Annotated in this window: 57 protein-coding genes, 1 tRNA gene and 9 pseudogenes (1 of these 67 cut by a window edge); 39 read left to right on the top strand and 28 right to left on the bottom strand. The window is 53.2% G+C overall.

Annotated elements, in window-relative coordinates; translation table 11 throughout:
• A protein-coding gene (locus AC559G_RS08685) for a sulfite exporter TauE/SafE family protein (protein ID WP_498912235.1) crosses the window boundary here: on the top strand, nt 1-618 show its 3' portion. It extends 195 nt beyond the left edge of the window; the window shows 618 of its 813 coding nt (coding positions 196-813); its start codon lies beyond the left edge, outside the window; its stop codon occupies nt 616-618.
• A 2-nt stretch (nt 619-620) separates the two neighbouring features.
• A complete protein-coding gene (locus AC559G_RS08680; protein ID WP_498912234.1) occupies nt 621-1,196 on the top strand; it encodes a GNAT family N-acetyltransferase in 576 nt (191 codons plus the stop codon).
• A 100-nt stretch (nt 1,197-1,296) separates the two neighbouring features.
• Here AC559G_RS08680 and AC559G_RS08675 read toward each other — a convergent pair.
• Nucleotides 1,297-1,511 (bottom strand): annotated as a pseudogene (locus AC559G_RS08675) (transposase domain-containing protein); the annotation flags it as partial.
• A 46-nt stretch (nt 1,512-1,557) separates the two neighbouring features.
• Between AC559G_RS08675 and AC559G_RS08670 the strand changes: the two are divergent.
• Nucleotides 1,558-2,034, top strand: coding sequence for a substrate-binding domain-containing protein (locus AC559G_RS08670; RefSeq protein WP_498912421.1), 477 nt, complete (start codon nt 1,558-1,560; stop codon nt 2,032-2,034).
• Between the two features lie 18 nt (nt 2,035-2,052).
• Here AC559G_RS08670 and AC559G_RS08665 read toward each other — a convergent pair whose 3' ends face one another.
• The 4 genes from AC559G_RS08665 to AC559G_RS08650 are packed head-to-tail and all read right to left on the bottom strand — an operon-like array spanning nt 2,053 to nt 5,725.
• Nucleotides 2,053-3,459 (bottom strand): MmgE/PrpD family protein, encoded by a 1,407-nt coding sequence (locus tag AC559G_RS08665; RefSeq protein ID WP_498912233.1) that lies wholly within the window; start codon nt 3,457-3,459, stop codon nt 2,053-2,055.
• 6 nt (nt 3,460-3,465) lie between these two features.
• Nucleotides 3,466-4,140, bottom strand: a complete 675-nt coding sequence (locus AC559G_RS08660) for an amino acid ABC transporter permease (protein ID WP_438598769.1) — start codon at nt 4,138-4,140, stop codon at nt 3,466-3,468.
• A complete protein-coding gene (locus tag AC559G_RS08655) occupies nt 4,140-4,931 on the bottom strand; it encodes an amino acid ABC transporter ATP-binding protein (protein ID WP_498912232.1) in 792 nt (263 codons plus the stop codon). Before AC559G_RS08655 ends, AC559G_RS08660 begins: the two co-directional genes overlap by 1 nt.
• A gap of 5 nt (nt 4,932-4,936) precedes the next feature.
• Nucleotides 4,937-5,725 carry a substrate-binding periplasmic protein gene (locus AC559G_RS08650; RefSeq protein WP_498912231.1) on the bottom strand — a complete coding sequence of 263 codons (789 nt, stop codon included), beginning with the start codon at nt 5,723-5,725 and terminating at the stop codon, nt 4,937-4,939.
• A gap of 95 nt (nt 5,726-5,820) precedes the next feature.
• On the opposite strand from AC559G_RS08650, the gene AC559G_RS08645 reads away from it, so the two are divergent.
• Nucleotides 5,821-6,717 carry a LysR family transcriptional regulator gene (locus tag AC559G_RS08645; protein ID WP_498912230.1) on the top strand — a complete coding sequence of 299 codons (897 nt, stop codon included), beginning with the start codon at nt 5,821-5,823 and terminating at the stop codon, nt 6,715-6,717.
• A 266-nt stretch (nt 6,718-6,983) separates the two neighbouring features.
• The gene (locus AC559G_RS08640) at nt 6,984-7,835 is read left to right on the top strand and encodes a prepilin peptidase (protein WP_498912229.1); all 852 of its coding nucleotides are present in this window, start codon (nt 6,984-6,986) and stop codon (nt 7,833-7,835) included.
• An 82-nt stretch (nt 7,836-7,917) separates the two neighbouring features.
• Here the strand turns inward: AC559G_RS08640 and AC559G_RS08635 are convergent.
• Nucleotides 7,918-8,538, bottom strand: a pseudogene (locus tag AC559G_RS08635) (ArsR/SmtB family transcription factor); the annotation flags it as partial.
• 440 nt (nt 8,539-8,978) lie between these two features.
• On the opposite strand from AC559G_RS08635, the gene AC559G_RS08630 reads away from it, so the two are divergent.
• Genes AC559G_RS08630 through AC559G_RS08620 form a run of 3 tightly spaced genes read left to right on the top strand, consistent with a single transcriptional unit; the run spans nt 8,979 to nt 12,492 of the window.
• On the top strand, nt 8,979-10,082 hold the full coding sequence (locus AC559G_RS08630; RefSeq protein WP_498912228.1) for a HesA/MoeB/ThiF family protein: 1,104 nt from the start codon (nt 8,979-8,981) through the stop codon (nt 10,080-10,082).
• Between the two features lie 7 nt (nt 10,083-10,089).
• Entirely contained in the window at nt 10,090-11,280 is a 1,191-nt protein-coding gene (locus AC559G_RS08625; protein ID WP_498912227.1) for an MFS transporter, read from the top strand.
• Nucleotides 11,281-11,310: 30 nt separating this feature from the next.
• A complete protein-coding gene (locus AC559G_RS08620; protein WP_498912226.1) occupies nt 11,311-12,492 on the top strand; it encodes an iron-containing redox enzyme family protein in 1,182 nt (393 codons plus the stop codon).
• A gap of 369 nt (nt 12,493-12,861) precedes the next feature.
• On the opposite strand, the gene AC559G_RS08615 is transcribed toward AC559G_RS08620, so the two are convergent.
• A complete protein-coding gene (locus AC559G_RS08615) occupies nt 12,862-14,073 on the bottom strand; it encodes an MFS transporter (protein WP_498912225.1) in 1,212 nt (403 codons plus the stop codon).
• Between the two features lie 692 nt (nt 14,074-14,765).
• Nucleotides 14,766-14,841: transfer RNA gene (locus AC559G_RS08610), tRNA-Asn, on the bottom strand.
• A 333-nt stretch (nt 14,842-15,174) separates the two neighbouring features.
• Between AC559G_RS08610 and nac the strand changes: the two genes are divergently transcribed.
• From nac to ureG, 16 genes are all read left to right on the top strand, one after another.
• On the top strand, nt 15,175-16,095 hold the full coding sequence (gene nac, locus AC559G_RS08605; protein WP_498912224.1) for a nitrogen assimilation transcriptional regulator NAC: 921 nt from the start codon (nt 15,175-15,177) through the stop codon (nt 16,093-16,095).
• 434 nt (nt 16,096-16,529) lie between these two features.
• Nucleotides 16,530-17,405 carry a MurR/RpiR family transcriptional regulator gene (locus tag AC559G_RS08600; protein ID WP_498912223.1) on the top strand — a complete coding sequence of 292 codons (876 nt, stop codon included), beginning with the start codon at nt 16,530-16,532 and terminating at the stop codon, nt 17,403-17,405.
• A 135-nt stretch (nt 17,406-17,540) separates the two neighbouring features.
• Complete coding sequence (locus tag AC559G_RS08595) at nt 17,541-18,515, top strand: agmatinase (protein ID WP_121554676.1); 975 nt, start codon at nt 17,541-17,543, stop codon at nt 18,513-18,515.
• Nucleotides 18,516-18,575: 60 nt separating this feature from the next.
• Nucleotides 18,576-19,361: a transporter substrate-binding domain-containing protein gene (locus tag AC559G_RS08590; protein ID WP_095848312.1), complete on the top strand. Its 786-nt coding sequence runs from the start codon at nt 18,576-18,578 to the stop codon at nt 19,359-19,361.
• A 27-nt stretch (nt 19,362-19,388) separates the two neighbouring features.
• Complete coding sequence (locus AC559G_RS08585) at nt 19,389-20,759, top strand: MmgE/PrpD family protein (protein WP_498912222.1); 1,371 nt, start codon at nt 19,389-19,391, stop codon at nt 20,757-20,759.
• Nucleotides 20,756-21,415 (top strand): amino acid ABC transporter permease, encoded by a 660-nt coding sequence (locus tag AC559G_RS08580; RefSeq protein ID WP_498912221.1) that lies wholly within the window; start codon nt 20,756-20,758, stop codon nt 21,413-21,415. The genes AC559G_RS08585 and AC559G_RS08580 overlap by 4 nt, the downstream gene beginning before the upstream one ends.
• A gap of 15 nt (nt 21,416-21,430) precedes the next feature.
• Nucleotides 21,431-22,087 carry an amino acid ABC transporter permease gene (locus tag AC559G_RS08575; RefSeq protein WP_498912220.1) on the top strand — a complete coding sequence of 219 codons (657 nt, stop codon included), beginning with the start codon at nt 21,431-21,433 and terminating at the stop codon, nt 22,085-22,087.
• Nucleotides 22,084-22,815 carry an amino acid ABC transporter ATP-binding protein gene (locus AC559G_RS08570; RefSeq protein WP_121554672.1) on the top strand — a complete coding sequence of 244 codons (732 nt, stop codon included), beginning with the start codon at nt 22,084-22,086 and terminating at the stop codon, nt 22,813-22,815. Before AC559G_RS08575 ends, AC559G_RS08570 begins: the two co-directional genes overlap by 4 nt.
• Before the next feature lie 81 nt (nt 22,816-22,896).
• Complete coding sequence (locus AC559G_RS08565; protein ID WP_498912219.1) at nt 22,897-23,727, top strand: urease accessory protein UreD; 831 nt, start codon at nt 22,897-22,899, stop codon at nt 23,725-23,727.
• A gap of 12 nt (nt 23,728-23,739) precedes the next feature.
• Complete coding sequence (locus tag AC559G_RS08560; RefSeq protein ID WP_121554670.1) at nt 23,740-24,042, top strand: urease subunit gamma; 303 nt, start codon at nt 23,740-23,742, stop codon at nt 24,040-24,042.
• A 10-nt stretch (nt 24,043-24,052) separates the two neighbouring features.
• Nucleotides 24,053-24,364 carry an urease subunit beta gene (locus tag AC559G_RS08555; protein WP_095848319.1) on the top strand — a complete coding sequence of 104 codons (312 nt, stop codon included), beginning with the start codon at nt 24,053-24,055 and terminating at the stop codon, nt 24,362-24,364.
• On the top strand, nt 24,361-26,064 hold the full coding sequence (gene ureC / locus AC559G_RS08550) for an urease subunit alpha (protein ID WP_498912218.1): 1,704 nt from the start codon (nt 24,361-24,363) through the stop codon (nt 26,062-26,064). The genes AC559G_RS08555 and ureC overlap by 4 nt, the downstream gene beginning before the upstream one ends.
• A gap of 9 nt (nt 26,065-26,073) precedes the next feature.
• Nucleotides 26,074-26,544, top strand: coding sequence for an urease accessory protein UreE (ureE, locus tag AC559G_RS08545; RefSeq protein ID WP_498912217.1), 471 nt, complete (start codon nt 26,074-26,076; stop codon nt 26,542-26,544).
• A gap of 15 nt (nt 26,545-26,559) precedes the next feature.
• Nucleotides 26,560-27,102, top strand: coding sequence for a HupE/UreJ family protein (locus AC559G_RS08540; protein ID WP_498912216.1), 543 nt, complete (start codon nt 26,560-26,562; stop codon nt 27,100-27,102).
• The gene (locus AC559G_RS08535) at nt 27,099-27,773 is read left to right on the top strand and encodes an urease accessory protein UreF (RefSeq protein WP_498912215.1); all 675 of its coding nucleotides are present in this window, start codon (nt 27,099-27,101) and stop codon (nt 27,771-27,773) included. The genes AC559G_RS08540 and AC559G_RS08535 overlap by 4 nt, the downstream gene beginning before the upstream one ends.
• An 8-nt stretch (nt 27,774-27,781) precedes the next feature.
• A complete protein-coding gene (gene ureG / locus AC559G_RS08530; protein ID WP_498912214.1) occupies nt 27,782-28,399 on the top strand; it encodes an urease accessory protein UreG in 618 nt (205 codons plus the stop codon).
• Between the two features lie 108 nt (nt 28,400-28,507).
• On the opposite strand, the gene AC559G_RS08525 is transcribed toward ureG, so the two are convergent.
• Nucleotides 28,508-29,422 (bottom strand): LysR family transcriptional regulator, encoded by a 915-nt coding sequence (locus tag AC559G_RS08525; RefSeq protein WP_498912213.1) that lies wholly within the window; start codon nt 29,420-29,422, stop codon nt 28,508-28,510.
• Nucleotides 29,423-29,695: 273 nt separating this feature from the next.
• Here AC559G_RS08525 and AC559G_RS08520 point away from each other — a divergent pair, with 273 nt between their 5' ends.
• Nucleotides 29,696-30,490, top strand: coding sequence for an SDR family NAD(P)-dependent oxidoreductase (locus AC559G_RS08520; protein WP_498912212.1), 795 nt, complete (start codon nt 29,696-29,698; stop codon nt 30,488-30,490).
• 118 nt (nt 30,491-30,608) lie between these two features.
• Here AC559G_RS08520 and AC559G_RS08515 read toward each other — a convergent pair whose 3' ends face one another.
• Nucleotides 30,609-31,031 carry a DoxX family protein gene (locus AC559G_RS08515; protein ID WP_438599341.1) on the bottom strand — a complete coding sequence of 141 codons (423 nt, stop codon included), beginning with the start codon at nt 31,029-31,031 and terminating at the stop codon, nt 30,609-30,611.
• A 255-nt stretch (nt 31,032-31,286) separates the two neighbouring features.
• Between AC559G_RS08515 and AC559G_RS08510 the strand changes: the two genes are divergently transcribed.
• Nucleotides 31,287-32,987, top strand: coding sequence for a sugar phosphorylase (locus AC559G_RS08510; RefSeq protein WP_498912211.1), 1,701 nt, complete (start codon nt 31,287-31,289; stop codon nt 32,985-32,987).
• Nucleotides 32,988-32,997: 10 nt separating this feature from the next.
• Here the strand turns inward: AC559G_RS08510 and AC559G_RS08505 are convergent, their stop codons facing one another.
• Complete coding sequence (locus tag AC559G_RS08505; RefSeq protein WP_498912210.1) at nt 32,998-34,401, bottom strand: aminotransferase-like domain-containing protein; 1,404 nt, start codon at nt 34,399-34,401, stop codon at nt 32,998-33,000.
• 406 nt (nt 34,402-34,807) lie between these two features.
• Between AC559G_RS08505 and AC559G_RS08500 the strand changes: the two genes are divergently transcribed.
• Genes AC559G_RS08500 through AC559G_RS08465 form a run of 8 tightly spaced genes read left to right on the top strand, consistent with a single transcriptional unit; the run spans nt 34,808 to nt 42,199 of the window.
• Nucleotides 34,808-35,290, top strand: coding sequence for an MSMEG_0572/Sll0783 family nitrogen starvation response protein (locus AC559G_RS08500; protein WP_279028468.1), 483 nt, complete (start codon nt 34,808-34,810; stop codon nt 35,288-35,290).
• Between the two features lie 13 nt (nt 35,291-35,303).
• Nucleotides 35,304-36,305, top strand: coding sequence for a Nit6803 family nitriliase (locus AC559G_RS08495; RefSeq protein WP_498912208.1), 1,002 nt, complete (start codon nt 35,304-35,306; stop codon nt 36,303-36,305).
• A complete protein-coding gene (locus AC559G_RS08490) occupies nt 36,265-37,374 on the top strand; it encodes an MSMEG_0568 family radical SAM protein (RefSeq protein WP_498912420.1) in 1,110 nt (369 codons plus the stop codon). The genes AC559G_RS08495 and AC559G_RS08490 overlap by 41 nt, the downstream gene beginning before the upstream one ends.
• A gap of 11 nt (nt 37,375-37,385) precedes the next feature.
• Nucleotides 37,386-37,946, top strand: coding sequence for a lysophospholipid acyltransferase family protein (locus tag AC559G_RS08485; protein ID WP_498912207.1), 561 nt, complete (start codon nt 37,386-37,388; stop codon nt 37,944-37,946).
• The gene (locus tag AC559G_RS08480) at nt 37,946-38,902 is read left to right on the top strand and encodes a sll0787 family AIR synthase-like protein (RefSeq protein ID WP_498912206.1); all 957 of its coding nucleotides are present in this window, start codon (nt 37,946-37,948) and stop codon (nt 38,900-38,902) included. The genes AC559G_RS08485 and AC559G_RS08480 overlap by 1 nt, the downstream gene beginning before the upstream one ends.
• Before the next feature lie 15 nt (nt 38,903-38,917).
• Nucleotides 38,918-39,208 carry an MSMEG_0570 family nitrogen starvation response protein gene (locus AC559G_RS08475; RefSeq protein WP_095848336.1) on the top strand — a complete coding sequence of 97 codons (291 nt, stop codon included), beginning with the start codon at nt 38,918-38,920 and terminating at the stop codon, nt 39,206-39,208.
• Nucleotides 39,209-39,225: 17 nt separating this feature from the next.
• Complete coding sequence (locus tag AC559G_RS08470; RefSeq protein WP_498912205.1) at nt 39,226-40,506, top strand: MSMEG_0569 family flavin-dependent oxidoreductase; 1,281 nt, start codon at nt 39,226-39,228, stop codon at nt 40,504-40,506.
• Nucleotides 40,487-42,199 carry an AMP-binding protein gene (locus AC559G_RS08465; RefSeq protein WP_498912204.1) on the top strand — a complete coding sequence of 571 codons (1,713 nt, stop codon included), beginning with the start codon at nt 40,487-40,489 and terminating at the stop codon, nt 42,197-42,199. The genes AC559G_RS08470 and AC559G_RS08465 overlap by 20 nt, the downstream gene beginning before the upstream one ends.
• A gap of 72 nt (nt 42,200-42,271) precedes the next feature.
• Here AC559G_RS08465 and AC559G_RS08460 read toward each other — a convergent pair whose 3' ends face one another.
• The 3 genes from AC559G_RS08460 to tri1 form a co-directional block, all read right to left on the bottom strand.
• Nucleotides 42,272-42,592 carry a type II toxin-antitoxin system RelE/ParE family toxin gene (locus AC559G_RS08460; RefSeq protein ID WP_416260214.1) on the bottom strand — a complete coding sequence of 107 codons (321 nt, stop codon included), beginning with the start codon at nt 42,590-42,592 and terminating at the stop codon, nt 42,272-42,274.
• Nucleotides 42,589-42,873: a damage-inducible protein J gene (locus tag AC559G_RS08455; RefSeq protein ID WP_498912203.1), complete on the bottom strand. Its 285-nt coding sequence runs from the start codon at nt 42,871-42,873 to the stop codon at nt 42,589-42,591. Before AC559G_RS08455 ends, AC559G_RS08460 begins: the two co-directional genes overlap by 4 nt.
• A 444-nt stretch (nt 42,874-43,317) precedes the next feature.
• Complete coding sequence (tri1, locus tag AC559G_RS08450) at nt 43,318-44,415, bottom strand: ADP-ribosylarginine hydrolase Tri1 (RefSeq protein ID WP_498912202.1); 1,098 nt, start codon at nt 44,413-44,415, stop codon at nt 43,318-43,320.
• Between the two features lie 279 nt (nt 44,416-44,694).
• Here tri1 and AC559G_RS08445 point away from each other — a divergent pair, with 279 nt between their 5' ends.
• Complete coding sequence (locus AC559G_RS08445) at nt 44,695-44,751, top strand: hypothetical protein (RefSeq protein WP_498912419.1); 57 nt, start codon at nt 44,695-44,697, stop codon at nt 44,749-44,751.
• Between the two features lie 115 nt (nt 44,752-44,866).
• Nucleotides 44,867-44,998, top strand: coding sequence for a hypothetical protein (locus AC559G_RS08440; RefSeq protein WP_268993238.1), 132 nt, complete (start codon nt 44,867-44,869; stop codon nt 44,996-44,998).
• A 368-nt stretch (nt 44,999-45,366) separates the two neighbouring features.
• Here the strand turns inward: AC559G_RS08440 and AC559G_RS08435 are convergent, their stop codons facing one another.
• The 5 genes from AC559G_RS08435 to AC559G_RS08415 form a co-directional block, all read right to left on the bottom strand.
• Entirely contained in the window at nt 45,367-45,729 is a 363-nt protein-coding gene (locus tag AC559G_RS08435) for a hypothetical protein (protein WP_498912201.1), read from the bottom strand.
• Nucleotides 45,730-45,817: 88 nt separating this feature from the next.
• A complete protein-coding gene (locus AC559G_RS08430; RefSeq protein ID WP_498912200.1) occupies nt 45,818-46,099 on the bottom strand; it encodes a hypothetical protein in 282 nt (93 codons plus the stop codon).
• A gap of 257 nt (nt 46,100-46,356) precedes the next feature.
• Entirely contained in the window at nt 46,357-46,902 is a 546-nt protein-coding gene (locus AC559G_RS08425; RefSeq protein WP_498912199.1) for a hypothetical protein, read from the bottom strand.
• A gap of 418 nt (nt 46,903-47,320) precedes the next feature.
• Nucleotides 47,321-47,731: a hypothetical protein gene (locus AC559G_RS08420; RefSeq protein WP_498912198.1), complete on the bottom strand. Its 411-nt coding sequence runs from the start codon at nt 47,729-47,731 to the stop codon at nt 47,321-47,323.
• A gap of 13 nt (nt 47,732-47,744) precedes the next feature.
• Complete coding sequence (locus AC559G_RS08415; protein WP_498912197.1) at nt 47,745-48,422, bottom strand: RHS repeat-associated core domain-containing protein; 678 nt, start codon at nt 48,420-48,422, stop codon at nt 47,745-47,747.
• A 319-nt stretch (nt 48,423-48,741) separates the two neighbouring features.
• Here AC559G_RS08415 and AC559G_RS08410 point away from each other — a divergent pair.
• A pseudogene (locus AC559G_RS08410) lies at nt 48,742-48,936 on the top strand (SymE family type I addiction module toxin); the annotation flags it as partial.
• Nucleotides 48,937-48,997: 61 nt separating this feature from the next.
• On the opposite strand, the gene AC559G_RS08405 reads toward AC559G_RS08410, so the two are convergent.
• The 5 genes and pseudogenes from AC559G_RS08405 to AC559G_RS08385 all read right to left on the bottom strand — a co-directional run.
• Entirely contained in the window at nt 48,998-49,330 is a 333-nt protein-coding gene (locus AC559G_RS08405) for a hypothetical protein (RefSeq protein ID WP_498912196.1), read from the bottom strand.
• Nucleotide 49,331: 1 nt separating this feature from the next.
• Nucleotides 49,332-50,846, bottom strand: a pseudogene (locus tag AC559G_RS08400) (RHS repeat-associated core domain-containing protein); the annotation flags it as partial.
• 662 nt (nt 50,847-51,508) lie between these two features.
• Nucleotides 51,509-51,665, bottom strand: a pseudogene (locus AC559G_RS08395) (IS1-like element transposase); the annotation flags it as partial.
• Between the two features lie 159 nt (nt 51,666-51,824).
• The gene (locus AC559G_RS08390) at nt 51,825-52,394 is read right to left on the bottom strand and encodes a hypothetical protein (RefSeq protein WP_498912195.1); all 570 of its coding nucleotides are present in this window, start codon (nt 52,392-52,394) and stop codon (nt 51,825-51,827) included.
• A gap of 17 nt (nt 52,395-52,411) precedes the next feature.
• Nucleotides 52,412-52,930 (bottom strand): annotated as a pseudogene (locus AC559G_RS08385) (type IV secretion protein Rhs); the annotation flags it as partial.
• A gap of 230 nt (nt 52,931-53,160) precedes the next feature.
• Between AC559G_RS08385 and AC559G_RS08380 the strand changes: the two are divergent.
• Nucleotides 53,161-53,277, top strand: a pseudogene (locus AC559G_RS08380) (SymE family type I addiction module toxin); the annotation flags it as partial.
• A 62-nt stretch (nt 53,278-53,339) separates the two neighbouring features.
• Here the strand turns inward: AC559G_RS08380 and AC559G_RS08375 are convergent.
• Together AC559G_RS08375 and AC559G_RS08370 are read right to left on the bottom strand one after the other, a co-directional pair.
• Nucleotides 53,340-53,630, bottom strand: a complete 291-nt coding sequence (locus tag AC559G_RS08375) for a hypothetical protein (protein WP_498912194.1) — start codon at nt 53,628-53,630, stop codon at nt 53,340-53,342.
• A gap of 369 nt (nt 53,631-53,999) precedes the next feature.
• A pseudogene (locus AC559G_RS08370) lies at nt 54,000-54,090 on the bottom strand (RHS repeat-associated core domain-containing protein); the annotation flags it as partial.
• A gap of 122 nt (nt 54,091-54,212) precedes the next feature.
• Here AC559G_RS08370 and AC559G_RS08365 point away from each other — a divergent pair.
• Nucleotides 54,213-54,551 (top strand): SymE family type I addiction module toxin, encoded by a 339-nt coding sequence (locus tag AC559G_RS08365; RefSeq protein ID WP_498912193.1) that lies wholly within the window; start codon nt 54,213-54,215, stop codon nt 54,549-54,551.
• 50 nt (nt 54,552-54,601) lie between these two features.
• Here the strand turns inward: AC559G_RS08365 and AC559G_RS08360 are convergent, their stop codons facing one another.
• The gene (locus tag AC559G_RS08360; protein ID WP_498912192.1) at nt 54,602-55,039 is read right to left on the bottom strand and encodes a hypothetical protein; all 438 of its coding nucleotides are present in this window, start codon (nt 55,037-55,039) and stop codon (nt 54,602-54,604) included.
• Nucleotides 55,036-55,771 (bottom strand): annotated as a pseudogene (locus AC559G_RS08355) (RHS repeat-associated core domain-containing protein); the annotation flags it as partial. The pseudogene AC559G_RS08355 and the gene AC559G_RS08360, both read right to left, overlap by 4 nt.

Genomic DNA, 55,771 nt, shown 5'->3' with positions numbered 1-55,771 from the left:
GAAAAGCTTGTAAGTACAATAGGTACTATCGCAGCCATTAAAAACTTCGTCAAAAATAAATCTGTCATTTGGTCAGTAATCCCGGCGGGTCTTATTTCGGCGCTTGCTGGTGCATATGTTGGCGCTAAAGTTATTTTATTGCTCCCAGTTGAAACCTTGTCACTGGTTATTGTGGGTTTATTACCCATTGGATTAATCGCAGCAACAGTGAAGGGGAAAATCAAGGAGTCAACAGCAAACGAGGCTAAAACAAATTTCTTGGCAATCTTTGTTGTTTGTTTTGCGGTCGGTTTTTATGATGGTTTTTTTGGGCCAGGTACAGGAAGTCTTTTCATTATCGCTCTGACAGTAATAAATAAGTTCGGATTATTACAGGCATCAGCCACAAGTAAAATCTTCAATTTCTCTTCCAACATCGGTGCTTTTGTAGCTTTTGCGATTGCAGGAAAAATGGCCTATCTTATTGGCATCCCAATGATTATGGCAAGTCTTCTGGGAAACCATGTCGGCAGTATGCATGCCATCAGAACGAATGGTGAAATAATCCGGAAAGTTCTGTTTTTATCAGTAGGTGCAATGATGCTTACTCTTTCCGTAAAATATTTTGTAGGGTTCTAATTATGACTATCAAATGCGATAATATTAATGTTCGTTTGGCTGAAAAAAAAGACATCCCAAAAGTGAAAAAACTACTGGAACGCTACCATGCCAAGAATCTTGAGGGAGAGCAGCGGGCAAATGGTTTTGTGACCACAGACATGACTGAGCAACAACTTAGCGATTTATGCGAACGCGAGAGTGGCGTTGTCATTGCAATCGATAACACTAACAACAAAGTTGTCGGACTCTTGTTAGGTGCCTCATGGCAGTTTCTCCAGCCATGGCCGATGTTTGATTATATGGCCGGTATACTGAAGGAATTCACATATCAAGGCGTAAACTTGGATGCAGAAACTTCCTATCAATATGGCCCTATTTGTGTTGCAGAAGAGTATCGTAGTTGCGGTATTGGTGAATCGCTTCTGGCTTATCAGCGTCATGTTTTCGCCGCACGTTTTTCGGTCACTGTTACATTTGTCAACGTACTCAATCCCCGTTCTTACGCCTTCCATACTCGAAATAAATTCGAGGATTTAGGATTCTTCAATTTTAATGGCAATAAATACCATATGATGGCTTTACCAACGTTAGAGTAAGCCCCCACAGGCCCTGAATTCTTTTCAGGGCCTGTATTGAAAATTTTATCGTGAAGCCTGATATCTCGTAAGCGTTAATCGAGCGCCATGTTAACGCTCATCAGGCAGGCAGAACCACGTTCCACGGCAGCAGTTCCGCCACTTTGTTGATGGGCCACTCCGGCAGCACGCTGAGAATGTGGCGCAGATACGCCTTCGGATCGACCCGTTGAGGCGGCATGTACAGTAGCGTACCGCGCTCGCCGCCGTGGTCACTGCCGAAGAACAGGCGTTTTTCTTCCCCAAGCATACCGTCCGCAACGCACGCTCCGCCGCTATCGCGGATTTTCTTATTGCCGGTGGTCACCGCAATATCGCCTTTATGGCGGGGCGGGAGAGCTCATCGACCAGCCGTGATCGTGAAGATGGTTTTACACAGCGCCTGCTCCTTCGGGGTTTTGAACCGCCGCAACGTGCCGTCGGGCTGTATACTATTGAAGGTGCGATGGCTGCCACCCGTAGTTTACTGGCGGGGGCACGGTGGCCCGATGCACTCTTCTGTGCCAATGACATTATGGCTATCGGTGCGCTTAACGTCGCAGTGGGTGAGCTGGGCATGATTGCAGGAGAAGATATTTCTGTCGTCGGTTTTGATGACATAGCAATGGCGGGGTGGCCCATATACAACTTGACGACCTATGTTCAGCCAATCAGTGAGATGGTTTCCGCCACCGTTGTCATCATTTCTTCACAACTGAAGGATGTTGAAGCATCTGCTATTCAGCAGGTTTTACCTGGCATGTTGGTGGTCCGTGGTAGCACAAGGCCGATAGCGGGGGACGAGCTAAAACACCAATAGGCTCTTAGTTACGTTTGCTTAAGGCACAGGCGAAAAACCGGTCAGTTCTGCGGCCGAACAGTACGACACGGCGCCGTTTTCCTGCATTACTCGGGCAATCAGTTGTTCAACCCCGAGGTTATGCCCGGCTAAATTACGCCGCGCCTTGGTCATTATTTCCGCCTCGCTCATCGGGCGTTCGGCGCTGCCCAGCGGCTTGTTGCGCTCTTGCACGGCGCTTTCGCCGTGGCGATGCGTCACCACCACGCGCGCGCCGGGCTGGCGTGCTGGACCATTCATTCGTTGTGTAAATTCAGGGGTGATAACGGCCGTCACTTTATCCGCCAGCGCCTGCAATGCCGCATTTTGCATGCTGTGCTCCGTATACCAGTCGGCGCCGGGTAGCAGGCCGCCGGCGACCGCCGCCATCGTCCAGGGCAGGCTGAACTGCGCGTCAGTGGCCGTGCGGGGGCGGTAGTCCATCATATCCTCGACCAGCCGCGGGAAGGTCTGCACCTCAATGGCGCGGATATCCGCCGCCTGCCAGCCGGTCTGCTGCATAATGCACTCCATGCATTCCAGCGCGCAGGCCAGCCAGCGGCAGGCGGGATAGCGCTTAAAGCTGCCGTAACCGGCGTACCAGTGGCTGCCGAGATTATCGGTCAGAATTTCCGGTGCGAAGCGGTCGGAACCGATCATTCGCCAAAAGCCCTGATCGCCGTCGAGCGCGTCAAGGCTACCGCTCAGGCCCTGTTGCACCATGATCACCGCCTGCACCGCTGCCTGTGCCGCCGGCGCCACGGCATCTTTAAGTGCCATCAGCGGTCGCTGTTGCCAGTTGTACTGATGCAGGCTGGGCAGCGGCGTCAGCACGGCGGCCAGCCCAATGGCCTGATTCAACTGCGCCGGGGGCAGGCCCAGCAGCAGCCCGGCTACCAGCGCTGCGCCGATCGTCTGATGCTGCGCCACGCCGTATACCTGGCTGAAGCGTTCTGCCGAGGGTTGGATGGCGTGGATTAGCCGATTATTCACCTCGAAGCCGGCCGTCAGGGCGGTGATCAGCGTGTCATGCGTTACCGGCCGCGGGCTAAGATCAAGGGCGACCAGCGCCGCGGCGATAAGGGTTGCGCCGGGGTGGCCGAGCCCTTTGCCGTCGATCTCCACGCCGTCATCGTGGTCCAGGCCGTTTATCACGGCGGCGTTGGCGAAAGCGGCCGCCAGCGGGCTGAAACCGGGCTCGCCGAAGACGGTGCAGTCACCGTTTCCGCCGAACAGCCTGGCGGTACGGATAACCGGTTCGCTGACGCTGTGGCGGCTGGCCGCCCAACCGCAGGCGAGGGCATCCAGCAAATGCAGCCGAACCTTGTGGCGGATGGCGGCCGGAATAGTTTGCGCAGATAAAGAACAGGCAAAATTTACCAACTGGCGTGTCGCGGTGATATTCATGGTTATTCAACGTTTGAAGTAGCGGGTGCGGATCCTGCGTTCGGCATAGCTTGCCAGCAGTGATAACGGAAGAATGGTGGCGACGAAAAACAGCGCCACAAAGGTCAGCGTTTCCAGCGGGCGGAAGGTGGCGGTACTCAGCCGTTGCCCTTGATAGAGGATCTCGCCCGTCGCGATATAGCTTGCCAGTACCGAGTTCTTTATCGACATCACGCACTGGCTGACAAACGCCGGCAAAATCCGCAAAAAGGCCACTGGCCCGGTAATCCGAACCAACACTTTCAGCGGCGACATCCCGACCGACAGGCCGGCCTCCACCAGGCCATGATCGACTGATTGCAAACCCGCGCGAAATATTTCGGCGAAAAACACGCTGCCATATAACGAGATGGCCAGTACGCAGGTCAGATACGAGGAGAGCGTCAGGCCGAACAGAATCGGAAGGCAGTAGTAAGCCCAGACGATAAGTACCAACGGCGGGATTGAACGCACAATCTCAATCAGCCCCTGAGTGGGCAAGCGGATCGCCGCCCTGGCCGCGCCGCGTAACGGCGCAAGCAGGGCGCCGCCAAGAATACTTAACGTAACCGAGGCCAAAACGATTTTAAAGGTGGTGAGTATCCCTTCCAACAGAACGGCGTGATACTGCCACAGTATTGAGAAATCCCAGTGATATGACATTAGCGCAGATCCCCCGCCGTCACGCCGGACAGCGCCATAAAGTGGCGGATAGGGGCATGGTGCGGCCGTGACCAGATTTCCTGCGGGGTCGCTTCTTCCACCAGCCTGCCGTTCTCCATCAACAGTAGCCGGCTACAGACCTGCAGCGCAAAGCGCATTTCATGGGTAACGACCATCATGGTGGTGCCGCTAGCTGCCAGTTCGGAGATCACCGTCAGCACCTCGCCGACGGACTCCGGATCGAGCGCTGAGGTGGGTTCATCGAACAGGATCACTCGCGGCTCCATCGCCAGGGCGCGGGCGATAGATACCCGCTGCTGCTGACCACCGGAAAGTTGCACCGGGAAGTCGCCGGCTTTTTCCGCCAGCCCCATACGCGTGAGCAGCGTCATCGCTTTCTCCGTAGCGGCTTTACGCGACATACCGAGCACCTGTATCGGCCCTTCAATAATGTTTTGCAGCACGTTGCGGTGTGGCCACAGATTAAAGTGCTGGAACACCATTGCCATCGATGCGCGTTGGCGTGCCAGAGTTCGCCGTTTTACCGGTTTTCTCTGCGCGCCGTAAAACCCGATCTCTTCCTCGCCCAGCCAGATATGGCCGCTGTCTGGGATCTCAAGCATGTTCAGGCAGCGCAGCAGGGTAGATTTCCCTGCGCCGCTGCGGCCAATGATGCCGATCACCTCCGAGGGGCGAACCTCGAAGGAGACGTCATCAATGATTTTATTACCCGAGAACGATTTGCTTAGCGCGGCAATTTTCAGTAGCGGTAATGAAAACGAATGGCTCATCAGGGTTATTTCGCCGGGTGAGTGTATTTATGCCAAATATTTTTCAGCGTTCCGTCTTTATCCAACTGTTCAAGCCGGCCATCCAGCCACGCCTGTAACTGCGGGCGATCTTTACGCAGGCCCATATTGGTGGCCTGCTCTTTGACTGGCTGCGGGATAATCATCGTGCCCTGATGGCGCTTCTGAATATATTGCGCCATCTGTATATCGTTGGTGACGATGGCGTCGGCGCGGCCGCTCTCCATCTGCAACTGCATGTTGTCGCTATCGGGAACGATAATCCACTGCGTTTTGTCCAACTGCGGATGCAACAGCGTTACCGCCGCCGAACCGTCGATCGCGGCAAGCTTGGTCTGTGGATTATTGATGGTTGCCCAGGTCTGATATTTCTTGGTGTCTTTTTCCAGCGTCAGTACGCCCATCTGGTGAGAGCCCATCGGCCGGGTAAAGTCGACGGCTTTGGCTCTTTCCGGCGTGTTATTAAAACCGCCTAAAATATCGAAACGGTTGGACTGCAAACCCGCCACGGCGGTGCCCCACTGGGTATCGACGTATTCAATTTTAATATCGGTATCTTTAAATATCGCCTGGACGACGTCGGGCACCAGCCCGGCCCATTGGTTGGTTAGCAGATCTTTCTGATACCACGGCGGTGCGTTGACCGCTCCGACGCGGATCACGTGGTCTGGCAGGATCGTATTGATATTGTCCTCGGCCTGTGCCGGAAGCTGCGTTAAGAAAATCCCCGGTATCAGCAACAAGGCCGATATGAAGCGTGCAGTGAAAAATTTCATTTTATGCCTCTGAGTGAATATAATTATAGATTCTATAACCCTGGGTGTATGAATTTTAAATGCATAATCATCATATCGTTATCTGGAAAATGGCAATGACCCCCAAGCAACTCGACGTCTTTATCAGTATCGTTCAGCTCGGTTCAGTGACAGCGGCGGCGGCGCAGTTAGCCATGTCCCAGCCTTCGGTGAGCAAAAGCCTGGCGCTTATAGAGCAACAGATGGGGTTCAGCCTGTTTGAGCGCTATAAGGGCAAAATGCAGCCGACCCCTGAAGCCAGGGAATTGTATAAAGAAGCGCTGCGTGTGCATCAGGATCGGCTGCGTTTCGAGCGTTTCGTTGATCACCTGCGCCAGTACCGCGTCGGGCAGTTGCGGGTCTGCGCCACGCCTGCGCTGGCGCTAAATATGTTGCCGCGGGCGGTGGCGCGCTTTCGCCAGACCTTTCCGGATTATGGCGTGGTGGCGGACATGTGCCTGAATAATGAAATTGAGGCGGCGGTGGAGGAAGGGCGTTACGATCTCGGTTTTATGGTCAAACCCGGCCACGAGCCGCAGGAGAACCGGCTTGCCGTCAGCCGGGGTGAAATGGTGTGCGTGCTGCCCGAGCAGCATCCGCTGGCGCAGCAGGCCGAGGTGTGTTGGCAGGATATCTCGCCGCGCGAACTGGTTTTTATCACCACCGACGCGCGGCTGGTCGCCATGATTGCCGAAGAGGTGCCGGCGTTCCGCCAGCGCCAGGTGGCGGCGGTAGAAACCAACCGTTACAGCATGGCGATTAATCTGGTCAGGCACGGGAACAACAGTGTCACTATCGTTGACCGTTTCTCTCTACAGGGGATCGACACCGCCGGGCTGGCGGTGCGAGCGTTCCGCCCCGCATTGCCGATTTCAGTCGTGGCGATCACCGATGGGCACAGCGTCATGTCCCAGCCGGGCGAGGTGTTTGTGAGCCTGATGACGGAATTAATGGCGGAAACTGCCGATATATGAAAAGCAAAAAGCTCGCTTAAGCGGGGGATGCCGGGAGAAGTCAAAACTGCGCTTTCGTTCCGATCATGATGCAACAACAGCACTGCCGTACAGGGCTATTGGCGGGGCACATCCGGCATGGGCCGCTGTGGTTTGGGGCCGAGTCCCCGTCGATCACTGCCTTTGAAGCAAAATTGCGTGGTGTTGCGCAGCCCTGGCGGCGTGAAATTGCCCGCGTTGTGCGGCCGTGCAAGGATGGCTAACCGTGATTTTCAGAGGAGCACGCCGTGGATCGGTTAGCGGCATTGAGTGAAGCCTATCCCGCAGGCTGGCGGGTATCGCTGGCGTTGCTGGGGCTCATTGTGGGCAGTTTCCTGAATGTGGTCATTTATCGGCTGCCGCAGATGCTGGAGCACCGCTGGCGTGATGATGCGCGGCGGCAATTGGCGCTCCCTCTTGGCGAAACGGCGCCGCGCTACGATTTATTGCTGCCGTCTTCCTTTTGCCCCGGGTGTCGGCGGCCGGTTGCGGCCAAAGATAATATTCCGCTGTTCAGTTGGCTGTTGCTGTGCGGCCGCGCCCGTTGCTGCGGATGGCGCATCCCCTGGCGTTATCCGCTGGTTGAGCTGGCCGGCATGCTGCTGTTTTTAATAGCCGGCTGGCTGATACCCATGGGGTGGCAACTGGCCGGCGCATTGTTGTTGTTGCCGTGGTTGCTGGCACTGGCGGCGATTGATGCCCGCACCTGGCTGCTTCCGGATGCGCTCACGCTGCCGCTGTTGTGGCTGGGGCTTGGCTTCAACCTGTGTGATACCTTTGTTCCTTTGGCGCAGGCGGTGGCCGGCGCGATGGCGGGTTACCTGCTGCTCTGGTGCCTGCGGTGGGGCTTTAAGCTGCTGCGCGGTGTGGATGGCCTGGGCTACGGCGACCTGAAACTGCTGGCTGCGCTGGGTGCGTGGCTAGGCTGGCAAGCGTTGCCGCATCTGCTGCTGATTGCCGCGGGCGGCGGCGTGCTGGCGACGTTGATACAGCGCGGCATAACGCGGCAGCCCGCGGCGCAAGCGCTGGCTTTGGGGCCCTGGCTGGCACTGGGCGGTACGGTTTGCCTGCTGATGCAGGTAACAGGGATTGCGGGGTGAGGAACATTCATTGCTCAGTGGGCACAACCGCGCTGAGTTATTCAGCGCTATTGTGCTCAATGATATTCACTCTCGTATACTATTAAAATTTAAATGAAAAATGTTTTTCAAATAGATCTTTTCCTTTTTCTGTGACATCTACCACTCGCGAATTTTTACGTCGAGATATCCATCTGTTTTCAGTAAAAAAACAGGCCAGAGTATTCCCTAAAGCACCTCCGATATGGAAGGTTCGTTCACTCCAATCAAGACATTGATAAGCTCTTTTACGGTGGCTTTGTTCAATAGAGGCTATATCAATACCAATATTTTCAAAGCACTCCCTACCTTGTTGTGTTAAACGTAGATTGCGATGGTCAGTTTCCAGGAAGTTCTTTTCAATTAGCATCTTATAAATTTGAGTGCCTAATTTTCCTGCAAGGTGATCGTAGCAGTAACGAGCATCACAAAGTTCTTTAGCGGGTAATTTTCGTTTTACTTTTTTGTGTGGGGCCAATGTCATCATAGTTTCAACCAGCATTGCGACCTCTGGCGTAGCTAGCTGGAAATACTTGAAACGCCCTTGGCATACATAGTTGATCAATCCTGCTTCGACTAACTGGTGTAGATGCCCAGTAGCAGCTCCTGGCTCAATGCCGCTTCCGTAAGCTAACTCTTTTGCTGTGAGTGCTCGGCCTTCCATAAGCAACGCTAACATACAGGCTCGATTTGGATTTCAAATGGCTATAGCTAATTGATTTAAATCAGGTTCTTCATGCATAGTTCATAATCTCCTTAACTATAACCTAGTGACAACGTTTTCTTTACCTAGTAAACCTACTTGTGCCGGCGAAATAGCAAGCAGTATCTAATCTCAATTAATCAAGAGGTTAATATCATGAAATTTTCCAAAGCAAAAGCAAGTAACGCAACTCTCGCTGCGGTTGGTTAATCTCCGTAAGTTGTTTGCGTGTAGTAAAAAAACTCGTAATGACTCGTAAGTAAAGCATTACTTATTAATAAACATAGTATTTTGGAGATTCAAAATGAAATTTACCAAAATGAAAGCGAGCAATGCTGCTCTGGCCTCCGTAGGCTAAAAGCTGTAACGGAAGGAGGTGTTATCGGCCTCCTTCCCCTAACAACTCTCTTAGGATGTCCGTTATGGAAAAATTAAAACTGAAAACCACTGTGCTGGTTTATAAACCATTTAATAAAAACACAACGGTTAGGTTTAATTCTGAGTTGATTAGTTTTGAAGACAATAATGGACGAATTTATTCATTTTTAACACTTCTTAATGACTACAAGACTGAAAGTGAAATTAAGAAGCAGTTTGTGAATAAATATGATGATATAGATGAAAGTGACATTGATGAATATTTGGTTACCTTAAGGGAGTTGAATTTAATAGAGACTCAATTTACCACCAGAGATATTCTTGATGAATATGATTCTAATCGGTGGTCAAGAAATTTTGAGTTTTTCAATACACTAATTTCATATGGCGAGAATAAATATAAAGTCCAACAGAAACTTGCGTTATCAAAGGTTTGCCTGCTTGGTTGTGGCGGGCTAGGGAGCCATATACTCTTTGAGTTGGCAGCCGTAGGTATTAAGGATTTAGTTATAGTTGATTTTGATAAAATTGAACTATCTAATTTAAATCGGCAGATATTATATAAAGAAGAAGATGTCGGTTTCAAAAAAGTAATAACAGCCAAGAAAAGAATTTTAGAGTTCAGTCCAACAATGAATGTTAATGCTATCGATTTGCGTATCTCTTCAGCGAAAGATATAACAGATATAATCTCTGGCCGAGATCTGGTGATTTGTGTAGCCGACAAGCCAAGGAATTACATGGTTAAATGGTTGAACCAGGCTTGTTGTGATTTAGGTATACCTTTTATCAATGGTGGTTTAGATACGCGGCGAGCCGTATTTTATTCCGTAATTCCTGGTGAAAGTGGTTGTACCGAGTGCTGGCGAAGCTCGCTTCCTGCGGATGAGCTTCAGGCACATATTGTTGCAGAAGACTATAATGAAAACATTGACTATCAAGCTCCCGCTCCAGCCATGTCCGCATTGGTTTCGGTAACTACTGGGGTCATGCTTTGTGAGGCAATCAAGATGATTACAGGTCTACAACCTCCTACTTTGACTAACAGGCTGAAGTCATTTTGTTTCGATGATTTGTCTATAGAGACAACGGAAAAATGGCAACGCAATGATAATTGCTCTTGCTGTGGGAATTTAAAGAACTCGTAGAGGATATATGTTTAATAAATTAACATTTTCATATCTGAATACATCTTTAGGTTTTTGGTTAGCAGGGTTTCTTATACCGTTGGTAATTTTAGACCTGAGTCACTCTGCCTTTTTGGTGACAGTATCATATGCTGTAAACATTGTTCCTTACATATTAGTAACTCCTTTTGCTGGAGCATTTGGTGATTTATTTAATCGTAAAAGGATTATTATGTTTGGGGAGGTCTGCTGTGCTTTAGTGGGTCTCATCATCTATCTAATACCTTTTACGCAAGGGAATATTGCCATAATAATTTTTCTCGGGTTTGTTATTTCTTGCTTTGCTGCTATACATCATCCTATTTTTCAGACGATCATCCCCGATGTTTTCAGCCAAGAAAGGATAAAAGTAGTTAATTCTAACATTGGAGTTATTGATAGTTTGGTTAGTATTATAGCTCCTGCATTTCTCGGATTTGTTTTGATTGGCTTTGATAAAAAAGTTGTCTCACTGGTAGTTTTTGTTTGTTATTTTATTTCATTTGCAACGTTTAGTTTTATACCTTATGTTCGCTCTCATGCTGAAGCGCGTTTTAATTTTAATCGTATTTTTTGTTCATTGAAAGAAGGCGTACTGTACGTTTTGGATAAAAAAGAATTGCGGAACATAGCTATTTTATTCTTTGCCGTTAATTTTGGTATTCGTTTGGTTCTTCCAAATTTAATGTGGATTTTTGGCTCATTTTATCACCTGACCGACGAGCAAATAGCACCTTATTATCTCATAATAGGTATAGGCGCAATAGTTGGTGCCAAAGTCGCGGTACCAATTATCGGTAAAGTATCCGATATTAAAATAATATCGTATTGTACACTATTTACAGCTTTGTTTAGTTTTCTTCTTTTGTTAACTAGTAATGCGTTAATGGTGGCGATCGTTTGGGCTTTTTCCTCTTTCGTTCAATCAATTATCGTAGTTACTTTTTTTACCTATAGGCAAAAGATTACGGAGACGTTTATTTTGGGAAGAGTTGTTTCTGTAACCCGACTTATATCGTATTTAGCGATACCCATTGCCACAATTGTTAGTGGTTGGTTTATAGATCATACGTTGAGTATAGATATAATCTATCTGGCTAGTGGTTTTGTGATATTATTAAGCTTTATATTTTTTGTCTTTGCCAATTCGTTAAGTCAATCCTGTGTTAAGAGCGATTAGATATACATCTGCTAAAGAAGGAGTGTGAATATGGTGATTGCAAATAAGTACGCTGAAATAGATTCGATCTGGCAAGATTGGATAAATCCTAGCGATTTGGTACGACTTGCGGAACATCCGTTGATGAAAAATTTTCGATCAGATAAACCAAGTCTTCAACTCCTTAAATCATTTCTGGTCCAACAACACTTTTACTCTCGAAATTTTACACGTTATTTATGCTCTCTTATTTATCAATTTAATAACATCAATGATGTACACAATCTCATGGAAAATCTTCTTGAGGAAATGGGGATTGATAAGCCAGGATTACCTACACATTCAGAATTATTTCAAAAGGTACTAAGGGCTGCTGAAATTAAGCCTGATCTGCATAGTCCCTTTGACGAAACGCAGCAGCTTATTGATAGTATGTTTATTTACTGTAAATCAGATAATCTCATAAAAGGGCTAGCAGCTATGTGTCTTGGCGCTGAAGCGATAGTTCCCATTATTTATAAGCCAGTATATGAGGCGCTGAAATATTTCAATTTTTCAGAAGAGGAAATAATATTCTTTCCTCTTCATATTGAAGAAGACGAAAACCACGCTATTACAATGGTCCAGATTTTGGAACGATTAACGCTGGAGAGTCCTGAATGTCGAGATGAAGCAATTTTGATTGGTAAAACAATGATTAATCATAGGTTGAATATGTTTACCGGGATCCTCAATAACTTCACCGAAAATGTAGAGAATGGCATTGAAAACGCAGATGAAAGCGCGTTACATCAGCGATTTAATTCAAAGCATTTCGTTGAGGTTCCGGAGATGTTGACACCGCTAATACCTAGAAAACTTCTCCATGCTTCTGTAATGAAATCAGTTAAATATGATGATGTATTTTCTAAGAATAGACGTCATTTAGTGCATGTCGTTGACTTACCATCTCATACAATTAGTATGACAATCGGTGAGCTTGAACCAAGCCAGGAAACCAGGCTGCATCGTCATAATTATGAAACAATTATTTATATCGTTTCTGGTCATGGATATTCTATAATTGAGGATCAGAGAGTTGACTGGAAAATTGGTGATGCTATATATATTCCAGTTTGGTCAAAACACAAACACGTAAATAATGATAGCTCGACTTGTTTTTATATTGCTTGTGAAAACACCCCTTTATTGCAGAATTTAGGAAGAATTGCATTGCGTCAGGAATTGAGTTAATTATCTATATAACAAATAGCTTTATTTTAAAAAATACCACTTTGTCACGGCAGTCTGGCATTGATTGCTCCAGACCTGTTCGGCCGTGCCGATGAGTTCAAATCTGTATTTAGCGTCCTTGATCGCTAATTATGTAGCAATGTCATAAATGAATACTCTGACTCGTCGTGGCAGTGCCCGGCGAGTCGGATATGCCATACACAAAGCTTTATGGGGCAACGATTACGGGGGAAAGCTTAGCGGGTAATACATTCCAAACTGAATTTTTACACAGGCCATTCTCTGCAATGCCCACCATTTGGTGGGCGGCGCCTATCCCAATGGTGCCTCATCAGCACATTTAGTTAGTCATGGCCGCAATGAACGCCTCTACGGCTTGCGCGGCGTGCGCAATTCGGTTGTGAAGATTCCCAGAATGAACAACAACAAAGTGGCGCCTGTCAGGGATGTTGTCAGCCAACCGCCATGATAATAGGTCATCGACCCCAAAGCTGAACCCAGCGCACCGCAAAAAAATATCACCGTCATGTATGCTGCGTTCAGTCGACCACGTGCTTCGGCATCCAGGCTCTGGATGGTTCGCAACCCGAACACTTGGTTCGCCTGGGTCGCGGCATCAAGAATAATCGCCGCAGCGACCAGAATCAGCAACGATCCGGCGGCTTCCCCCCATTCACTAATCAGCATGGCGAGGGCGGCGCAAAGTAAGGCCAGAGCGGTACCTAATCTTGAGCCGCCACGGTCGGCTATCTTGCCGGCCAGGGGCGCTGTAAGCGCACCGGCGGCCCCCGCCAGCGCAAAAGCGGAAATGCCCACCTGGCTCATATTAAAGCGGACATGCAGCATCAGCGGCCCGACGGTCCAGAACATGTTGAATACCGCAAACATGGTCCCCTGGTAAGCAGCCCGGCGCTGTAAAGGACGCGAGGTTGCCAGCAGGCATAGCATGGATCGCAGCGTTGCCGCATAGCCTCGGCTGGGGCGTGGCCGCCATTGTGGCAAGGATTTCGCCAAAAGCAATAACGTGCAGAACATCACCACGGCCGAGAAGATAAAGACCGATCGCCAGCCCCAATAGGCCGTGAGAAAACTGGCTAATGGCCGGGACAACATAATGCCCGCCACCAAACCGCCCATAATGTTGCCGATGACCTGGCCGCGCTGTGCTTCAGGCGACAATCGCACGGCCAGTGGAACCAGGATCTGGCTGCCAACGGTGCAGATACCGAGTGACAGGGAGGTGGTGAGGAGGGCCGGAGCGCTGGTGCTGCAAGCCACGCCGATCAGGCTAAGTATGGTGCCGGTCGCGGCGATCAAGACGAGCCTGCGGTTTTCCACCAGATCGGCAACGCAGACCAGAAAGAACAGGCCTATGCCATATCCGATCTGGGTCGTGGTGACAATCAGGCCGGCAAGGCTCGCGGGGAGTTGCAGGCCAGCGGCAATCGGCCCCACGATTGATTGAGCGTAATAGACATTCGCCGTTGTGGCGCCACAGGCAAAGGCGAGCAATAACGTCGTGGCTACGGACAGTGGGTTTGTCTGTGCTGCGGCGGGTAGCCGGTTAGGTTGAGTCGTCATTATCTGCTTATATCTCTCTTCTGCTCACTTCAGATCCGTGCGAAGCTATTTAGAGGTATGGCACCGACTGCGCCGGAATGCATTGACCGGTTCATCAAGCCGCGGCATGTCTCCTGGGCACGACCCCGAAGCAGAACTGCCCGCTAGCTTCCCCCATTAGATGTTCCAACGCGATTGGGTCGCTGACGTGGTATGTGAAACCGGGAGCCGTTGTTCGCATTTTCAGGATAGATGAAAGACATAAACGCTTTGTCTCTATATTGTGCTCAACGGGATGGCTGTTCAGGCCAAGGCTGGTTACAGCCGCGCAGTACTAGAGGCCGTTGCTGAACAAGCGCTCGCCACATGGCCTGAAAGTAACAGCCGTTCCAAAGCATCTGACTAATTGCCATAAAGCCAACAAGTGCGACAATCGTTGATTGATTATAGAGGGGCTTGCCAGATGCGGGACGGACGGCGTTATCGGAAAGCGCCATAGGCGTGGCGGCCAGTGTTGGATTCTGGTTTCCAGCCGCTAAGACTAACAGCAACAATGCGGCTCTAAACCTACCCGCTTCCCGATGGACTTTAGCATGGACTTAAAAGTAACGGAGTTAGGCAGATTTCACTGGAAGGCTGTAGAACGTAAAAGAAGGTTTTTATCCTGCTTTCAATGACCTAGGAATATCAGTAGACATCCACAAAACAAGAAATGGCTCCCCTGACTGGACTCGAACCAGTGACATACGGATTAACAGTCCGCCGTTCTACCGACTGAACTACAGAGGAATCGTGTGAACGGGGCGCATATTAGCGGCGTGTGCCGGGCTTGTAAAGCGTGAAATCCGCTTGCCGTATCGTTTGCTATAAGATTAGCCAACTTGCTGCTTTTGTAGCTGTTATTGCCTGGTTCAACGCACTGCCCTTAAGGTGCTTTGTTGCATGCTTATGGTGCGGGTGGGGCGGTTTTGCGCAAATTACCACGTGCAGTTGGGGTTGTGGATGTGTCTTTTCTTGCTGTTTTACAAACGGTTAAGCACTGCCTTGCCTGGCGGTTGGGATCTGGCCTGAATTTTGCTGCTTATTCTCTATCCGAAGGTAAACCGGCAAGATGGGGGCAGTATGAATTTCAGACGTCTTAAATATTTTGTGAAAATCGTCGACATTGGCAGCCTGACGCAGGCGGCAGAGGTATTACATATTGCCCAGCCGGCGCTCAGCCAGCAACTGGCGACGTTAGAAGGCGAACTGAAACAACAACTGCTGATCCGTACCAAGCGCGGCGTGATGCCGACGGAGGCGGGTAATATCCTTTATGCACATGCTCAAGGCATTCTGCGCCAGTGTGAACAGGCGCAAAGCGCAGTGAGCTGCGCCGGGCAGGCAATGAGCGGGCCGGTATCGGTGGGGCTGACGCCGGGCGGGGCGGCCGCACAGCTGGCATTGCCGCTGCTGCAGGTGGTTCGCGACCAGCACCCCGGCATCCTGCTGAGCCTGAATGAAAATATCGGCGCGGTGCTAAGCAGCCAGATTGATAATCAAACGTTGGATATGGCGCTGATGTACGGCGCCAAAATGCCGTCCGGCCTGAGTGCCATTACGCTGGTCAAAGAAGAACTGTATCTGGTGGCGACTCGTACGGTGCCTAGCCCCGGCACCAGCATTGACCTTGCCGACGTGGCGCGCCTGAACCTGTTTTTGCCGCGGGAAGGGGATGCGGTACGCAATCAGGTGGATGAAGCGATGGCGCAGCGCAAGCTGGTGGCCAACGTGGTGGGCGAAATTGAATCCCCGGCCACACTCAGTGCGGCTATCGCCGGCGGTCTGGGGGCCACCATCCTGCCCGAATCCGCAGCGCGCGCCATGTTGGGCCCGGCCAAAGCCTGGATGGCGCGTATCAGCGCGCCGATGCTGACGGTGCCGCTGTCGCTGTGCGTCTCCAGCCAGCAGACGCTGTCTGCGCCGGCGCTGGTGGTAAAAGACATTCTGTTATCCATTATCACCAGCCGCGGCCAGGAAAAACGCGCCCTGGCGCTGGTGTAGTCACGCCCCGGTGCCTGGCTTCTCGTAATGAACCGCCGGTGGCTAGTGCTCTTCTGCTGCGCCCGATGTGCGGCATTCCCTATTCATTGACGATGGCATGATTCATGCTGTCGTTTTCTCCCCCTATCGGCGGTGCACGGCTATGCCCCCAGGCTGCCGTCAGCGGCTCATTTTGGTTCAAATTACGCACCAGCATAAGGCAAAGGCCCGCTCATAGTGCAGTGTGGTTAACCATTTTTATTTTGTGGTTTTTGGTTCAAAATAATTTTTTTATATGAATTTTGAATCAAACCAATCAAACAGAGTTCCCCCTTTTCAATACTCAATGCTTCCAGGCGGTGGGCAGCACGGCCGGAAGTGTTTCAACTGAATCATCGGCATAAAAAACTGGCCCACCTGTTGCAAAGTTGTTCAAGTGCTAAGGGGGAGCCACCATGAACCAACAAGATCTGAATCAACTGATAAAAGACCGTTTTGACATGCTGCCCCGGCGCGAGCAGCAGGCGGCGGCATTTGTGCTGGAACACCCGCATGAGGTTGCGGTGATGTCGATGCGCGAGCTGGCGCTGATGGCCGGTTTGCCGGCCTCCACCATGACCCGTTTTGCTAAGCATCTTGATTTCAGCGGGTTTGATGAATTGCGTTCGATCTTCATTTCGGCGATCCGCGGCCAGGGCAACGCCTATGAATCACGTATGGCGGGCCTGGTGGCGATGAAACAGCAGGTGGGGGACCACTCGCTGGCGGCCGATCTGGCGGACACCACGGTGGCGCATATCCAGACGCTGTGCAGCGCGCACCAGATGGATACCATCGTGCGTGCGGGGAAACTGCTGGCGCAGGCCCGGCGTATATATTGCCTGGCGCTGCGTTCGTCTTACCCGATTGCGCACCACTTTTCTCATGTGGCGAGCTATTTTCACCCAGAGGTGCATTTGATTGATGGCTCCGGTGAAAGCGGAATTATGGCGCTGATGCGCGAACTGAACAGTAAAGATGTGTTGTTCGTCACCAGTATTTCCCCTTATGCCCGTAAAACCATCACCCTGACGCGCTATATGCACCAGCAGAAAATGAAAATTGTCGCCATCACCGATAATGCTGGCTCACCGGTGGCGAGAATTTCCAATGAAGCCATCGTGGTAAAAAAGAAAACGAATTCCTTTTTTGACACATTGACGCCGGCGCTGCTGGCAACGGAAATATTAATTGCACTACTGGCCGCTAATACCAAAGGCGATGTTCGCTCCAAGGTAAAAAATACCGAGGAGAAAATATGGGCTTTGGGCGAGTGGTTAAAAACCACCTGATATATTCTCGATTTTTAGGTTTTAACTGGTTCTAAGGGAGAGCGCTAGCGCGGTTTAACCACGCGTTTGCGTTTTCCCTGCAACTCGAATTGTTTTGGTTGTAAACAATTTCCCACTGACGTTAAAGGCAAAGAAATGACTGCATATAAACCAGAATTAACGACGGCACCTAAACATGGCCACAAAAGCCTGCTGTATTCCGAAGTCGTCACCGATTTAAATACGCTCGATTATGTGGATATCGCGGTCTTGGGGGTTCCTTATGGCTCGCCATATTCCATTGATGAAGTCACCAACGATCAAACCAATGGGCCAACGGCGGTGCGCCAGGCGACGGACCGCGCGCTGCGCAGCTTCGAGCGTTACGATTTCGACATCGGCGGCTCCATGACCGACAACCAGCCGATCCGCATGGTGGACTGCGGGGATATCGCCGGCGATGCGCGCGCGCTGGGCCAGCACTATGCAGCCACCGAGGCGGTGGTGCGTAAAATCCTGGCGCTGGGCGGCATGCCACTGATTATCGGTGGCGATCACGGCATCCCGATCCCGGTGCTGCGCGCGCTGGACAGCGTGGGGCCGATCACGCTGATCCACATTGACTCCCATCTTGACTGGCGCGATGAGGTTAACGGCGTTCCTGATGGTTACTCTAGCCCGATCCGCCGCGCATCGGAAATGGCGCACGTTCACGAGATTTTCCAAATCGGCTTGCGTGCCAATGGTTCCGCCCGCCAGGAAGAAGTGGATGCCGCACTGGCCTATGGCGCCCATTTGATCCCGGCGCATCAATTGCATGATGAAGGTATCGAAGCCGTGCTGGCGCGTATTCCGGATGGCGGCAATTATTATATTACCTGCGACGCCGACGGGATTGATCCCACCATTATGCCGGCGGTTAATGGCCCGGCGTTAGATGGCGTTACTTATGGTGAAATGCGCAAACTCATTCACGGTTTGGTGAAAAAAGGGCGCGTTGTTGGAATGGATATCGTGGAAATTACGCCAAAGAAAGATGTGAATAAAATTACTGCGATTACCGCCTGCCGTTTCTTTGTGAATTTAATCGGGATGGCGGTAAGAGCCGGCTATTTTAAGAAAGAGAAGTGATCCTGGATATCTTGTAAGGATATCCATCCATGAAGTATTTATTCATTGCGGAGTTATATTATGACAAAGAATCGCCTTTTGTCTGCGGCACTCTGTTGCCTTGTTTCTCTCGCCAGCGTTTCCGTTTCTGCGGCAACCGTGCTGGAAAATATTAAAAGCCGTAACTTGGTGCGCATTGCGGTGCCGCAAGACTACGCGCCATACGGGTTTATTTCACCGGATATGTCGCCGCAGGGGCTGGATATCGATGTGGCGCATTTGATCGGTAAACAGCTGGGCGTAAAGGTGCAGTTAATTCCGGTTACCGGGCCAAACCGCGTTCCTTATCTGCAAACCGGTAAAGCCGATATGACGATCTCATCACTGGGCAAAACCGAAGAACGCGCCAAAGTGATTGATTACAGCATTGCCTACGCACCGTTTTTTGATGCGGTCTTTGGCCCAAAGGCGTTGAAGGCTTCCACACCGGAAGAGCTGGCGGGCAAAACCGTCTCGGTGACCCGGGGTTCCATGCAGGACGACGAGCTGACTCAACTGGCGCCGAAAGCTATTATCCGGCGCTTTGAGGACAACAATAGCACCATCGCAGCGTTCACCTCCGGGCAAACGCAGATGGCCGCCATTGGCACCACCGTCGCCGCCACCCTCCAGGCGCGGAATCCGAAACTGGATATTGCGCTGAAAGTGATCTTGTCGAATTCGCCGTGCTACATCGGCATGCCAAAAGGGCAACCTGATCTGGTGGCGAAAGTGAACGAGATTATTCGCCAGGCGAAACAGGACGGCTCGCTGGATCGCATCTCGCAGAAATGGCTGGGCGCGCCTGCGGGCGAGTTACCGGAATAACAGGGCCGGCGCAGGAGTAACGTACTTATGAATCAGGTTCCGGCTTTGGCCGCACTGGCCGAATGGTTGACCGGGCACCGCGCCCGCGTGCTGCCGGCGGATATTCGGCACACGGCTCGGCGCTGCCTGGTCGATACGCTGGGCGTTATGCTGGCCGGGGCACAGCAACCGGTCGCGGGCAAAGTCCGCCGGGTTGTGGCCGGTGAACAGGGGCCTTCGCGGCTGATCGGCACCGGGTTGCACGCCGCGCCCGCCACGGCGGCGTTGGTGAACGGCGTGGCCGCACATGCGCTGGATTTTGATGATAACTGCTACGCCGGTTTTGTGCATGGTTCGGCGGTGATTGTCCCGGCGGCGTTGGCGCTGGCGGATGCCAAAGGGGCCAGGGGCGATGCGCTGCTGACTGCCATTGCCTTGGGCAGCGAATGCCAGTATCGGCTTGGCATGGCGCTGGAAAACGTGCTCTACCAGCGCGGCTGGTGGACCACCGGCATGTTGGGCGGCGTGGGCGCCTGCGCGGCTGCGGCCACGCTGTTGGAGCTGGATAGCACGCAGTGCGCCCATGCATTGGGCATCGCGTTGGTTTCCGCTGCGGGAATGAAAGCGGTGTTCGGCACGGACAGCAAACCCTTAACCGCCGGCTATGCGGCCCAGCGCGGCGTGATGGCGGCGCTAATGGCGCAGGCCGGCGTTACCGGGCCGTTGAATGCGCTGGAACATGCGGCTGGCTTCGCTGCGTTATGTAATCAGGGGCATTGGGCGGCGGAGTGGCTACGGGCGGGTAGCCGTCACTGGTGCCTGCGCGAACCCGGGGTGGATATCAAGCGCATACCGCTGTGCCTTTCCTCCCATGCGGCGGTGGACGCGTTGCTGTTTTTGCTGCAGCAACAGCCGTGCAGCCTGGCGCAGATAGACAGTGTGGTTTGCGATGTGCCGGAAATCGTCTGCGCCAACCTGGTTTACGATCTGCCGCTGAATGCGCAGCAGGCACAGTTCAGCCTGCCGTTCGCCCTGGCGCAAACGCTGTTGACCGGGGATGTTCTGCTTCGCCATCTGAACGACGCACACCTGCAGGATGAACGGTTACGCCTGCTGATGCAGAAGGTCCGCTACCACTCCAGCGCCCGCTGGCAGCGGGCGGATCTGATGCGTGATGCGCCGGAGGGCGCAGAGGTGACGCTTTGCCTGCGCGATGGTTCAAGCCGCAGCCACTTTGTGGCCAAGGCGCGCGGTGCGGCCAGCGTGCCGCTTAGCGATGATGAGCTGGGCGCCAAATTTCTTCAGTGCAGCGAACCGGTGTTGGGCATCGCGCCGGCATACCATCTGTTGAACCAGCTGTGGCAAATCGACCGGCTGGCTGTGTCGCAACTGTTGTTATTTCAGGAGACGGGAACATGACGCAATTCGATTTTATTAGCGTGTTGTCGGAGTGGCCGTCGCTGCTTGGCGGCGCGGGCATCACGCTGTTGATGACGCTCCTGGCGGCGCTGTTTGGCCTTTTACTGGGGATTGGCTGCGGCTGGGCGCGCGCCAACGGCCCAGCCTGGTTGCGCTGGCCGGTGGGCTGCTACGTCGAGCTGGTGCGCAACACCCCCTATATCATTCAGCTGTTCTTTATCTTCTTTGGCCTGCCGGCGGCCGGCATTCAGCTTTCCGCGTTGAGCGCCAGCGTGCTTTCGCTGATCCTCAACCTGGCGGCCTATGCCAGTGAAATCGTGCGGGCCGGGATCCAAAGCACCCCGCACAGCCAAATCGAAGCGGCGCAAAGCCTGGCGCTGAACCGCTGGCAAATTTTCACTCGAGTGGTGCTGCCGCCGGCGCTGGGGCGCGTGTGGGGGGCGATCGGTAGCCAGGTGGTGATCATTATGCTCGGCTCGGCGGTATGCAGCCAGATCTCTACCGAGGAGCTTTCGTATGCCGCCAATCTGATTGCCAGCCGCAGCTTTCACAACTTCGAGGCGTACATCATCGCCGCAGCGATCTATCTGCTGCTGGCGCTGCTGGTGCGCCGCATCCTGAACTGGATCGGGCCACGTTTTATCTTTGGCCGTTAATCAGAGGAGATGCCAGTGAGTGAATTCACGACCTGGGATATCTATCGCAACTTATTACTGGCGTTGCGCTGGACGGTGGGCCTGTCGCTGATCGCCTTCGCCGGCGGCGGGGCGTTGGGCGGGGCGCTGTTGATTCTGCGCCTGTCGGCGCTGCCCGGCGCCGCGCGCGCGGTGCGGATCTATATTCAGCTGTTTCAGGGCATTCCGCTGCTGATGCAGCTGTTTATTTGCTACTTCGGTCTGGCGCTATTCGGCGTGGAAACCTCGCCGTTGATGGCCGCCAGCCTGTGCCTGACCGTTTACGCCAGCGCGTATTTAACCGAGATCTGGTATGGCGCGGTGCGTTCGATCCCGCGCCAGCAGTGGGAAGCCGGCACCAGCCTGGCGCTCACGTTTATGGAACAGCTGCGCCACATCATTTTGCCGCAGGCGTTGAAAATCGCCGTTGCACCCACCGTGGGCTTTATGGTGCAGGCGGTGAAATCCACGGCGCTGGCTTCGGTGATTGGCTTTGTTGAGTTGACGCGCTCGGGCCAGATCATCACCAACGTCACGTTTTCGCCGTTTTTGGTCTACGGCAGCGTCGCTTTATTCTATTTTTCCCTCTGCTTCCCGTTATCGCTGTGGAGCAGACGTCTGGAACACAGTCTTTCGCGGAGGATAGCTAAATGACGGATTTTGCCCTGGTTGATATCAACGGCCTGCACAAACGTTTCGGTGAAAACCCAGTGTTGAAAGGGATCGATTTGCAAATTAAACGCCAGGAAGTGGTTTGCATCATCGGCAAAAGCGGCTCGGGAAAGAGCACGCTGCTGCGCTGCATCAATGGTCTGGAAACCTTCGAGCAGGGTACGTTGAAGATCGACGGCCAGCCGGTGCTGCATCATGATGCGGCGGCTTTGCGCGAGCTGCGGCAAAACGTCGGCATGATTTTCCAAAGCTTTAATCTGTTTCCACATTTGACCGTTGGGCGTAACGTCATGCTGGCGCCGACGTTGGTGAAAAAACAGCAACCGGCGGAAGCGGAAAGAGTGGCACGGCGTTTGCTAGAGCGTGTGGGGCTTGCCGATAAATTCGAACAGTGGCCGGATCAGCTTTCCGGGGGGCAACAGCAGCGCGTGGCCATCGCCCGTTCGCTGGCCATGAACCCGGAAATCCTGTTATGTGATGAAATTACCTCGGCGCTTGATCCTGAACTGGTGGGGGAAGTGCTGCAGGTAATTGAATCACTGGCAAAAGATGGCATGACCATTATTATGGTAACCCACGAGATGAATTTTGCGCGCAGGGTGAGCGATCGCGTGGTGTTTATGCACCAAGGGCGGGTTCATGAAATCGGCGCCCCTGATGAATTGTTTACCGCGCCACGCACTGCCGAACTGCGGCAGTTTCTGGCCTGATGAAAATCAGCGCGTGGCGGGGGGGCGGCCCGCCGATGGGCCCGTTACCCTGCCTGATGCTGATAAAAGGGATATTCCATTGTGAAGCGCGATGCGCAACGACAAACTGAAACCACCGAAGCCGGCTGGCAGGCGCAACTGGCGCTGCGGCTTGCCCAAAAAGCCGGCAAGACCGTGTTAACGCATCAACGCCACTTCGGCCCGCTGCGGGTGCAGCGGCCATTTTACCCCGAAGGCCACACTAGCCACCTTTACTTATTGCACCCGCCGGGCGGGGTAGTGGGGGGCGACCAACTGGCGATCGACGTCCAACTGTCGGAGCAGGCGGGCGCCCTGATCACCATGCCGGGCGCGGCGAAAATTTATCGCAGCAATGGCGCTATCGCCGCAATTAATCAATGTGTTACGCTGCAATCCGGTTGCGCCGTAGAGTGGCTGCCGCCTGGCAATATTTTCTTTCCCGGCACCGAAGCGCGTATCCGCAGTGAATTTCATTTGGCCGCTGATTCCCGGCTGATTGCCTGGGAAACCTTCTGCTTCGGCCGCCCGGTAATGAAAGAGCGCTATGATTGCGGCAATGCCGTGAGCAAGCTACAGGTGTGGTGCGGCGGCGAGCCGTTGCTGAACGAAACGCTGCGCGTCAGCGGCGGCCTGGCTACCTTGGCCGGTTACCCCTTCCACAGCACGATGCTGCTTTATCCCGCCGGCGAAGCCCTGCTGGATGAGGTGCGTGCGCACCTGGCGCAGCGGCAACATCCGGCCGGCGCCACGCTGCTGGATAAATTAATGGTTATCCGCCTGCTGGATCACAGCAATCTGTCGCTGGAAGCGGATCTGCACCAACTGTGGCGCCTTGCCCGCCCGCAGGTGATTGGGCTAGGCGCCGTTAACCCCCGAATATGGTCAACCTGAAAAGGAAAGAGTATGGAGCTGACACCCCGAGAGAAAGACAAACTGCTGCTGTTTACCGCTGCGCTGGTGGCGGAGCGCCGGCTGGCGCGCGGGCTGAAGCTGAACTACCCAGAGGCGGTGGCGTTGATTAGCGCCGCGATCATGGAAGGCGCGCGCGACGGCAAAACGGTGGCGGAGCTGATGGAAGAAGGGCGCCACGTGCTGGCCCGCGAGCAGGTTATGGAAGGCGTGCCGGAGATGATAAGCGACGTGCAGGTTGAAGCGACATTCCCGGACGGCACCAAACTGGTGACCGTCCACGATCCGATTATCTGAGGAGAACAGTATGATCCCAGGTGAAATCAGGGTGGCCGCCGGCGAGATTGAACTCAACGCCGGCCGTAGCGCGATATGGGTGACGGTTGAGAACCACGGCGACCGGCCGATCCAGGTGGGCTCACACTACCATTTTTACGAAGTGAACCCGGCATTGGTGTTTGACCGTGCAAAAACGCGTGGCTATCGGCTGGATATCGCGGCCGGCACCGCCGTGCGTTTCGAACCGGGCCAGGCGCGCGAAGTGGCGCTGATCCCAGTCGTGGGCCAGCGCATTATTCGCGGCTTTCGCGGCGATATTCAGGGGGAGTTGGATTCATGAGCAAAATTTCCCGCCAGGCCTATGCGGAAATGTTTGGGCCGACCACTGGCGATCGCGTGCGGCTGGCCGACACGGCGCTGTGGATAGAAGTTGAGCAGGATTACACCGTTTACGGGGAAGAAGTGAAATTCGGCGGCGGCAAAGTGATCCGCGACGGCATGGGCCAGGGGCAAATGCCGGATGCCGAATCGATGGACGTGGTGCTGACCAACGCGCTGATTGTCGATCACTGGGGCATCGTCAAAGCCGACATCGGCATCAAGAACGGCCGCATCGCGTTGATTGGTAAAGCCGGCAACCCCGACATTCAGCCCGGCGTCACGGTGCCGATTGGCGCAGGTACCGAGATTATCGCGGCGGAAGGTAAGATCGTCACCGCAGGCGGCATTGATGCCCATATTCACTTCATCTGCCCGCAGCAGGCGGTTGAGGCAATCACCTCTGGCGTAACGACCATGATCGGCGGCGGTACCGGCCCGGCGACCGGCACCAACGCCACCACCTGCACGCCGGGGCGCTGGAATATCACCCGCATGCTGCAGGCGGCCGACACCCTGCCGGTGAACGTCGGCCTGCTCGGTAAAGGCAACACCTCCAGCCACGAAGCGCTGCGTGAACAGATCGACGCGGGCGTGATCGGCCTGAAGCTGCATGAAGACTGGGGGTCAACCCCGGCGGCCATCGACAGCTGCCTGCAGGTGGCAGAAGAAGAAGACGTGCAGGTGGCGATCCACACCGACACCCTCAATGAAGCGGGTTTTGTTGAGGATACGCTCAAGGCAATAGGCGATCGCACGATTCACACCTTCCATACCGAAGGGGCCGGCGGCGGCCATGCGCCGGATATCATTCGCGCCTGCGCCTTCGCCAATATTCTGCCATCCTCCACCAACCCGACGCTGCCTTACACGGTCAACACCGTTGATGAGCACCTCGATATGCTGATGGTGTGCCACCACCTGGATGCCGGCATTGCTGAAGATATCGCCTTTGCCGAGTCGCGTATCCGGCGGGAAACCATCGCCGCCGAGGATATTCTGCATGACATCGGGGCGTTTTCCATGACCTCGTCGGATTCCCAGGCGATGGGGCGCGTTGGCGAAGTGATCATGCGCACCTGGCAAGTGGCGCACAAAATGAAGCTGCAGCGTGGGCCGTTGCCCGGCGACAGTGAAGAGAAAGACAATTTCCGCGTTAAGCGCTACATCGCCAAATACACCATCAACCCGGCGATTACCCATGGCATCGCGCACGAAGTCGGCTCGATTGAGCCGGGCAAACTGGCGGATCTGGTGCTGTGGAGCCCGGCCTTCTTTGGCGTGAAACCGGCGCTGATCGTCAAGGGCGGGATGATTGCCTATGCGCTGATGGGCGATATCAATGCCTCGATCCCCACGCCGCAGCCGGTGCACTATCGGCCGATGTTTGGCACGCTGGGCGATGCGCGCCATGCCACCCGCATGACCTTTTTGCCAACCCGCGCACTGCGCAATGAATTGCCCGGCCAACTGGGCCTGAAAAGCCTGATTGGCGAGGCGAAGAACTGCCGCGGGGTGCGGAAATCCGATATGGTGCATAACGATCTCACCCCCGACATTCAGGTTGACGCGCAAACCTATGAAGTGCGTGCCGACGGCCAACTGCTGGCCTGTGAACCATTAAGCGAGTTGCCGATGGCGCAGCGTTATTTTTTGTTTTAAGGAGGAACAATGCTTTTTCTTACCCGCAAGCTGGCGACCGGGGCCAACGTTAACGCCACCGCCATGCTTGATTTCGACACTCGGCTGAAAAGCCGGGCACGCATCACACTGGAAGACGGTCGCGAGGCCGGGTTGCAGCTTGAACGCGGCTCGATGCTGCGTGGCGGCGACATTCTTTGTGACGACAGCGGCGAGCACGTGGTGCGGATCGAAGCCGCGCCGGAGACGGTTTCCGTCGCGCGCTGCGGCGATCCGCTCAAACTGGCGATTGCCTGTTATCACCTGGGGAACCGCCATGTGCCGTTGCAGATTGAAGCCGGGCGCGTCGCTTATTTGCACGATCACGTGCTGGACGACATGCTGATCGGCCTGGGGCTTATCGTCAACAGCGAGCAGGCGCCTTTTGAGCCGGTGCCCGGTGCGTATGAAACCGGTTCGCACGCCCATTCCCACTCGCACCACCACCATCACCACCACTGATCGCGGAGAAAGAAGATGAAATATGGTTTGCCGTTGTTATTGCTGTTGGTTGCCGGGCCTGCGCTGGCGCACCCTGGCCACGGGCCGGAAAGCCTGAGCGCCGGGTTATTGCACCCGCTGACGGGGTTGGATCACCTGCTGATGCTGACCGGCGCAGGCATTATTGCGGCACTGGGGCAACGCCCGCGCAGCTTTATCTTCGCCACGCTGGCGGCGATGCTGGTGGGGGCTCTGGTGGGCCGCGCGCTGGGGGCGTTCAGCGGGATGGAAATGCTGATTGCGCTTTCCGTACTGGCGGCGGGGGCGATGATTTTTGCCGCCTTCACCGGGCGCGGCGCCTGGCTGATGCCGGTATTGGCGCTGGCGCATGGTTGGGCGCACGGTGCCGAAGGCGCCGCCGACGGTTTCTGGCTGTTTACCGCCGGCTTTATGGCCACTAGCAGTGCCTTGTTGCTGGCCGGTTATGCCGCCGGTGTGCAACTGCGCCGCCATCCTGCGCTGCGTAAAATCGCCGGCAGCGGCTGGCTGGCCGCCGCCGCGGTGGTGCTGGCCGGATGATAACGCCGCTGCAACAGCTGCGCCTGCTGCAATTGAGCAGTGCCTCGCTGCCGGTCGGCGGTTTTACCTATTCGCAGGGGCTGGAGTGGGCGGTGGAGGCCGAATGGGTCACCAGCGCGGCGCAGTTTCGCCAGTGGCAACAGTTGCAGATCGAGCAAGTGTTGATCCGCCAGGATTTGCCGCTGTTGCTGCGGCTGTATAACGCCTGCGCCGCGCAGGATGTCGAGCGCTTCGCTGACTGGTCGCGCTTTTTATTGGCCTGCCGCGAAACGGCGGAGTTGCGCACTGAAGAGCAGCAGCGCGGCGCGGCGATGGCGCGTGTGCTGGCGGGGCTGCAACTGTCGCCACCGCCGGCCTGGCAGGGTGCGCTTGGCCTGAGCCAAAGCGGCGGGCTGGCATGGGCCGGTTATTGCTGGCAAATCCCCGCTGACGCCTTGCTACTGTCTTTGGGCTACAGCGCGCTGGAGAGCGCGGTGATGGCAGGCGTGAAGCTGGTGCCTTTCGGGCAGCAGGCGGCGCAATCATTGCTGGCGGATCTGAGCGAAGTACTGGCGCAGCAGTTGCCGCTGGCGCTGGCCCTGAGCGATGACGAACTGGGCGGCAGCCTGCCGCTGGTCGCCATCGCCTCTTCGCGCCATGAAAACCAACATACCCGATTATTTCGTTCTTAGGAGCAGTCATGCAGAACTACAAACAACCACTGCGTATTGGCGTGGGCGGCCCGGTCGGTTCGGGCAAAACGGCGCTGCTGGAAGTGCTGTGCAAAGCGATGCGCGAACGCTATCAGTTGGCGGTGGTCACCAATGATATTTATACCAAGGAAGACCAACGCATCCTGACCGAAGCCGGCGCGCTGGAACCGGAGCGCATTATTGGCGTGGAAACCGGCGGTTGCCCGCATACGGCGATCCGTGAAGATGCCTCGATGAACCTGGCTGCGGTGGAAGATCTTAGCCGGAAATTCGGCAATCTCGACATTATCTTTGTGGAAAGCGGCGGCGATAACCTGAGCGCCACCTTCAGCCCGGAGCTGGCCGATCTCACCATCTATGTGATTGACGTGGCCGAAGGTGAAAAAATCCCACGCAAAGGCGGGCCGGGCATTACCCGTTCCGATTTCCTGGTGATTAATAAAATCGATCTGGCGCCATACGTCGGCGCTTCGTTGGCGGTAATGCAAAGCGACACCGAGCGGATGCGCGCCGGCAAACCCTGGACCTTCGCTAACCTGAAGAAAGGCGAAGGGTTGGAGAACATCATTGCTTTTATTGAGCACCAGGGCATGTTGGCTGAGTGAGGCTTTACCAGGCCCCCGTTGGGGCCTGGCAGCATGCCGGTGATCCTGTCACTTACGCAAGCGTTCAGCTATGCCAACCCATTATCGTCTTGCCTTCACGTATTCGTTTTATCTTGTGTAATCATGCCGTTGCCGGCGCTTTTCACTCGCCAACTGCCCGGCGATATAATCAATAAAGGCGCGCAGCCTTGGCGTCACCTGGTGCCCGCGTGGGTAAACTGCGTTGAGCGGGGCAGCGGATTCAGCGTGTTGTGGCAGCACTTGGATGAGTGCGCCATCGGCCAGATCGTCCGCCACATCCAGAAACGACTTCAGCACAATGCCCATGCCCGCCAGCGCCATGGCATGGGCCGCTTCGCCGTCGTTGCACACCGTGCGGGCGGTGAAGCGCACGGCTTGCTCATCATCGAAGCGCCATTCGGCTAGCGCAGCGGCACCGATATGTATGCAGTCATGGTTGGGCAGATCCGCCAGGCTCCGTGGCTGGCCGTAGCGCCGCAAATAGGCCGGCGAAGCGCACAACACGCGCCGATTGGGGGCCAAGGTACGCGCGATCAGGCTGGAATCCGGCAGCTCGCCATAGCGCAGCGCCAGATCGAAGCCGTTTGATATCAAATCCAGCACGTTATCGCTGAGCTGCAGCTGAATTTGCAATTGCGGATGTAACGCACGGAAGCTTGCCAGCAAGGGCACCAGCCGCCGCCGGCCAAAGCCATTGGGCGCGGTGATTTTTAGCACCCCCGAGACGTCCTCGCTTTGGCGGCGCAGCGTCTCTTGGGCGCGCTTTAACTCGGCAATGATCCGCACCGCGTGGGTTAACAACTGCCGCCCTTCGTCGGTGAGCGATAGCCGGCGTGTGCTTCTGTTCAGCAAATGCACGCCTAACCGTTGCTCAAAATTGGCCAGCCGCTTACTGACCACCGACAGCGATACGCCAAGCTCATGGGCGGCGGCGGTAAAGCTGCCCAAAGACGCGGTGCGTTCAAATACGATCAGGCCGGGCAGATCATCAATCAGGTTCATCGCAGCGTATTCTCAACATAATGGAAACAGTTATTCCTGATATTTTCCATTTTAATCGTATAACACATCAGCAAGAATGATTTTTCATCCTTTTTTAAGAGGGAAAGATCATGCATACCAGTCTTACCAGGCAACAAGTTTTGGTCGTTGGCGGCAGTTCCGGCCTGGGGCAGGCGATTGCCAAGGCGTTTGCCGCACAAGGCGCCCCTCTTTTATCACGCTAAAACGCGGCGCAGCAGCGCCGCGTGATGATTCACTGATGGAGTACCGCATATGAAAATCGATCTCTCCGGCAAAACTGCATTGATCACCGCCTCTACTGCGGGCATTGGGCTGGCGATTGCCCAGGGGCTGGCCGAGTCCGGTGCCAGTGTGTTACTCAATGGCCGCAGTGCCGGCAGCATGGCCAAGGCGAAAAACAAACTGCTCGCCTTGTATCCGCAGGCGCAGGTTAGCGGCATCGCGGCCGATCTAAGCACTGGCGCCGGCGCAGACCAATTGATAGCCGCCTTGCCCAGCGTGGATATTCTGGTCAATAACGCGGGGATCTACAGCCCGCAGGACTTTTTTGCTACCGATGACGCTACCTGGGAGCGCTATTGGCAAACCAACGTGATGTCCGGCGTGCGGCTGGCGCGGGCGTTACTGCCGGCGATGGTCGATAAAGGCTGGGGCCGGGTGGTGTTTATTTCATCGGAGTCGGCGTGCAACATCCCGGCCGATATGGTCCATTATGGCGTGACCAAAACCGCGCAGTTGGCGTTATCGCGCGGGTTGGCCAAGCGTGTGGCGGGCAGCGGGGTAACGGTGAATAGCGTTCTGCCGGGGCCGACCATTTCCGATGGTTTTGCCGAAATGATGGCGGAAGAGGTGGCGCGCACCGGCAAATCACTTGAAACCCTTGCGCGTGAATTCGTGATGGCCAACCGGCCCAGCTCGGTTATTCAGCGTGCGGCTTCGGTGGAAGAGGTGGCCAATATGGTGGTCTATGTCTGCTCGCGTCAGGCTTCGGCAACCTCGGGCGCGGCGCTGCGGGTGGATGGCGGTGTGATTGACGATATCGTCTGATCGAAGGTAACCAGCCGTGGTGCCGGGCAATGGCTGCGCCGCTGTTCTGCCCGATGCCGCCGCTCTTATGCTGCATTGATACGGTAGCCGCCAACCGGTGGCTACCGTGAGAAACAGCCTACCGCCAGTTCGGGTTTTTCATGATGCTGTAGCGCCCACACCCCAGCAGCGCGATCGCCAGGCCGGCAAAGAAATAAACCGCGATCTCCTCAAGCCCCCAGCCCCCAACCTTGGTGAGCGTGAAAATAATGCCGGGCTGGGTGATCAACCAGGCGAATAGCATGGTTGCACAGAAAATCAATGCGGCGGGCCGCACCAGAATGCCGAAAATAAACATCAGAGGAACGATAATTTCCCCCGCAAAAACGCCATAAGCCACAAACGATGGCATACCATGGTGCACCACCATGCCGATGATGCTATTGATGCCGTATAACAGTTTATGCACGCCGTGAAACAGCATCATGGCGCCGAACGATACGCGCAGCAGCAATTTTCCCAGATCGGGTTTGTCTAGCCAACGGTTCAAAGATACGTTCATTTTGACCTGTCCTGTTTAAACTTAAGTGACTGACGAGCGGGGTTTTCAGGAGAGTATATACCTTAACCCATCCGCTGGGCAGAGCAGCGTGGTAACGGTAATCTCGTGGAAAAAGTGAGGGTTCGCCAAGGGGAAGGCATTACAACATGCTGTTTTTCCTCTGTGGAAAATAAGCGCGCCGAATTTGCATCACAGCGCCGAACGTTTATAAAGAGAAGGGTACAAAAGTGACGGCCAACCCAAAGGTGGTAAGTGATGAGCTCAGATTTTGTCCAGCAACTCCAGCAGGCGTTAAACAAGCTGTATCCTGCCGAGCAGCATGCGCGGTTAATCGAGGGAATTCGGGGGCTGCTGGAAAAGTGGCAGCGCACCGCCGGGCAATTGGCACAACCGATTGACGAAAAAACAGTTTATCTAATCACCTACGGTGACAGCCTGCTCCAGGAAGAGCAAAAACCGCTAGCGGTGCTGAAACAGTTCGCCGATCGCTGGTTGCAGGGGCTGATCAGCGATATTCACTTGCTACCGATGTTCCCGTGGACGTCCGACGACGGCTTCAGCGTGGTCGATTACCGGCGCATTAACCCGGAACTGGGCGATTGGTCGGATATCCGGGCGTTGAACCAACACTTCGACCTGATGTTCGACTGCGTGATAAACCACGTTTCCAGCGCCAGCGTGTGGTTCCAGGGCTACCTGAAAGGCGAAGAAAAATACCAGAACTACTTTATCGAAGCCGATCCGCAGGCCGATTACCATTATGTGATGCGCCCGCGCGCCTTGCCGCTGCTCACGCCTTATGTGAAAGCGGACCAGCAACGCGTGTATGTCTGGACCTCCTTCAGCGAAGACCAGATCGACATTAACTTCCGTGAGCCGGCAGTGTTGCTGGAAAGCATCGACGTGCTGCTGCAGTATGCCACCACCGGCGGGCGCTCGATCCGCCTTGATGCCATCGGGTTTATCTGGAAGGCGGCGGGCACGCCCTGCATCCATTTGCCGGAAGTGCATCAGATTATCAAACTGTGGCGCTTGATCCTCGATCGCGCCAATACTGGCTGCCGCCTGATCACCGAAACCAACGTTCCGCACAATGAAAATATCCGCTATTTCGGCAACGGCGATGAAGCGCATATGGTGTATCAGTTCCCGCTGCCGCCGCTGACGCTGCACGCGTTTTTGCGCCAGGATTCGCGCTGGCTGAATGCCTGGGCCACGCAACTGAGTTCAGAAGTTCACCCGCCAAACACCACCTTCTTTAACTTCCTGGCCAGCCACGACGGCATAGGCCTGCGGCCGACGGAAAACCTGCTGGACGACACCGAACGGGCGTTCCTGGTCACCGAAGTGGAGCGCCGCAAGGGGCGTATCTCCTGGCGCAGTAACGCCGACGGCAGCAAATCGCCGTATGAGCTGAACATCAACTATCTGGATGCGATCACCGATCCGGATGATGATATCGCCACCAAGGCGGATAAGTTTCTTGCCGCTCAGTCGATACTGCTGGCCTTTCGCGGCGTGCCCGCCTTGTACTATCACAGCCTGTTGGGCAGCGAAAACGATCTGGCCGGCGTGGAACGCTCCGGTATCAACCGCCGCATCAACCGCGAAAAGCTGGCGCTGAAACCGTTGGAAAGCGCCTTGTTAACACCGGGCACCCTGCGCGCCGAGGTTTTCCACCGCCTGCGCCACCTGATTTATTGCCGCCGCACGCAGCCGGCGTTTTCACCGCAGGCCACGCAAAGAGTATTAAAGCTGGGCGACGCGCTGTTCGGCATTGAACGCTCCGACGCACGCAGCGGCGAGCGCATTAGCTGCGTAGTGAACATCAGCAGCCATGCGCAGCGGCTGCAACTGCCGCTGCCGGGCATTGAGCTGATCACCCTGACGGCGTTCGACGGCGCCCTGGTGCTGCGGCCGTGGCAGGCCGTGTGGATCAAGCATGAGGGCGGCTAAACGCCCGTGCCTACAGCGCGCCGCTGGTAAAGTGCTCCGGGTATTCCATTAGATCGGCCACCGTCGCCAGGTTGTCTTCGCACAGTTGGCGGCTGTAGGCGCCGCCCAGGCACAACCGCAGCGCGGCCGGCGGATTGTTGTCGGTGCAGAACGCCGCGCTGGAAACCGCGCTCACGCGGTGCTCCCGCAGCCGGATCGCCACGTCGGACGGGTTCCAGTGCAACTGTTTGGGCAGATGCAGCCACAGGTGAAAACCATGAGGATCCGCCTGATAATGGAACTTATGCAGGTATTTGGCGGCCAGTTTCTGGCGGAGCGCCGCTTCCTGGCGAATCGCCGCCAACACTTTATCGGCGGTGCCATCGCCAATCCATTGGCTGGCCAGCGCATTGGTGACCGGGCTGGACATCACGGTTAACGCCCGCAGGGCGCCGGCTAGCAACTGGGTAGAGCGTTTGCCCGGCCCTTTCACGTAGGCGATGCGCAGCCCGGCGCCGAAGCATTTCGACAGCCCGGTGATATACCAGGTCAGCTCCGGCACCAATTCGGCAAACGGGGTGACGTGGTGTTCGGGCAGTGCGGCGTAGGCATCGTCTTCAATAATCGGCACGCTGTAGCGCAGCGCGATATCCGCCAGTGACTCACGGCGGCGCAGCGGTACCGTCAGCGTAGTGGGGTTGTGGATGGTGGGGTTCAGATACAGCGCGCTGACGTTGCCCAACTGGCATTGGTTCTCGAATGCGCGCGGCAGCGGGCCGTCGCCGTCGCACTCCAGCGCGTGCAGCGGGATATTCAACTGGCTGGCGATTGCCTTCAGCCCCGGGTAAATCAGGCTGCCTACGCAGATCGTGCCGCCTTTGCGGCCCAGCAGCGTCGCCAGCCCTACCAGCACGCTGTGAATGCCGGGGCACACTAACACCTCGTCGGCATCCAACTGCGGCAGGCGCTTGCCCAGCCAGATCATCGCCGCCTCTTTGTCATTCACCGTTCCGCCGAAATCCTGATAGCGCAGCAGGCTATACATATCTTGGTGCGCGAACAGATTCAGCGCGCCCTGGCGAATCGCGTCGGTCACATCCGGCGCTTCAGGCTCAATCGGCGAGTTCATGGTCATATCGTAACTGCTGCCGCTGCTTAGCGGGATCGCCGGGACCTTGCCGCGGATAAAGCTGCCCATGCCGGGGCGCGAATCAATCAGGCCGCGCTTTCTGGCTTCGGCGTAGCCACGCGTTACCGTGGTGTAGTTCAACGCCAGCGCCACCGCTAAATCGCGCAGCGGCGGCAGGCGATCGCGCGCCTGGAATTCGCCGCTTTTCACACCGTCGGCGATCAAATCGGCAATCAGCAGGTATGCCGGCCGCTGGGTTTGCTGGCGAAGATAGGCCGCCCAACGCTCATAAATAGGGTCGATCATGATTTTACAGCCCTTTTTGACGCCGCCGCCCGCGGCAGGGTTAACGGGAACGCTGACACTGTAGTGTGAAAAATACCCGTGATGCAATCATTGTTGTATTGATTGCATTAATGATTGGGTGTTGATTTTAATTGTGCGCATTAATAGTGCATTTAAGCATCAAATAAGTGCGTGCATGGAGTGCCAAGTGATCGATTGTGTATTTATTGTGAATGCAAAACGGTGAAAGTAAATTTTTTTGCCGGGATATTGCGCCGATGATTCGCTAATGATTGCATCGGCGATTTTTGTGCTGGCACGCCCCTTGCTCCAGTGATTACGTCGCGTTATCGCACCATTGGCGAAATGCATCGTAATGGGGAGCCACCGGCTTCTCACCTATAACTGAGACAATGCGGAGCACACCATGCCAAAAGTAACTTTACCTGCTCATAAGACCGGTGATTTCCTGGTCGACTATGAAGAAAAAGTTTTTGAAGACGTGAAGGCGGAGCCGGGCCAGAAAGCCCTGGTGACGTTCCACACCGTGGCGTTTGAAGGCTCGATCGGCTTCGTCAATATGCTGCAGGCCACCCGCCTGCTGCGCAAAGGTTTTGAAACCTCGATCCTGCTTTACGGCCCGGGGGTGACGCTGGGGGTGCAGCGCGGTTTCCCTACGCTGGGCGCCGAGGCGTTTCCCGGCCACCAGAACTACAACAATCAGCTGACCAAGTTTATGGCGGAAGGGGGCAAGGTCTATGCCTGCCGCTTTGCGCTGCAGGCGCTGTACGGCCATGGCGAACCTTCGCTGATTGAAGGCATCCGGCCTATCAACCCGCTGGATGTGCTGGATCTCAAGCTGCTGCATACGCGTGACAATGCGCTGATCATCGACACCTGGACTATGTAACCGGAGGCGCGAGATGGCTCAGTCACGTACGGTACGTGCGGCTGCGGTTCAGATCGCGCCAGATCTGCACGCGGCCAGCAAAACGCTGGCCCGGGTTCTGGACGCCATCGATCAGGCAGCGGCGCAGGGGGCGGAAATCGTGGTCTTCCCGGAGACCTTTGTCCCTTATTACCCCTATTTCTCTTTTATCACCCCGGCGATGACCGCCGGCGCGGCCCACCTGCGGCTTTACGATGAGGCGGTCCAGGTGCCCGGGCCGATTACCCAGGCGGTGGGTGAGCGGGCGCGGCTGCGAGAGATCGTCGTGGTGCTGGGCGTTAATGAGCGCGATGGCGGCACGTTGTATAACACCCAGTTGGTTTTCGATGCCAGCGGCAAACTGGTGCTCAAACGGCGCAAAATCACCCCGACCTACCATGAACGCATGATCTGGGGGCAGGGTGATGGCGCCGGGCTGAAAGTCGTCGATACCGCCGTTGGGCGCGTCGGCGCGCTGGCCTGCTGGGAGCACTACAACCCGCTGGCGCGTTACAGCCTGATGACCCAGCACGAAGAGATCCATTGCAGCCAGTTCCCCGGCTCGCTGGTCGGGCCGATCTTTGCGGAACAGATGGATGTGACCATTCGCCACCACGCGCTGGAATCCGGCTGCTTTGTGATTAACGCCACCGGCTGGCTGACCGAGGCTCAGATTGAAGAGCTGACGCCCGATCCGGCGTTGCAGAAAGGGCTGCGCGGCGGGTGCAACACCGCCATTATCTCGCCGGAAGGGCGCCACGTGGTGCCGCCGCTGACGGAGGGGGAAGGGATCCTGATCGCCGATCTGGATATGCGCCTGATCACCAAACGTAAACGCATGATGGATTCGGTGGGGCATTACGCCCGGCCGGAATTATTGAGCCTGCGGCTTGACGACCGCTCGGCGCGCTATGTGGTGCCCAGCTATAACGAACCTGCCCGTGAAGGAGAAAATGATGACGACGCCGAGCCTGTCCAGACAACAACTGATTACTGAACTGCTGACGCAGGGCGTGAATGTGGTGAATCCGTCGGAACAGCATGTGAGCCGCCACGGCGGCGCCGGCCCTTCGGATCATCAGGCGGTCACTATCGACGGCGTAACGGTCATGGTGCCGATCTACACCCAAACCGCGCGCCATTCGGCATGGCAGGTGAAGCATGCCGAACAGGGCAAAACCACGTTATTGAAAAACCAGATCCCGGTGCGGGACATCACCTTTGCCCATAAGCCGCGGTTCTATGATTTACAAACCGCAGACGGCATCCCGTACTCGCACATCGCCACGCTGCACGGCACCGATGTGCTGGCCACCACGGTACTGCAAACCTGTATCCGTTATGAAAACCGGCGCAAAGCCTGCCAGTTTTGCGCCATCGGCCAATCGCTGGCCGCCGGTCGCACCATCGCCCACAAAACCCCGCAGCAGTTGGCTGAGGTGGCCAAAGCGGCGGTTGAGCTGGACGGCGTGAAGCACATGGTGATGACCACCGGCACGCCTTCAGGCAGCGATCGCGGTGCGCGCCTACTGGTGGAAAGCGCGCAGGCGATCAAGGCCGTGGTGGATTTGCCGTTGCAGGGGCAGTGCGAACCCCCGGGCGACCCGGTGTGGTTCACCCGCATGAAAGAAGCGGGGATCGACGCGCTCGGCATGCACCTGGAAGCAGTAACGCCGGAGGTGCGCGCGCGGATTATGCCCGGCAAGGCCCAGGTGACCATCGAACAATATATGGTGGCCTTTGAGCAGGCGGTGGCCGTTTTTGGCCGCGGGCAGGTCAGCACCTATATTCTGGCCGGCATGGGCGACACGCCTGAAGCCATTCTGGCGATTTCGGAACGGCTGATCGCGCTGGGCGTTTACCCGTTCGTGGTGCCGTTTGTGCCAATCAGCGGCACGCCGCTGGAGCACCACCCGGCGCCCAGCACCGCGTTTATGGCGTCCATCCTCGAACCGCTGGGGCGCATGCTGCGCGAAGGGCAACTGCGTTCAAGCGATATCAAAGCCGGGTGCGGCCGCTGCGGCGCCTGTTCATCCCTGTCGAGTTTTGAACAGGCGGTCGCCTGAGGAGGCGCAAAATGCCCGATTATGCCGAATACACCATCAAATGGGTCACCCTGCCGTGGGAACGCCGGCAGGCCTACGCCTTGCGCCAACGGGTGTTTTGCCAGGAACAGGGTCTGTTTGAACAGCACGATCTGGATGACATCGACGAACAGGCCCACCTGCTGGTGGCGCTGGGCACCCTTGCCGTCTGGCATGAAGAAGTAGTGGGCACGGTGCGTATTCACCAGCCGCAGCCGGGCGTGTGGTTCGGTTCGCGGCTGGCGGTTGACGACCGCTTTCGCCGCCAGGGCCAGCTCGGGCCGATGCTAATCCGCCTGGCGGTCAGCAGTGCCCACGCGCTCGGCTGCCGGGAATTCTACGCGCACGTTCAGCAACAGAACGAGCCGCTGTTCCGGCGTATGCACTGGCACACGCTGGATACGGTGACCTTGCGCGGCCTGCCTCATGCCTTTATGCAGGCCGATCTGGCCCATTACCCTCCCTGCCACGATCCGCTTAGTGGCATGGTGCTTAACGCCCGCCTGCCGCGAGTGCCGGCGGAGCTGGCGCCGCTGATGATGAGGGTGGCCTGATGGAATTGCCGGAACTGCTTACGGCGGTGCGCCAGCACAGCGGCATTGCGCACAAAAGCGATATCCAGCAGGTGGCCGCCGCGTTGCAACAAGCCTGGCCGCTGGCCGGCCACCCGAACGGCGACGATTGCGCGGTGTTGCCCACCGCAGACGGCTTCAGCCTGCTGGCAATGGAAGGCTTTATCAATGGCTTTGTGGAACAGGACCCTTGGTTTGCCGGCTGGTGCGGCGTGATGGTGAACCTGAGCGATATCGCCGCCATGGGCGGGCGGCCGCAGGCGGTGGTCAATGCGCTATGGAGCAGACAGGACGACAAGGCCGAACAGATTTTGCAGGGCATGGCGGCGGCATCGCGGGCGTTTCAGGTGCCGATTGTCGGCGGGCACACCAACCTGCGTAGCAACCAGGCGCAACTGGCGGTGGCGGTGCTGGGGCACGCCCGGCGGGTGTTGAGCAGCTTTGCGGTCACGCCCGGGCTAACGCTGATCGCCGCCATCAATCTGGCGGGGCGCTGGCACCCGCCGGGGTTGAACTGGGATGCTGCCACCGCTGCCGAGCCGGCGGCACTGCGCCGGGCGCTGGCGCTGTTGCCCGCGCTGGCAGAGGAGCAGCGGGTGATCGGCGCCAAAGACATCAGCCAGGCCGGCCTGCTGGGCACGCTGGTGATGATGATGGAAAGCGCGCAGGTGGGGGCAACGGTGGATCTGGCCGCAGTGCCCAAACCTGCGGCGTGCGGTTGGCAAGAGTGGCTGTGCGCTTTCCCAAGCTTTGGCTACCTGTTGGCCACCGAAGCGCAGCAGGCGGAAGCGGTTATCGCCCGTTTCACCCAGGCCGGGATTACTGCGGCAGCGATTGGAACCTTTGATGATTCGCGGCGCCTGACCGTTGCATATAACGGCGAGCGTGGCTGTTTTTGGGATTTGCATACCCAGCCATTAACCGGCATGGGCCGATAACTTCAGGAGGTGACTATGCCTGCAATGAATTTTGTCGTGTGTTGGCCAGACGGCAGCAAAGAGAACTGTTATTCGCCGTCTACCGCCATCGAAAAACATTTGATCGTTAACCACACCTACACGGTGGAGGCGTTTGTGCTCGCCGCACAAACCGCGCTGGATGAGGCCAGTGCACGCGTTGCCGCCAAATTCGGCTATGCCTGCTCCAGCGCGATGGATCAGTCCCGCGCCATTGGGCAGAAGGCACAACAGTTCGCCGCTACCGATCCGGTAGTGGTTGAGAAAATTACGGTGATCGGGCAATGAATCAGGTGGGAAACAGCATGCAACGCAATCAATTTCCAGTCGTTATTGTGGGGGGCGGCCAGGCCGGGCTGGCCATGAGCTATTGCCTGACGCAGCGCCATATCGATCACGTTATTTTGGAACGGCACCAGTTGGCGTGGGCCTGGCGCGAACAGCGCTGGGATAACTTTTGCCTGGTGACGCCGAACTGGCAGTGCAAGCTGCCGGGCTTCCCGTACGACGGCGACGATCCAGACGGCTTTATGGTGAAAGATCAGATTATTGATTACGTCCAGCGTTATGCCGACAGTTTTAATGCCCCGTTGCGTGAAGGCATTAGCGTTATGCGCGTTAGCCAGCATAGCGATGGCTACCTGCTGCACACCAGCGCCGGCAACTATTATGCCGGCCAGGTGGTGATCGCGGTGGGGAATTACCACCGGCCGCGCTTCCCGGCGATCGCCGCGCGCCTGCCGGCGGGCATCGTGCAGGTGCATTCGGCCAATTATAAATCGGCGGAGCAACTGCCGGCCGGTGAGGTGCTGGTGGTCGGTTCTGCGCAATCTGGCGCGCAGATTGCCGAGGATCTACACCTGAGCGGGCGCAAGGTGCACCTGTGCGTCGGCAGCGCGCCTCGGGTATCGCGCTTTTACCGCGGGCGGGATGTGGTGGCCTGGCTGGAGGATATGGGGCACTACAAACTCACCGTTGACGATCATCCGTTGGGCGAGGACGCCCGGCGCAAAACCAACCACTACGTTACCGGCCGCGACGGCGGGCGCGATATCGATCTGCGCGCCTTTGCCTTGCAGGGAATGCAGCTCTATGGGCGGCTGCTCGATTTGCGCGACGGCAAACTGATCACCGCCGACGATCTGGCGAAAAACCTGGACGGCGCTGACGCCACGTCGCAAAAAATCAAAGACAGCATCGATGAATGGATTAGCGCGCAGGGGATCGATGCCCCGAGCGAGCCGCGCTATCAACCGCTTTGGCAGCCGGAAAACCCACCGACGGAGATTGATCTGCAACAGGCCAACATCACCAGCATCATCTGGGCGGTGGGGTTCACCACTGATTTCAGTTGGATCGACCTGCCGGCATTTGATGAACGGGGCTACCCACTGCATCAGCGTGGCCGCTCGGTGGTGCCAGGGCTGTATTTCCTGGGGCTGCCGTGGCTATGGACCTGGGGCTCCGGGCGCTTTGAAGGTGTGGGGGAAGATGCGCAACATCTGGCCGGGCACATCGCCGAACGCAGCGGCGGTGCAACGGCGGGTAACTCGCAGGCGGTGGCGAATGATTATGCGCTGCGTTGAAACACCGGATCGGCATCGCTTCCGCGAGGCCTATTGGCGCCAGCAGGCCGAGGCGCTTGACTGGCACACTCCGTACCAACAGGTGGCGGCCTATCAGGGCCACGGCCCGCGCAGCCGCTGGTTTGTGGGCGGCACCACCAACCTTTGCCACAACGCGCTGGATCGCCACCTGGCGGCACGCGGCGACAAAACGGCGATTTTGCACTGCGATTATGCCGGGCAGATCACGGCGTTGAGCTACCGCGAACTGCACCAGGAAGTGCAGGCTATGGCGTGGATGCTGCGCCAGCAAGGGGTGGGAAAAGGGGACCGGGTGTTGATTTGCCTGCCGATGATCCCGCAGGCGGCGATCGCGATGTTGGCCTGCTGCCGCCTGGGCGCGGTGCATGTGGTGGTTTATTCCGGGCTAACTCATGAACCGTTAGCCCAGCGTATCCGGGCCAGCCAGCCGAAAGCCATCGTCACTTACGCCGGGCAGCGCGAACAACCCTGCGCCGCACACCTGACGCAGGCGTTGTGCAGCAGCGGCTATCGCTGCCCGTTGATTGACGTGGGCTCCGCTCATTTTCAGCAACAGCGCCAGCGTGCGCTAGGCCGCACCGTGCCGTGTTGTTGGCTGCCGGCGGACGCGCCCTCGCATCTGCTATATACCTCGGGCACCACCGGGGAGCCCAAAGGCGTGGTGCGCGACACCGGTGGCTATGCGGTGGCGCTGTTGGCTTCGATACGCAACATCTTTCAATTGGGCGAGGACGAGATCTTTTTCACCAGTGCCGATGTAGGTTGGGTGACCGGGCATAGTTACGGCGTGTATGCACCGCTGTTAGCGGGCCTGACCACCGTGATGGTGGAAGCCAGTGCGCTGAATAAGCCCGGCGCTCGCTGGTGGCAATGGGTGGAACAGTTGGGCATCACCCGTATGCTGACGGTACCCGGTGCGATGCGTATTGCCCGGCAACAAGGGGCGCCCCGCGCCGATCTGCGCAGCCTGCGTGCAATCTATCTTGCCGGCGAACCGTTGGATGAGCCTACGCGGCAGTGGGTGGCCGCCGTCACCGGCATCAAGGTGGAAGATCACTATTGGCAAACGGAAACCGGCTGGCCGATCCTGACCGGAGCAGGCGGCCAACTGCGCCCGGTATCGCCGCGTGACGTTGAGGTGCTGGACGATATCACTGGCGAACCCTGCGCCGACGGCGTGCCCGGCACATTGGTGATCCGCGATACGCTGGGGCCTGGCGGCATGAGCACGCTGTGGCAGGACGACGTTGAACATGATCAACGCTACTGGCGGCGAGAGCTGGGGCGATGGCTGTATTCCACCCACGATCGTGCGGTGCGCAACGCGCAGGGGGCGATCACCGTGCTGGGCAGAATGGATGATGTGATCAATGTCGGCGGTAAGCGGCTATCGACCGTTGAGGTTGAGCGTGCGGTGTTGGCGATCGACGGCGTCTCGGAAGCGGCGGCGGTTGGCATCGCCCATCGCCTGCTGGGGCAAATGGTGAGCCTGTATCTGGTGACGTCGTTTGATGCGGGCCGCGATATGCACCAGTTGAAACAGCGCGTACGGCAACGGATCGTGGCCAGTTGCGGCCGGCATGCACTGCCCCGGCATATCTATTTTGTGGTTGCGTTGCCGCGCACCTTTTCCGGCAAAGTGGTGCGCAAGCAATTGGCGAGTCGGGGATGAGGGAGGGCATTGGGCTAGCGAAGCCGGGCAAGGAGGCCGGCTTTGGGTTGGGTGTTGTTCTAAAAGAGAAAGCTAACTTTTCTGTTGCGTCTGGTATTTCGCCGACACCTTGCGCGAGGTATGTAATATCCGCAGGATATGCACTTCGTTTATCTTTCGTTTCAGCGCATAGATAATGATGAACGGGAACTTTGTCAGCACCAATTTTCTTCTCTCCCCTGAATTGCCTATATCGATCCCCGCTTCCGGCGTGGCTTCCAGCAGCGAAACCGCCGACTCGAACTTGTCATCCGCTCCATTCGCCACATCCAGTCCGGCTTCTTTATACAGGTAACGATAGATACCTTCACGGTCTGCCAGCGCTCGTTTTTCCCAACGCACACTGACTGTCACAACTCACCTCGCGCCGCCCGCGCTTTCAGTTCATTCATCCGCTGACTGGCATCCTCATTGCTGATGAGCTCGCTTTCTCCCGCATCATAACGAGAGAACGCTTCCCGTACTTGTGCCTCAAGCCATTCATCACCGACATTACGCTGATGCTGCCGCTCTTCTTCGGCCAACTCTTCCGCCCGCTGACGCATCAACTCCGTCAGCGTGACCTGATGACGCTCGGCGGCCCGCATCGCCAATCGTTTGATTTCCTCATCGATTCTGAAGTGGATAGTGCTCATCGCTGCCTCCTGTGGTGTCATTCGTGTTGTCATTTTATGCTACTTTTCCTGTTTTTTCCTCTTCTTCGCTTTACGCTTAGTCGGCGGTATTTTTCCATGCACTTTTTGTGAGTGCCCGATGACGTCCGGGTGTAGACCTGTGTCGCCTCCAGCTTCTTATGGCCCAAGATGCCGGGTTGCATCGTCATCACCGTGCAGGATCTGCGGGAGTTGTGGCACAGTCTGGAAGGATTAAGCCGGGAAGTGTTCGATGAACGCGCCGCCGACTTACTTCAAAGCCGGTAAGATAAGTTCTGAGTACATGGCTAATATTGATTTGGCAATTTATTTTTCTAAGGTTTTTATTTGGATTTTTACATATGAACTGATTTCTTTCGTTTGACTGAGGCAGTAATGTAATTGGGCGACAATTTTTGATGTTACAAGCAAACTCCAGCATTAATGTTATCTTTTAGATGGATCAGAATGACCCCATAGTTGTTCAGCTAAAACAGAAATACGTTCTTCCTCAACCAGTTTATCCCGCCATACTTGCGGGATTCCAGAGTATCCATACAGCGCCCCTGCAATTTGTCCAGTCGTCGCTGCGACGCTATCGGCATCGTCAGCCAGATTTGCAGCCAATAAAATAGCATCATGAAAATTCGATGTATTCCAAACAGCCCACAACGCTGCTTCAAGCGTGTCAATCACATATCCGCTAGAGCGAATATGTTCCCGGGTTTTATTTTTGTAAATTCCCGCATTAATTAGCGCTGTTCTGGCATTCAAAGGGCAAGTTTTTGTTGCCAGGGCCTCAGATTTGTCCGCGCCATTAAGTAAATGATGCAGTATCATTCCCAGCAGACGGCAGCAGTCCATAGACTCTATCGCTCCATGAGTGGCCTTACCTTGTAATTCAGATTGTGCCAGGGTATGTAGTAAAGAATGACGATGAAAAATAGCGGCAGGAGCCAGACGTATTATTGCCGCGTTTCCAGCCGTGTGCGCATCATTATTGCCGAACCACTCATCCCCATATTGCAGGTAAGCCTCCAGCGCGTGACGAGTTGCATTGCCGATATCAAAACAAATGCCATTCGAACTGTTTGTACCATAGTGATACCAGTTCACTAAACGATTTCTAAAATCGGTCACGTTTAGATCATGGCAGTGTAGGTAAGTTTCGGCCAGGCAAAGCGCCATAGACGTATCATCTGTCCATTCCCCCGCTTTAAGTTGGAATGGACCACCGCCAATCATATCATCGACGTATTTTTGGTCGCGAGGTAAAAACTCAAGCGTGGTGCCAACTGCATCACCAGCCGCAAGGCCAACAAGAGAGCCTTTCGCTCTGTCCAGTAATTTTTCTTCACTCAGCTGTGGCCCGACGGAATGTAGCCAGTCTGGTAAATCGGATGGATCGCTAAGCCACCGATTATAATCCAGGTGCAGACCACATTCTTCCTGAAAAGCCTGATGATAGCCATCAGGTATTACGTATGGGTAATTCTCATGAATAAAATTTTTTAAAGAGAAAACATCTGTATGCAAATCTAACAAAATAACCTCCAACTAGATAGCGTGTATGGTACGAATTATAATCAGACATACTAATAAAATTTATTAGCACGGCATACGCATTAAAGCTGTTTTTAGACGTTTCAGTAATAATTCACTTAGTTGACTCTGGCTGACGCGCATTCTACGGCAGATATCACTGTTTTTAAAATCTTTCAGCACGAACGCTATCAGCATGTCGGCTACCGGCCCAACAAGGACGACACCTCCACGCCCGCTATTACCCTCTGCGGCAAGTGGCTATAGGAGGCCGGGTTCAGCATCGGGCAGCCGCTCAAGCTGCGTGTCATACCGGGTTGCCTCGTCATCACTGTGTAGGATATTCCGGAGCTTTGGCACTATCTGGAAGGATAAGCCAGGAACCGTTCGATGAACGCGCCGCCGCCGACTAGCTTAACCGCTTTCCCGGCGGGATGGACGGGCAGAGTGAGTAATGAGTATTGAGACGGTATTTTATTTCGGTGAACTACCGGAGCTGACGTTGACCTGCGACGAGCTGTCTCAGGTGGAGTTTAGCTCCGGGACGTTGTTCGTATACGTCTGTATCGCAACGGGCTGGTGCTGACCCGCAGTGGGTTGCTCGGCCAACCGATGGAGATTGAGCTACTGCCCGGCAAGAAGTAGACCTCGTTGCTTTCGCCGATACTGTCGACGCGCGCCAGTGGTTCTCAACTGTCTTTTGATAGAGTTACCCGGAAACGGCAGCGGTTGGGATCATCAATACGTCTACCTGGGAAAATGGTTCGCCTGTATCTGATGACGTCGTTCAATGCGGGCCGCGATATGCGCCAGTTGAAACAGCGCGTACGGCAGCGGATTGTTTAGGTTACAGATAGTTTATCTGAGCTGCTGGGCATAGGCTAGAATCGCTCCCAACCCATATAAATAGTCAAAGTATACCTAAATCTCATATTACAGACTCAATATAACAAATTAACTATTCTGGCCAAAAACACCTATAAGGTAAGATATATATCTTGCAGGTTGAATCTCTGAAAATGTAAAAAATATTAAAACATTATGTTTATGAAGAGAGCATTTACTCTCAAAAAAACATATTGCATCCCCTTTGTAATTATAACACCCAGAATTTATTGCATTTTCTTTTACGCCATTAATATGACTTTCGATCTCTTTTTTAAATAACTCATCCTCCAGATCAAATCGTTTAGAATTGAAAACCGTAAAAACTACATGACTGCCACAATATGGGCAATCAATAAAGTTTTTTTTATGAATGAAATCATTTTCAAGACCATCATGTAATAATATAGGGCTTTTTATTGAATTTTTCATTATGTTAAAATAAATCTCGCCTTAAAAATAAATTGATTTTTGATCAGTCGACCTATTGGATATACAATCAAGGTTCACATGAAATGTTTTAGCATGGTAACTCTATTAAATATTGACGGAGTCGTTTAATTAACTCGGGATCATTTAGGCAATCTAAAGGACGGATATTTTCAAGAATTTTTACTTTTCGCTCCATCCATTCAAGCCCTCCTTTTAATCCTATTTTTCCATTTATAACAATAGCCATGTCGCGTGCACCGCACATTTTTTCTGTTAAAATATCCACATCTGCATTGGAATATACCCCATGAAAGGATTTAACAAGGTCATTCCATGCATTATCACCAATGTAATCCAATTCTAATCCCATATTAAAACCGTCAAAATGATATTAAGTTTGTACCCGTTGACTTACGGGCAGAAGGTGTGGATCTTATACCAGAAGAAATTTCAGGCAGTTACTGTGAAGATATTAGATAAAGTAAAATCTGAGTCGGTGGAAAATTGCTGGTTCTTCCGAAGCCTTAAAATGGCGTGGATAATGGATTGTTGATTCTCAAATCCTAACGAAGCTATGAGCGCGATAACGAATTACACCACGGGATATTATATCCAACTCAGCCCCCATTAATATAATGGTGGTTTGACGCCGAATGAATCAGAACAATTGTTCTTGAATACTTTTATCCTTTTAAGCTGTTTGTTTGCACTTTTACTTATGGATTTATTTTTTGATTTAGATAAAATGTCCAGTTTTTCAATGGATTCCGCACTATTTATTTTCGCTAGCGCTCTAATGCACTTATCTGCTAAAACATGATCTTCATCATATTCTAAGTATTCAAGGTTCAGCAAGGAAGCTTTATAAAGATAATCTACACTAGTATTGTCTTTATATATCGATAACAACCTCGCGAACTCTTCATGCTTAGTATGCCAAGTATCTATAATAAGATTGTTCAATAAATTCACGCAGGAATACTTATAGGATACGACAGTCCCCAGATACAAAAAAAGATCGACTGCATCTGAATCTTTAAGATTACGTGCAATTTTAAGGTCTCTGCAAACATCGAGTCCATCGAAAAGATTATTATAGTCATCAATAAATATAGAGTAGTCAATTTCTTTCATCATTAAAGATAATATCAATTTCTTCTTTTCTTCTAGCATGAAGTTATTAATTTAACCTCTCAAGTTTCTCTATACCATTATTGAAAATATTTATTGCCAGCGCCAGTCAGGAGGTTTTACCGATTTTCAGATAATGCTTGGTGAGGGGTTACCGCCGTCAATTTTTTTGAATGATTTTATTAAGAACCACAAAAATGCATTAACGTATCAAGTTCATCTCTCTGTGATAAGATGTGTTACTGATTAAATAATGACTATCTTGGGAAAACATTAACTTTACCTTTGTCACTTTCAAAATATATCTCTTTTATTTTTGACTCATTGTCATATTCACATGACAATATCACATAAGGCAGCGGGGAAGTATTGCTAACTGTTAGGATTTTATTTATTGAACTCCCATCATAAAAATAATGATATCCTGAAATGTTATCGTCATCATTGGCATAATATGCTTCTATTGGTCTATTTTTTGCATCCAAAAAAATTTGAGAAATAGCCACAATGTAACCTTTGTTTTCTTTCTCACCTCAATAATCTCACTGTCTTTTCTTATTATATATGATGTGTCTTCTACATTTCCTTTTGAATTATAGCTTAATACTTTAATTATTGAGTTGTTATCGTAAATATAGCAATATACATTTTTTTTGTTTTTTGGTTCTTTATATTGCATATCTCCGGTTTTAAAGCCAGTTAACTCATTGTAAAAGGGGATAATACTAAATGCATTAAACTTAGACCATGATTTTATTTCTTCATTCTCAGAGTTAATTGACTCAATTCTATTTAACAAAAAATCCTTCGAAGATAAAAGAGATGATACTTTACCTAGGTTTTTTTTGATTCTTTCTGCAATGTGCTTCACTTTGTTTTCCTTTTTATAAAACTGGAATTTTACCACTAGCAAGGGGGAATACTTTCCCTGCTGCAAGCTCAGTTTTAATTTCTTTAAGGGCAGTCAAAAATTCTTTATCAGTTTGGCTGTTAATAAGCTTATCATAAACATATTGTTTATAAGTATTACCATGAATGCCATTACCTTTATGAGCCGTTGTTAATGTATCATTAATACGATCTGCACGTGTATTTGGAAGCCAAACACCATTTTTTGAATCGTTAATGTCAATATTGAGTTCGTCCATTCGCTGCCTCAACGCAACCATTCGCGCATCTGAGAAATTGGACATGACAATATGATGGGCATCATATTTTCCGCCGCCTAGAGGTTGTGGTCCTAAGTTCCGAGCAAGTTTTGCTACATCAGTTGAGCAACTCATCCAGCCTAGCGGATCCACCCAAGTTAACGGATCTCCGACATAAGCATAGATATTCAACCCACCCGCCAGCCCTATCAGATCCGGCTGCGTAAACCTACCGCACTGCGGGTCGTAGTACCTGAACAGGTTATAATGCAGTCCGGTTTCCCGGTCAAGGTATTGCCCCTGATAACGCAGGTTCTGCGGGGTTGCCAACGGCTGCGGGGTGCTCTCGCTGCGGGTTTCGCCCCAGGCGGAAAACTGCCCTTGCCACACCAGGTTGCCGTGCTCGTCGGTCATGCGTGTCGGCAGGCCGTTCAGCTCGGTATGGTACCAGTAGACCTCGCTGCTTTCGCCGATACTGTCGACGCGCGCCAGCGGTTCCCAACTGTTTTCTTGATAAAGGTAACGCGTAGCCTGTTCAGGGCGCAGGTTGCTGGGCTCGCTTCCGGCTTTTATTTACTGTTATCTATGACATTCGTATCCATACATTCTACCCAGATATCCCGTTTCTAAAATCTCTCAGCCGGAGCGCTATCAGCGTGTCGATTATAGGCCCAACAAAGGCGACATATCCATACCCGCCATTACCATCAGCGGCAAGTGGCTATAGGATGCCGGGTTGAGCACCGGGCAGCCACTCAAGTTACGTGTGATGCCGGGTTGCATCGTTATCACTGTGCAGGATATTCGGGAGCTGTGGCGCTGTCTGGAAGGATTAAGCCGGGAGCCGTTCAATGAACGCGTCGCCGCCGACTGGCTCAACCGCTTTCCCAGTGGGCTGGATCTGACGGGGATTATGAGTGGTGACTGACCGATAATTAAAAAGCCGGAAGGATCGTTTAGATCGCTTCCGGCTTTTTATTTTCAGTCGGCTACTTTAAATTACTTGGCTTCCAATAAGTTATATTATCCATTGCTCTTTCAATATCATCCATATCATCATCACCTAGCTCAAGATTAAATTTTTCAGTGATCGTACCTCTTATATTAGCTAGTCTTTTAGTAATCTCGTTTTCATCAATAAATTTTGTGGTTTCTTCACAATACAATGCTCTTTTTTCAGCACTAATTTCTCCATCAGGGTTGTCATAATAATGACGGGCAATATCCCTTAACGAGATAAGCATATACTCCACTTCAATCAGAATATTGATTGCCTCCTCTCCCGATAGAGATATTTTCTCGTTATTTTTTAGTAAGTTCAAATTAATTCCTCCTAAATATTTTAGGATTATCTAGTTTAACATCGCCTTTAACTGTCAACTCATCTATATGATAACGAGGGTTCCTCACCCACTCTAAAGAATCTGTTGGCACATCTGTCTCTATATAATCGCGACCACGGCCACGACCTATTTGATATTTAGTTTCTGCTTTGACTGAACTCAGAGGTTTATTTTTTGCAGGCTCTACATAGACACGATTATTATCATGAGCTCTTATTACTCCGCTTTCCTCGATCGCATTAGAACCCTTTCTATTTGTATAATGACGAACACGAGTTTTTTCAGTTGAACACTTCGCCAGCCCCCACGGATCGATCCACCCCAACGCATTCGGCGCGTACTGATAAAGGTTTATCCCACCCGCCAACCCTATTGGGTCATGCTGGGTAAATCTGCCGATATCCGGATCGTAGTAACGGAACAGATTGTAGTGCAATCCGGTTTCGCGATCCAGGTATTGGCCCTGCAGGCGCAGGTTTTGGGAATAATCCAACGTCTGCTGGTTTTCCCCATAGCTTAACTTGCCCCAGGCGCTGCTGTGGCCTTGCCAGCGCACCGTGCCGTCGCTGTCCGTCAGGCTTTCCGGTTCGCCGTTGGGCGCATTATGGAAATAAAACACCTGTGCCGGCGCTATGCCGTCAATACGCGCCAGCGGCTCATAGCTGCCCTGATCAGCATACACATAGGTGAGTGGGGTGCCATCACGGGTTTCCTGCAGCAACCGGAAGCCTTCCCACAGGAAGGTGGTGGTTTGCCGCTGCCCGGCAGGCTGGCGCAGATCCCGGCTTTGCAGCCACACCTGTTTATGGGTGCGGCGCCCGAGCGGATCGTAACGGAACTGCACATGCTGCACCGGCTCATTGTAGTGCGTGCTGTGGCGTATTACTTCGGTCAGACGGTGTTCGGCGTCATAGCGATAATGCCAGCGATAGCGATCTTTATGCTTCTCGACCGTACGGCCGAAGGTATCGTAGCGGTAATTGATGCCTTTATAGTGCGTTACCCGGTTGTGCCGCTGGCGGAATTGTCCCTCGTCCAGCAGGTTGGCCGCCGGATCGTAACGGTAATGCTCCGTATCCGGCAGGGAGCCTTCCTGTGCCAACAGCCGCCCGGCGGCATCGTAGTGATAGTGGCGATAGGCAAACGGGTTGGCGTTGTGTTCCTCGCGCGTCAGGTTGTTCTGGTAGTCATAGGCCCATTGGCGTGAGCGGCTGGCCGGCGCCGGGCGCGGCCGGTCAGTGCGGTGTATCTCCAGGCGATCCTTGCGGCCCAGCCGATCGTAATGCACCCGGCGGGTCAGGCGGCCCTGAGTGCGGCTGAGCTCACGGTGCAGATTATCGCGCTCAAACTCGCTGATCGTGACATTATCCAGCGCCAGTTGCAGCAAATGACCACTGCCGTAATAAAGTGCGCGTAGCGCACAGCCATCAGGCAGGAGGATCTGCGTCCGGTTGCCGAGCGCATCGTAAGAATAGGCCTGTGCGCCGTTAATGCCTTGTTCATTAATCACACGGCCCAACAGATCATACTGGAAGCGGACGTCGCTCTCGGCTTCCTGCGCGTAGCCTTGCCAGACATCGCCCCGGTAGAAGGCCGCCTGCAGCAGTTGGCCGACAGCGTTGTAACGGTAGCGGGTTTCTCCGTCTGGCGTCTGCCTGGCGGTCAGTTGCCCGGCGGCATTGTGGCTGAAGAAGTGTGAAAACGTGTCGGGGGTATTGGCGGCAAAAGCACGTTCAATGACCCGGCGGCATTCGTCATGGCGGTAACGCGTGCTAACGCCGTCCAGCCCGGTTTCTTCCAGTAGCAGGTTACCGGCGCCCCAGCGGAAGGCATAGCTTTCGTCGTTTTCGTTGCGTAATGCGATCAGGCGGTCGTCAGCCCCCAGTTCCCACACTCTGTCAGGGAGGAAAGCTGGGCGGGAGCGTGAGTTAGTTAATTGTTATGAGTTTACACGACAATAACTAAATTACTTTGTACAGACCATCTACCATTGAATTATTATTCGTTATTTTAGAATAATTATAAACCTGGCGAGCGTCATTGAATCTTGATTTTTCAATTAATAATTTAATGCCCTCGTATATTCTTCAAGTGAAGATGAGTTTTTTGTTCCATTACAGATAATATGACATCAGGGAATTGCTCTCCATAATATATAAGGTCCTGAAAAAGTGTATTGAGGCTGATACCGAGAACTTGTGCGGTATCGCGACATCCAGACCCGTTCATCGCCATATTAATAATGGACTGGTGTGTCTGGTTTAGCCCCGGAGTAGCTAAAGTTGAGCTAAAAGTTTTTTGAGCAGAGCTTGCAGATCTAACGTAGAGTTCTGAATGCTGAATGTCCGTTACATCGAACACAATGGGTTTCATTGCACGACATCAACTTTTTCCATGTATTACATCCAAAGTGAAGAGCATACGCGGTCAGCAAGTCAGCGTCACGCCCCAATAATCCAATAAATTAACTATGTCAACCGTATAAGTAATCAAGCCAAGAAGCAAAGTTTGATATGCCAATAATACTTTCTACTCGAGATTTTAACTCATCGACAAACTCAACCTTAATGGCATCATCATTATCTGCAATATCAAAGATATTAAAGGAACCATAAATAATGTCAATTGTTTCTGCTAAACATAGAATAAAACTTATAAAATCATCGGCTATTTTAAATGGTTTGCCAGTGTCATAATTAGCATAAATGGGTGTGTGAAAATCACTGGTTATTGCAATTATTGGTTTTCCGCCACCGAAATCATCAGCAATAACTAATGAGTCATTAGAAAAACTTTGATATCCTGATTGAGCAGCAGTGATGGTATCAAGTGAGAATATTTTTATGGGGGAATAACCAGTTTCTATTTTTATATTATTTGGCTTCACTTTTGAATAAAATTCAAGCAAGTAATCTGATGATTTAATTTTGTTTTTTATTAAATCACTTAAATCATCAGGGAGTGTCTTTGAATCAATTCCTGTGATTGAATATGTATTTAAAGTTGAAATTAATTTATTAAGTGCTTCATTTATTTTAGACATAATCACTCCTGGAAATATTAGGCTTTGCACTTGGTCATTCTTGCTCTTGTTGCCACACGATCTATGAGTCGTCCTTTACCAGGGTTTTCAAAATTACCCCTGTGCCCTTGAAGACTGTGAAGATGCTCATCAAAACCAGAGGGATGATTCGCGTTTTGTAAGAATACAATATTTCTCGCATCCCCCTGCCATAAAGCTCCAAGCTCACCATTGCCTTTAACACTATTGATATGATGACCTGTATATCCCATTTCAGACATTATTGAAGTGAGTTGTCGATTATTTTTAGTATTGAGGATTATTTCTTTTTCTGCCATAGTCCAGTTTCGCGTCCCGCCTCCCGCAGCCACTAAATCACGCTCCTCACCCCATGCACGGCTAATTGCTGTAGCTCTTGCTCCTGGCTCGGCAGTGATAGTTGAGTTAGGTTTATAGCGTACTAAATCATCAGCAGATAATCCTCATGGATCGATCCACCCCAAAGCATTCGGCGCATACTGATAAAGGTTTATCCCCCCCGCCAGCCCAATCGGGTCCGGCGCAATAATCTATCCGACTTTCGGATCGTACTACCTGTTTCAGTAGTAAGTTACCTCCATTCCATCGTCATAGTGCAGAAAATCGCTCACGCTACCGCCCGCCGATGAGAAAGTTGACTATGATTGAGACGCATTCTAAGCTAGACAGCGCGGTAAATAAAGCAGATAAAACATAATGTTACTACACGGTAGGATATGCCTCGTAAAACGGCAGAGTCAACCCGCCGTCATCCATCAACCTTAAAGGCTGCTGGCTGGAAGATATGGGATTTATTACCGGCATGCCGATAACGGTTACCGTTGAGTGGGGCAGGATAGTGATTGAGACCGAGATTAATCTTTAGCGGGTGGTGAAAAATAACATAGCCGGAAGGATCGTTAAGATAGCTTCCGGCTTATTATTATTTCATTGCTCTTCAATATCAATAGATACATCAGAGTGAATTAAACTATCGTTTATATACTTCAATAACTTTTTAGTATTCCCAGCATGAATTTCTAAAAAAACACCGCTAGATGAAAAAGATAAATCAATATCTGAACTCCACTTTGATTCCGAATTTTTACTTTTAAATCCAGCCGAATTTTCGTCCGAAAAGATAGTTACGTAATCAGGTGAGTTAGCTATCAGAGACCTCACCTTTCTATACAAATCAGTCGGCTCAATATAACTAATTAATTGATATTCATAACTCATTTTATCTTCCACTCACGTGAGGCCTATTTCTGACACTCGGATAATTTGAAGGATTCTTAATTCCAATGTGAGTTAAATCTGGATTTGACGATATATTACCGAAATCATCAAGCTGATCGCCTAAGGGATTTTCTTTATGTATATGTGCATTTAGACCTGACTTGGGTGTTAAATCCCCATTCTTCATGTTCATTGACTGATTACCATATGGATGGATTCGTACTTCAGAACCATCGGAATGTTTCCAGACTTGGTTTCTTGCTGCACTGTTACTGACTTTAGTTTGAGTGAAACCATTTTTAGCCAGAATTTTCTCTATCTGGCTGACGGATTTTCCTCTGAGTTTAGACAATTGACCAGACGCACTACTACATCTTGCCAACCCCAGAGGATCGATCCAAGTCAGCGGATTAGGCGCGTAAGCATACAGGTTCAGCCCACCTTCCAGCCCTATCGGGTCAAGTGCAACAATTCATCCGATTCCCGCGTCGTACTACCGGTTTCGGCTGTAAGTTACCTTACATTCCGTCGCCATGGTGCAGAAAATCGGTCATGCTACCGCCTTCCCTTGTGCTGTTGACTATGGCTGACGCGCATTTTACGCCAGACACCGCCGTTTTTAAAATCTCTCAGCACGAGCGCTATCAGCGCGTCGGCTACCGCCCCAACAAGGGCGATACCTCCACGCCCGCCATCAACATCAGCGGCAAGTGGCTACAGGAAGCCGGGTTCAGCACCGGGCAGCCACTCAAACTGCGTATCATGCCGGGCTGCATTGTCATCACCGTGCAGGATATTAGTGAACTCTGGCACTGTCTGGAAGGATTAGGCCGGGAGCCGTTCGATGAACGCGCCGCCGCCGACTGGCTTAACCGCTTTCCCGGCGGGTTGGATCTGGCGGGGATTACGGGCAGTGACTGACCGATAATAAAAAAGCCGGAAGGATCGTTGCGATCGCTTCCGGATTTTGTTCAAATAATTAATTCTAACCCCAAAGGATTATCTATATTTATTTTCAGTCTAAACTCAGCGCTTGACTCTGCTATAATAACACCTTCAGCATCTTCGAAAACATTTATAATTGGATTTGAATTCTCTGAATAAATAACCCATATTAAATTTTTATCTTTATCCAAGCAGGCTATAAATCCTTCGGAACCATAGCTTCCTTCACCAATGCAACAATAACCGTTATTAGATAGTCTTATTTCTTTAAGGCAATCAATATTAGTAACCTCATCTGCATTTTCCTCATAAAATTTAAGCAGATCAAACTCTCCGCCTTTCTCTATGTGAGGTACAGGGTAAGATGTTATTTTACAAAAAAAAGAGCTATCATCAGAAAAATAAATAGCATCTTTTATTGGCAATGATTCATTTTTCCATAAATTGACAATAATGTTTTTCATTTGCAACCTTTTGACGACTTAGTCGGGCGTGAGCTTAATCCTTTATCCGGCACAACACCTCCAGCTTTGATATTTCTTCTATCTTTGAAGCGTTGTTGGAATTTATCCCACCATGTTTTCCCAGTTGTTGAATCAGGGTGAGGTGAGTTAGGATCCACTTTAGTGACCTTAACTTTATCTAGCTCTGCTTCTAAAGCAGCATCCAATCGTCTGTTATCATAAGTGACTAACTGACCATCAACATCAATTACATTTAATGGAGATCTATTCCAATCCCATTGACCATTTCTCATTATTTCAGAGTAATCATTTGCTGAAATAGTTCGCTGCGAAAAATTAATGTCATTCGGATTAACCCATCCGCTAGTTAACCCCAACGGATCGATCCAAGTCAACGGATTGGGAGCATATTGGTACAGATTTATTCCACCAAGCAGCCCTATCGGGTCATGCTGGGTAAATCTGCCGATATCCGGATCGTAGTAACGGAACAAATTGTAGTGCAATCCGGTTTCGCGATCCAGGTATTGGCCCTGCAGACGCAGGTTTTGGGAATAATCCAACGTCTGCTGGTTTTCCCCGTAGCTTAACTTGCCCAGGCGCTACTGTGGCCTTGCCAGCGCACCGTGCCGTCGCTGTCCGTCAGGCTTTCCGGTTCGCCGTTGGGCGCATTATGGAAATAAAACACCTGTGCCGGCGCTATGCCGTCAATACGCGCCAGCGGCTCATAAC

It is taken from the genome of Gibbsiella greigii (assembly GCF_039540155.1).
GTDB classification, from domain to species: domain Bacteria; phylum Pseudomonadota; class Gammaproteobacteria; order Enterobacterales; family Enterobacteriaceae; genus Gibbsiella; species Gibbsiella quercinecans.
The sequence above is the reverse complement of the archived record's forward strand: the minus strand, read 5'-3'. Positions and strand labels throughout refer to the sequence as shown.

Coding starts and splice junctions, on each gene's coding strand:
- AC559G_RS08415 (WP_498912197.1), bottom strand. CDS start 48,422: ATGACCGACGAGCACGGCAACCTGGTGTGGCAAGGGCAGTTTTCCGCC.
- AC559G_RS08645 (WP_498912230.1), top strand. CDS start 5,821: ATGACCCCCAAGCAACTCGACGTCTTTATCAGTATCGTTCAGCTCGGT.
- nac (WP_498912224.1), top strand. CDS start 15,175: ATGAATTTCAGACGTCTTAAATATTTTGTGAAAATCGTCGACATTGGC.
- AC559G_RS08440 (WP_268993238.1), top strand. CDS start 44,867: ATGAGTATTGAGACGGTATTTTATTTCGGTGAACTACCGGAGCTGACG.
- AC559G_RS08375 (WP_498912194.1), bottom strand. CDS start 53,630: ATGAGTTATGAATATCAATTAATTAGTTATATTGAGCCGACTGATTTG.
- AC559G_RS08480 (WP_498912206.1), top strand. CDS start 37,946: ATGGAATTGCCGGAACTGCTTACGGCGGTGCGCCAGCACAGCGGCATT.
- AC559G_RS08500 (WP_279028468.1), top strand. CDS start 34,808: ATGCCAAAAGTAACTTTACCTGCTCATAAGACCGGTGATTTCCTGGTC.
- AC559G_RS08650 (WP_498912231.1), bottom strand. CDS start 5,725: ATGAAATTTTTCACTGCACGCTTCATATCGGCCTTGTTGCTGATACCG.
- AC559G_RS08625 (WP_498912227.1), top strand. CDS start 10,090: ATGTTTAATAAATTAACATTTTCATATCTGAATACATCTTTAGGTTTT.
- AC559G_RS08620 (WP_498912226.1), top strand. CDS start 11,311: ATGGTGATTGCAAATAAGTACGCTGAAATAGATTCGATCTGGCAAGAT.
- AC559G_RS08490 (WP_498912420.1), top strand. CDS start 36,265: ATGACGACGCCGAGCCTGTCCAGACAACAACTGATTACTGAACTGCTG.
- AC559G_RS08455 (WP_498912203.1), bottom strand. CDS start 42,873: ATGAGCACTATCCACTTCAGAATCGATGAGGAAATCAAACGATTGGCG.
- AC559G_RS08595 (WP_121554676.1), top strand. CDS start 17,541: ATGACTGCATATAAACCAGAATTAACGACGGCACCTAAACATGGCCAC.
- AC559G_RS08590 (WP_095848312.1), top strand. CDS start 18,576: ATGACAAAGAATCGCCTTTTGTCTGCGGCACTCTGTTGCCTTGTTTCT.
- AC559G_RS08470 (WP_498912205.1), top strand. CDS start 39,226: ATGCAACGCAATCAATTTCCAGTCGTTATTGTGGGGGGCGGCCAGGCC.
- AC559G_RS08465 (WP_498912204.1), top strand. CDS start 40,487: ATGATTATGCGCTGCGTTGAAACACCGGATCGGCATCGCTTCCGCGAG.
- AC559G_RS08665 (WP_498912233.1), bottom strand. CDS start 3,459: ATGAATATCACCGCGACACGCCAGTTGGTAAATTTTGCCTGTTCTTTA.
- ureC (WP_498912218.1), top strand. CDS start 24,361: ATGAGCAAAATTTCCCGCCAGGCCTATGCGGAAATGTTTGGGCCGACC.
- AC559G_RS08495 (WP_498912208.1), top strand. CDS start 35,304: ATGGCTCAGTCACGTACGGTACGTGCGGCTGCGGTTCAGATCGCGCCA.
- AC559G_RS08475 (WP_095848336.1), top strand. CDS start 38,918: ATGCCTGCAATGAATTTTGTCGTGTGTTGGCCAGACGGCAGCAAAGAG.
- AC559G_RS08430 (WP_498912200.1), bottom strand. CDS start 46,099: ATGGGATTAGAATTGGATTACATTGGTGATAATGCATGGAATGACCTT.
- AC559G_RS08535 (WP_498912215.1), top strand. CDS start 27,099: ATGATAACGCCGCTGCAACAGCTGCGCCTGCTGCAATTGAGCAGTGCC.
- AC559G_RS08515 (WP_438599341.1), bottom strand. CDS start 31,031: ATGAACGTATCTTTGAACCGTTGGCTAGACAAACCCGATCTGGGAAAA.
- AC559G_RS08365 (WP_498912193.1), top strand. CDS start 54,213: ATGGCTGACGCGCATTTTACGCCAGACACCGCCGTTTTTAAAATCTCT.
- AC559G_RS08540 (WP_498912216.1), top strand. CDS start 26,560: ATGAAATATGGTTTGCCGTTGTTATTGCTGTTGGTTGCCGGGCCTGCG.
- AC559G_RS08615 (WP_498912225.1), bottom strand. CDS start 14,073: ATGACGACTCAACCTAACCGGCTACCCGCCGCAGCACAGACAAACCCA.
- AC559G_RS08435 (WP_498912201.1), bottom strand. CDS start 45,729: ATGAAAAATTCAATAAAAAGCCCTATATTATTACATGATGGTCTTGAA.
- AC559G_RS08425 (WP_498912199.1), bottom strand. CDS start 46,902: ATGCTAGAAGAAAAGAAGAAATTGATATTATCTTTAATGATGAAAGAA.
- AC559G_RS08670 (WP_498912421.1), top strand. CDS start 1,558: ATGGCGGGGCGGGAGAGCTCATCGACCAGCCGTGATCGTGAAGATGGT.
- AC559G_RS08560 (WP_121554670.1), top strand. CDS start 23,740: ATGGAGCTGACACCCCGAGAGAAAGACAAACTGCTGCTGTTTACCGCT.
- AC559G_RS08505 (WP_498912210.1), bottom strand. CDS start 34,401: ATGATCGACCCTATTTATGAGCGTTGGGCGGCCTATCTTCGCCAGCAA.
- AC559G_RS08485 (WP_498912207.1), top strand. CDS start 37,386: ATGCCCGATTATGCCGAATACACCATCAAATGGGTCACCCTGCCGTGG.
- AC559G_RS08600 (WP_498912223.1), top strand. CDS start 16,530: ATGAACCAACAAGATCTGAATCAACTGATAAAAGACCGTTTTGACATG.
- AC559G_RS08525 (WP_498912213.1), bottom strand. CDS start 29,422: ATGAACCTGATTGATGATCTGCCCGGCCTGATCGTATTTGAACGCACC.
- AC559G_RS08630 (WP_498912228.1), top strand. CDS start 8,979: ATGGAAAAATTAAAACTGAAAACCACTGTGCTGGTTTATAAACCATTT.
- AC559G_RS08390 (WP_498912195.1), bottom strand. CDS start 52,394: ATGTCTAAAATAAATGAAGCACTTAATAAATTAATTTCAACTTTAAAT.
- AC559G_RS08655 (WP_498912232.1), bottom strand. CDS start 4,931: ATGAGCCATTCGTTTTCATTACCGCTACTGAAAATTGCCGCGCTAAGC.
- AC559G_RS08555 (WP_095848319.1), top strand. CDS start 24,053: ATGATCCCAGGTGAAATCAGGGTGGCCGCCGGCGAGATTGAACTCAAC.
- ureG (WP_498912214.1), top strand. CDS start 27,782: ATGCAGAACTACAAACAACCACTGCGTATTGGCGTGGGCGGCCCGGTC.
- AC559G_RS08510 (WP_498912211.1), top strand. CDS start 31,287: ATGAGCTCAGATTTTGTCCAGCAACTCCAGCAGGCGTTAAACAAGCTG.
- AC559G_RS08585 (WP_498912222.1), top strand. CDS start 19,389: ATGAATCAGGTTCCGGCTTTGGCCGCACTGGCCGAATGGTTGACCGGG.
- ureE (WP_498912217.1), top strand. CDS start 26,074: ATGCTTTTTCTTACCCGCAAGCTGGCGACCGGGGCCAACGTTAACGCC.
- AC559G_RS08570 (WP_121554672.1), top strand. CDS start 22,084: ATGACGGATTTTGCCCTGGTTGATATCAACGGCCTGCACAAACGTTTC.
- AC559G_RS08680 (WP_498912234.1), top strand. CDS start 621: ATGACTATCAAATGCGATAATATTAATGTTCGTTTGGCTGAAAAAAAA.
- AC559G_RS08360 (WP_498912192.1), bottom strand. CDS start 55,039: ATGAAAAACATTATTGTCAATTTATGGAAAAATGAATCATTGCCAATA.
- AC559G_RS08660 (WP_438598769.1), bottom strand. CDS start 4,140: ATGTCATATCACTGGGATTTCTCAATACTGTGGCAGTATCACGCCGTT.
- AC559G_RS08520 (WP_498912212.1), top strand. CDS start 29,696: ATGAAAATCGATCTCTCCGGCAAAACTGCATTGATCACCGCCTCTACT.
- AC559G_RS08580 (WP_498912221.1), top strand. CDS start 20,756: ATGACGCAATTCGATTTTATTAGCGTGTTGTCGGAGTGGCCGTCGCTG.